The organism is Saezia sanguinis (genome assembly GCF_963921665.1).
In the GTDB taxonomy this organism is placed as follows: domain Bacteria; phylum Pseudomonadota; class Gammaproteobacteria; order Burkholderiales; family Burkholderiaceae_C; genus Saezia; species Saezia sanguinis.
Genome location: NZ_CAWUGC010000001.1, coordinates 229,812 through 287,482, shown reverse-complemented (window position 1 = coordinate 287,482; position 57,671 = coordinate 229,812). Strand labels below are relative to the sequence as shown.

Below are 57,671 nucleotides of genomic sequence, written 5' to 3'. Positions count from 1 at the left end.
CAGAATCTGCAAGCTGACGGCACTTTCAAAGCCCCGGAGCAGTTGCACCAGGAGTGGGTACAAATTTTGAATAACCACCCACTAGATACCGTGGTGCATCAATGCGGCTCAGGCGTTTCTGCATGCCATAACCTGTTGTCTATGGTACACGCCGGCTTTAACATGGCTGCACTATACCCGGGCTCATGGAGCGAGTGGAGTGCCAGCCCTGAACGTCCGGTTGCACAAGAATAGAAGCGAAACACAAAATGAGGAGGGTCATTTAATGACGGCATTTTTTAAAACTCGGCTCTTTAAATTTTGAATTTAAGCCCACACGTGTATACCATGTCGGTGCCTGAAACAGCCAGACAGTCAAGCCAAATCTTCTATTTACATTTCACGTCTGACTGTGGAAAGCTGATTTCCAACAAGCACTGCACCCGTTTTCTGTTTATTGGTATACGTTAAGTTCTGGTATGACACCAAATATATGATTGACAGCCACCATGTATACGCATACACAATACTTCAGCGTTAATAAGCATGGACGCGACTTTGCCGTCGGGGATATCCATGGCTGCTTTACCAGGCTGGAAAACGCACTCGATACCGTCAACTTCAATCCCAAAACCGACCGGCTGTTCTGTGTGGGAGACTTGATTGACCGTGGGCCTGAATCGGTTCTGGCTCTGGAATGGCTGGAAAAACCCTGGTTCCATGCCATTCAGGGAAACCATGAGTCCATGGTGATCTGGGCCATCCGGGGCAAGCCCAATTATTTTGCCGATCATGCAGCGCACGGCGGCAAATGGCTTTACGATTTATCAGAAAAAGAACAGCTTCAGCTCCAAAAAGCGTTTGAACAGCTCCCCATCATCATCGAAGTGGAAACCCGGGAAGGTCCGGTAGGACTGGCGCATGCAGATTTTCCTTACGATGACTGGCTGCAGATGGAGCACCGCAACATCGATTCCCGCGAGGCCATGTTTTGCCAATGGTCGCGTGAGCGCCTGTCTCGGCATTACACCGAGCCTATCCGCAATATCCGTGCAGCCATCCATGGGCACACGCCTGTACCAACCATGTGCGTCTTAGGCAACACTTATTTCATCGACACAGGTGGCTGGCTGCCAGATAACGGCTACTTTACCTTGCTGGAGCTTGGCCCCCTGAAAGCCTACACAGGCCCGTCTAACCTCAAAGAATACAACCCCTCGCACTCAGCGCTCTGGTTTTAAAGCAACAGCATATAAAGCAGCTATCGAAAGACAACCGCCCTTCTCAGTCTGCTGTTGCTGCTATCTCCATCATCCGTTCAGAATATGGCCCTTCCGGCTTTTCCAACGATCCAAAACCAGGCCCACCATGATGGCCGCCTGCAACAACGGTGAAAGCAGGTAGAGCACAGATACGTCGGAATACAACCCTTCAAAAATGGGGAGAAACAAGAATCTGGCCTTAGGACTTGTCATGCTGATCAAAAGCCACGGCAGCAACATGTACAGTACAACCAGATACATCACTGCAGCCGCATCAGCCCGCCGGTTCTTTTCTGCCAGGTTCAACCACAACACCAGTGCAATATCACGCAGAACAAAAAGCAATGTAGACACCACAAGCAACACCGTGCCCAGTGTCAGGTTTGCTGCAGAATAATAACCAGAGCCTGCAAACGGCATGACCATGGTCCATACCAGCAAAATCACCCCGACAACCATCGCGACCAAATAACTGGTTCCCCAGGCCGGAAACAGATTAGACAATTTACCCCAATCTCTACGCTTGAAAGCTGTTGAAAACCGCAACCAGGTCATCGCATCCTTGCGTGCAAAAAACAGTTGCATATAAACCGTCAACACAATACATAAAAAACAGCCAAGCAAATAGCTTAACCAGGGATTGCCCAGCCTCCCCTTAAAAACCCAGTCTTCATTAACAAAACCTGCCAGATAAAACATCCAGAACAACAGGAATCCCAGCCACCACCAGGGGCGGTTACGAAACTGCAGTTCAGAACGCATCAGTTGCCACACACTGATCAGCATCCAGGCCATCATACAGACTGCAGTCACCAGCAAAATGCTGGAAAGCGATATTTCCAACCCGAACCATGCTATGGCCGGCTCTTCTCCCCTGCTGGCACGATAGAACCCCATGCCGGTAAAAGGCATCACTGCAGACCCAAACCATACTGCAATCAAGGCAAGTCCAATGGTTGTACCTCGCATGTTTTTGGACAGTTGCCGATCCCGTTTGCGCCATAAAGCCAGCAAAGAAGCCATACACATGGCGTGCATCGTCACAGCAAATACCACCATGCACAAAGCCAGTTTGATAACCAGCCCTGGGTTCAAAGACTCGTTTGCCGAAAACGCGCCCCAGATGAACAGGCACAGCAGCATCAACCCAGCATACCAGGCCATGACCGTGCTGCCCAGCAGCTTGCCCCAGACCATCTGCATCGGCAGCAAGCCTGACATGCGCTGTGAATCCCAGGTGCCTTCGGAATACTCCTGAATCAAAGAATCAGAAGCCAGTTTCATGCCCCAGAAAACAGCAACAAACAAAAATCCTGTTGAGCCAACCCCCATCAAGACCTGCCCGGCATTTGAGCGTACAGACGCATTGATCAGCATCACAATCAGGCCAAGAATAATGGGAATAGCAATCAGCCGATGCGGTGTCAGCTCCTGCCAGAAGTTACGCGTTAATTCCGGATTTCCCAGATGCAAACTGTAGTTTTCTAAATGCTTCATCATTTACCCCCCATCTGCCGACGGCTTGCTACAGTCTGCATATAAACGTCCTGCAATGATTGTGTCTGCGGTGCATATTCAATGATTTCCCAGCCATCTGCCAGCAAATCACGCAGCAATTGTGTTTGTGCCGCTTCATCCGCAAAATGCGTACTGACCAGAACAGCCTTGCCCTCATGAACCTGTGCCCTCACCCCCCTGGCAGCCAGCCATTGGCAAAGACTGTCCAGACGTGTTTGCTGCATCTGATTGACGCTGATACGCAGCACTTTTTCCTTTTGCACCGCAGATGCAGAAGTGTCTGCAACCCTGCCTGTTGAACCCACAGGGACAGAAGTACCGCCATCGCCAATTTTCTGATAAGCCAGAATACGCCCCTGCTCCAGCACCAGCATGGCTGTACAGTAGGTTTCCAACTCCGCCAGAATATGAGATGAGATCAACAGCGTCATTCCCTGCGCAGCCAGATTTTTCATCAATGATGACAAAGCGGCTCTGGCCTCCGGATCCAGCCCTGAGGCAGGCTCATCCATGAACAGCACCTTGGGCCGATGCACAATCGCCTGCGCCAATGCCAGACGCTGGCGCTGACCTCGCGACAATGTACTGGCCAATTTGGGTAACTGCTCCTTCAACCCCACCTGCTGAATAGCCCATTGCACGGCCTGCCTCATCTGCTCACCACGCAACCCGTGCGTCCAGGCCGCATACGTCAGGCACTGATACGCTGTAAGCTCCTGATACAGACCAAAATGGTCCGGCAGATATCCCATGCGCAAATGTGCCTCACGGGGATGCTCCCATACATTGACACCATCAATATGAATCTCGCCTGATGTCGGCTCATCCAGCGCCACCATGCTGCGCAGCAAGGTTGTTTTTCCTGCGCCGTTCGGCCCGACAAGTGCGGTAATGGATTGACTCGGCAGCTCGAAACTGACATCGTCCAGCGCACGCAGCCCCGGATAATCATAAAAAAGATGGGAAACTTTAATCATCAATAACAGCCCAGACAGCAGGTTAACAGGATAGCCTGTGCATCAGATATAACAAACAGACGTTGCACGCAAATGCTCCGATGCCGATTATGGCAGAGAACACCCGATTATCAACCTAATTCCGGTATAAAAAGCGCTGATGCCTTGTACTCAGGCGTTCAGCAAGCGGGAACCGCGTGGCAAACGGGAGCACAGAAACGCCATCTGGTCAGCCAGAATCCGCCGGTTCCGCAAAATGAAATCCTCCCACAAGGAAGGCACATAAGGCGCGAACAGAAGCTTCATATGCGCTTGTTCCGGCGTGCGGTTGGCCTTGCGATGGTTGCAGGAACGGCAGGCTGTCACCACATTCATCCAGTGATCTGCGCCGCCTTTGGATGTAGGAATGATATGCTCGCGCGTCAGCACCTCTTTGGAAAGCTGGCTGCCGCAGTACGCACACATATTGTGGTCGCGGATAAACAGCTTTTCATTGGTCAGTGCAGGCTTGAGGTCAAACGGATTGATCAGGGGCGTGCCAAACGTGCCAATGATAGAATTGACCGTAATCACCGATTGCCTGCCGCTCACAGCGTTGATCCCGCCGCGAAACAGCGCAATTCGCTCCCCTGCCTCCCAGCAGACGCGATCAGCTGCATAACACAACACGGCTTCCTCCAGCGTCAGCCAGGATTGGGGAACACCTTGAGCATCCAGTTTCAGAACCTTCATGCGACCCCCAGCCTTCAAAAACCGTCCCTTGGCCTGCTCTGACAGCAAAACGCCCTTCGGGTTATGGATGATGGGCCACATGCTGTTCCCCTCACGCCCGCCAAGGCATCTGCCCAGGTCCGGTTCATTTGACAATATGCCAGATGTAACCCCATTATTCAAGTAGAAACTGCCATCCGCGTCAACAAAAATGCTGCAAAAGCTGCATAATTGCACGCATGCAAGTTTTTCGTGGCATTCATCATCAGGCCCTCGCGCCAACATGTGCTCTCACCATAGGCAATTTTGACGGTGTTCACCGGGGACACCAGGCCATGCTTGCGCTTTTGGCCAGCGAAGCCAAGCACCGCCAGGTTGCAGCTACGGTACTGACGTTTGAACCCCATCCGCTGGAATTTCTGGCCCCGCAAAGAGCGCCTGCACGCATTACCAAACTGCGCGACAAGCTCACAGAGCTTGAGCTGTGCGGTATCGATCAGGTGGTTGTGCTGCGTTTTGACCAGCAACTGGCCTCACTTACCCCACAGGACTTTGCCCAAAAAATCATCTGTGACGGGCTGCATGCCCAGCATGTGCTGGTAGGTGACGATTTTCGTTTTGGCGCCAAACGCGCCGGTGATTACGCTTTGCTGGACAGCATTTCACATTCGCATGGATTTGAAGTTGCGCGCATGAACAGTTTTGAAGTCGCCGGGCAGCGGGTATCGAGCTCGCTGGTCAGAGAAGCGCTGTCGCGCGGCGACATGTTGCAGGCACGCCAGCAACTGGGGCGCCCCTACGCCATCAGCGGACATGTAGTGCATGGCCGCAAACTCGGGCGCGAACTGGGATACCGCACCCTCAACATCCGCTTCGGTCACCCGAAACCGGCTGCATCCGGCATCTTTGTTGCCAATGTCATTGGGCTGGAGGCAAAACCACTTGCAGGCGTAGCCAGCATTGGCAGCCGCCCTACTGTTGACAACAGCGGCGAAGTTCTGCTGGAAACCCATGTATTTGACTGGTGGGGCGATGCTTACGGCAGGGTTGTCACCATTGAACTGCTGCACAAGCTGCGTGATGAAGTCAAGTTCCCCGACCTGCAGGCCCTGAAAGACGGCATTGCGAAAGACTGTGAACAGGCCCGCAATTACTGGCAGCAATTTCATCAGGAACTCAGCCAGCGCATTGTCACGCCCTGAGAAATTCCCCGTAAAACGACATTCTCCCCTTCTGTGCAATTTGGCGCTAAAATAGCAGGCCTTATGGCTCAAATCTGTCATTCCTCTCATTCATGTGGCTGCTGCCCTGCCAGTATCCGCCGTCAAACCACTCGCGATCGAATTACGCGAATATGACTATGGGCATCTGTGCTGCACGTTTTAACGCTGCCGGCAACCATTGTCCTTGCAACTTTGCTGATATTCAAATAACTGCCCGCCTGCTTCAATACCATATCCGTTTCCAGGCCGGTTTATCTGAAAAACCTCTGTTGCTTTCGTTCAGAACCTCCCTGTTATAGCCATGTGTCTGAACATCCAATTTTAAAAAGTGAGTATGGTCGTTATGAGTTCAACTGAAAAAAACAATTACCGAACAACCCTGAATCTGCCTGATACCAAATTTCCCATGCGCGGAGATTTGCCCAAACGTGAGCCGGGTTGGGTCAAAAGCTGGGAAGATAAAGGCATCTACAAAAAACTGCGCGCCGCCCGCTGCGATCACCCTAAATTTATCCTGCACGACGGCCCGCCCTATGCCAACGGCAAACTGCACATTGGTCACGCGGCCAACAAAATTCTCAAAGACATGATCATCAAGGCCCGCCAGTTGGCCGGGTTCGACGCTCAGTATGTGCCTGGCTGGGACTGCCATGGTCTGCCGATCGAAAACCAGATTGAGAAACAATTTGGCCGCAACCTCTCCCGTGCTGAAGTACAGGCGAAAAGCCGGGTCTACGCTGCCGAGCAGATCGAGCAGCAGATGGTCGACTTCAAGCGCCTGGGGGTTCTGGGAAACTGGGACAACCCCTACAAAACCATGAGCTTTGGCAATGAAGCAGGCGAAATCCGCGCGCTGAAAAAAGTTATCGAACGCGGTTTTGTCTATCGTGGTTCCAAACCCGTGTACTGGTGCTTTGACTGCATGTCGTCGCTGGCCGAATTTGAAATTGAATACGAAGACAAAAAATCGCAGTCACTGGACGTGGCATTTGCCAGCGATGACCCTGCCGCGCTGGCAGCGGCATTTGGATTGACCGCCTTGCCGGATTCCAGCAAACCCGCCTACATTGTGATCTGGACCACCACGGCATGGACCATTCCGGCCAACCAGGCGCTGAACGCAGGGCCACAGATTGAATATGCCCTGGTCGATACCGATAAAGGCTATCTGGTACTTGCCAGCAAGCTGGTCAACGACTGCATGGAACGCTATGGCCTGCAAGGCAAAGTCATTTCCACAACCGTAGGCAGCAAGCTGGAAAACCTACAGTTCCGCCACCCGCTTTATGATGTGGATGCCGGATACAAGCGCCTGTCTCCGGTTTACCTGGCTGACTACGCCACCGATGAGGACGGTACCGGTATTGTGCACTCGGCCCCTGCATACGGGCTGGACGACTTTTACTCCTGCACATCGCACGGGCTGAAAAACGAAGACATCCTCAACCCGGTACAAACCAATGGCGTTTATGCCGACAGCCTGCCGCTGTTTGGCGGCCTGTTGATCTGGGATGCCGTACCAAAAATTCTGGAAGTGCTGCAACAGGCCGGCAGGCTGCTTTCCACCAAAACCATCTCTCACAGCTACCCGCACTGCTGGCGCCATAAATCGCCTGTGATCTACCGTGCTGCAGCGCAGTGGTTTATCCGCATGGATCAGGGTGAAGGTGTTTGCACCACAGACAAGGCCCCTTACAGCCTGCGCGAAAAATCCCTGGAAGTCATTGAACATACCACTTTCTATCCGGAAAACGGACGTACACGGCTGTATGACATGATCGCCCATCGCCCTGACTGGTGCATCAGCCGCCAGCGCAACTGGGGCGTACCGCTGCCATTCTTCCTGCATAAAGACACCGAAGAACTGCACCCCGATACATTGGCCCTGATTGACAAAGCCGCTGAGCTCGTTGAACAGGGTGGCGTAGAGGCCTGGTCTAACCTGGACCCGAAAGAATGGCTGGGCGCAGACGCTGAAAACTACGTCAAGAGCAACGATATTCTGGACGTCTGGTTTGACTCCGGCACCACGCATTACCATGTGCTGCATGGCAGCCACCCGGAATCCGGACACGACCAGGGCCCCGAAGCTGACCTGTACCTGGAAGGCCACGACCAGCACCGCGGCTGGTTCCATTCATCGCTGCTGACTTCAGTCGCAATGAATGCCCGCGCGCCCTACAAAGGCCTGCTGACGCACGGATTTACCGTGGATGGACAGGGTCGCAAAATGAGCAAATCGCTTGGCAACATTGTGGCTCCGCAGGAAATCAGCGACAAACTGGGCGCTGAAATCATTCGCCTGTGGGTTGCCTCGACCGACTACTCCGGCGACCTGGGCATTGACGACAAAATCCTTGCGCGTGTTGTCGACTCCTACCGGCGCATCCGCAATACCTTGCGCTTCATGCTGGCCAATACCAGCGACTTTGATCCGATTACCGACAAAGTTGAGCTCCATGAACTGTTTGAAATCGATCAGTACATGCTGGCCCGCATGGCAGAGTTTCAGGCGGATGTTCTCAAGCATTATGATGTGTATGAATTTCATCCGGTGGTTGCCAAACTGCAGGTGTTCTGCTCGGAAGATTTGGGTGCCTTCTATCTGGATGTGCTCAAAGACCGGCTTTACACCACCGCGCCTAAATCGCTCGCACGCCGCAGCGCACAAACCACGCTCTGGCATCTGACACAAGCCATGCTGCGTCTGATGGCGCCGTTCCTGAGCTTCACGGCAGAAGAAGCCTGGGCCATTTTTGCCCCGGGCCAGTCCGAATCCATTTTCATGGAACAGTACTGGGACCTGGCGCTGCCCAGCAACAAGGAAGCCCTGAGTGTCAAATGGAAACGACTGCAGGAAATCCGCGAACTGGTCAATAAAGAAATTGAGCTGCTGCGCGAAACCGGGCAAGTCGGCTCCTCATTGCAGGCCAACATCGAGATTACTGCCGGAGCAGACGACTATGGCCTGATGCACAGCCTGGGTGATGATCTGAAGTTTGTCTTCATCACCTCGCACGCCACACTGGTTAAAGGTGAAGCATTGAGCATCAAAGTCAGCACCAGTACGGATGCCAAATGCGAACGCTGCTGGCACTACCGTGAAGAAGTCGGCCACAATGCCGATCATCCGACTTTGTGTAACCGCTGCATCAGCAACCTGTTTGATACTGGCGAAGAGCGTACCTATGTTTAACCCAGGCGTTTTAGGGCGTGCTGACTAACCAACCAAGAATCTGTGGAAAAACAATCTTCTGAAAAAAAACCTCTCAGCAGACAGCGCCTGTTTTATCTGTGGTGTGCACTGGCAGCAGCCCTGGTGGCTGCTGACCAGTGGATCAAACTGCTGATCGTTGAGCACTTCCGATATGGTGAGGGCATCCCCATCACCTCATTTTTTAATCTGGTACGTGTTCACAATACAGGAGCGGCTTTTTCCATGCTGGCCGATGCCGGGGGCTGGCAGCACTGGCTGTTTGCAAGCATTGCCATTGTGGTGGCTGTGATCATTCTGTTCATGCTGCATAAGCACAGTCAGGAGCGCATATTTTCTTTGGCCCTCAGTTGCATACTGGGTGGCGCCATCGGCAACCTGATTGACCGCCTGATGCATGGCTATGTGGTTGACTATCTGGATTTTTACTGGAAGATGTACCATTTTCCGGCGTTTAATCTGGCAGATACGGCCATCACAGTCGGCGTGGGCCTGATCATTCTGAATGAGCTGCTCAACATCAGCAAAAAGAAAAAAGCCAACGCCAGTCACTAAGCCTGCGGACTTTCCTTCAATGCTTCTTTTGAAGGCTTGCGGGCAAACTGCAGCAAGCGCTCGCAGGCGGTCAGCGCATCCACGGCTTCATAAAGCACATCCGATGCCGGGTCATCGGCATTTTCTTTGGCCAGATTCCACACGGCCCGAATCGCTCCATGCGTATCGTCAGCAAAATAAGTCAGCGCCTGCAAACCCTGCTGTGCCACAGGCGTTCTCAGGCGTTGCAGCCTGACAATGACAGACCCCAGATTTAATACACCCAAAATACCCAGCGGTGCTTTGTTGCGCAATGCTTTGGCCGCACCCAGATGCAACATCATCCTGAGCACTTCACGTTCTGAACGGGCCTGCCAGTCTTTTTCGGCATCGGTGTATTTGCTGAAATAATCACCGCTTCGCTCCAGCATGCGCTGAAGGTCGCGAATCAGCTTGGTCACCGTCATATAGGCCTGGTCATCAGCCCGCCGGGGCAACAGCCACAGGCTGGCCAGGCATGCGCCTGCCACCCCCAGCACCACCGCCACCGAGTCCACCACAATCTGCCCGGTCGTAGCGGCAACAGCCGGAAACATGATCTGCCCCACCAGGAAAAAATTCATGTTGGCATCCAGTGCCGGCCCTGCGGTTTTGCTGCTGGTACGCGCCAGGCCACCGACAAGCAGGAAAGGAATCAGTGACAGCATCAACTGCGGCAATGTGCTGACATAAGGCTGAATCAAAAGCCGGTATGCCAGTGCGACAACAGACCCGACCACAACGCCGGTAAACAGAATCTTCATCATCATGCGCGGGTAAGGGAACGATGCCAGTATCAGACAAAACATGCATGTCCCCAGCGCCATCAGATCCGCCGCATGGCTGCCGGAAACCCAGGCCAGCAAAGACACCGCCAATGTGGTCACCCCGGCCGACAGCGCACTTTGCTTGGCCCAGTCAATTTCTGCCGCAGTCGCCAGCTTGGGCGGGCTGACCCTCAGCCTTCCACCGGCCTCCAGCTTGTCAACACCGTGGTAAAGTGCTTTTTCTGCTGCCACCAGTTGCTCCAGCGAGTGATTCAAACGCTGCGCCATGTCAGAAGTGACCGGGGGGTGATTCAACAGCACTTCCGGATGTTGCAGCAACGCCTTAAACGCCTCATCATCCTGGCGCAACTGCGTTGTCAGCTGGCTCATGTAATCGACCAGAATCTGAACCTCTTCATCCTGTACCGTGCGACCCTCTTCATGCTGGCGCTGCCGGTAAATTGCCGCCGCAGAAGCCATCACTTCCATCGAAGATGCAATCAGCGCTTCAACATGACGCAACTGCCTGTGCCCCGTCACCGAGCCCGCTGCAACGGTGTGCGCGCTGCTTTCCAGTTGCGACATGCGCAGCAAAACATCCTGCTCATGTTCATAGGCAGCATCCAGTGGTGCCCCCTGCAGCAACCGCACAGCAAATTCAACCGCGTCGGCCACCAGCAGCCTGGCCTGGGTGTAATACTCACGCCGTGATGCCTTGGGCGTATAAAAACTCATCACAATGGTCACCACCAGCACCCCGATCAAGGTGCACAGCACACGCGACCAGGCCAGATCGGGCTGATAGCTGTTGGTCAAAGCTGAAGGCAGCACCACCACCCCCGCGGTAATGCCTGCCAGCATCACACCATAAGGATAAATGCCTTTAATCAAATGCATGGCCCCAGCACATACCGTGGCCCATAAAGAAAGCAGCACAATCTGCAACAGCGCATAGGGCGCACACCACAAAATGACAAACCCCACCGCAGCGCCCAAAGTGGTCCCCAGTACGCGCATGAGCGCCCGCTCGAACAGCATGCCGCGCAGCGGCTGAACCACCACCCACACAGCCATGGCCGCCCAGTACGCATTGGCCATATGCCAGATAGAGGCAATGGCAAATGCCAGCCAGGCAGCCAACGCCATCAACAGCCCCCGCTTGACGGCAGCCGCATCCAACCCCAGAGACTGGCCCCAAAACTCTTTCACACTGTTCAACCTTCAAATACCGTTTTATTCAACACCCGCTTTTTTCTGCAGCCCACAACACTGTGGTGATACAGGCCGGCGCATCTTTTTCGTGCTGCTCTCCGCCATATTCACCACCGCGTTTGTTCATCAAAGCATGGTTCGACATCCAGGGTCAGGACTTATTAAATAGGGCGTTACGCAAGTGTGAAAGGAAAATGCAGTACAAGACGCTGGAACGCGCCGCGTAACAGGTTACGCAAGCACGAGACAACGCAGTGATGCGCTTCATGGCACATTTGCCCTTCGGGTTTGTTGGAATGAAGCTATTGACCGCGTTGTTCAGCCCGGCAAGGGTTCTACCATTGCCTTCGCTTCACGCCTTGTCCTACCCCCATTCCTGCAAACGTAACCTCTCTATTTAATAAGCCCTGACCCTAATCAACTGAAATGACTTTGCATCATGATTCAAGCGTGCAACACATTGCGTCATTGCGAGAAAGCCTTTGCCCAAATACAAAAAAACACACGCCATTCCCACACCGTGGCATCTGCCATGGCATACCAGCTTGCTGTACATACAGGTTGCTCAGGATGTTCTGTCAATGCAAAACGCGTGTTTTTCGCACCGCCCGTTGCAGCAACGCATCCTGCCATACCGCATACTGCAGGCCATTCTTCGTATATTCAGGCCTGCGGGTATCAGCATGAAGAGAAATCCATTCTCTGTACTGCTCGCATCATGAATACAGAGAAGGCATGACAATCAAATTATTCAGTTTTATCTTTTCATTTTAAAACGCAGCGTATCTTTTTTCAGCGCACAATCACAATCCGCACCATCACCACTAGGGTTAACACCGACGTACAATACAGGCTGTATATTTTTCACATTGTGACAGGTTGCACCCATGACAGATTCTTTTGCGCCCTATTTTGCGCACATCCATCCTGCGGGTTATCGCAAAACGGCCCCGGCGTCCAACGATACATTCAATCATCGCTACCTCATTAAACTTTCTGATGCCAGTTGGCTGGAAATACCGCTATGCGCCCTACCCGGCGACCAGCAGGCCATTGCGCTGCTCATGTCCAACCAGTGCCCTTTGAGCGTCACAGAACACCTGAGCGGCCTGATCGCGGAAAAAGCCGCCATGTTCCAGCCGGAAAGCATCGTTGCCATCCCCACCATGGGGCTGGAATATGGCAGCCGGGTTGCCGCCAAACTGCGTATGGAACATTATGTTGCCATGGGGTTTTCGCATAAATTCTGGTATGACGAACATTTGAAAGAAACGGTCGTATCGTCCACCAGCCCCGACCAGCGCAAATTCCTGTATCTGGATCCGGCACTGCTCAACCGTGTTCAAGGCAAGCGGGTCGTGATTGTTGATGATGTCATCAATACCGGGGCCAGCATGCTGGCGGCAACACGCCTGCTGCGCCGTGCCGGCGCCGAAGTAGCCGGCATTGTGGTCGCACTGACGGAAGGGTATGCCTGGCGGGAAACCCTGTCAGATATCTCCATCATGATGCCTGACAAAGTCAGCGCTGCCGGGCACATTCCACTGTTCATGAAAAAAGGCAGTGCCTGGGTTGCACAGCCCGATACATGAGCCTATGCACTGTGATACCTCTTTTTAACGGTCATATCCACATCAAAAGTCTCTAAACAATTATGGAAATCATCGTTGTTGTTGCGTTAGGGGCGATCATTGCCGGCTTTGTCCAGGGCGTCTCAGGCTTTGCCTTCGGCATGGTCTCCATGTCCATCTGGGTTTGGGTTCTGGACCCGCATGTTGCAGCAGCACTGGTGGTTTTTGGCGCACTGACCGGCCAGATCATGGCGGCGTTCACCGTCAAGCGCGGCTTTCACTTTCGCATGCTCTGGCCCTATCTGGCAGGCGGACTGCTGGGCGTGCCCATTGGGGTAACGCTGCTGCCCATGATGGATGTCAACTGGTTCAAATTTTTCCTGGGCGTGTTTCTGGTGATCTGGTGCCCAACCATGCTGTTTTTAAAAAACCTGCCCCGGCTTAGCCCGAACCATCGGGTACTCAACGGCATTGTCGGTATTCTGGGGGGTGCCATGGGCGGCATCGGCGGGTTCGCTGGTGTTTTGCCTTCCTTATGGTGTACCTTGTGCACCTATGACAAGGATGTACAGCGCAGCATCATCCAGAATTTCAGCCTGACCATGCTTTCGGTCACCATGATCACCTACATCGCCACAAACCTGGTTGCTCCTGAGACATTACCTTTGTTTGCTGTCGTACTGCCCGCCATGCTGGTCCCGACATGGCTGGGGATGCGTGTCTACACGCGCATCAACCCGGTGGCTTTTCGGCGGCTGATTCTGGCATTACTGACCTTGTCCGGTGTCTCCATGCTGATTTCATCCATACCCAAGCTGATTTAAGTACACAGGGCACCAGTTTTCTTTCACAGCATTCTGTTTCTGCCGGCAAGCCTCTTTGCGTTTCAGGCATAAGGAAAGCAGCGGGGATTCTATGGATTGTTGTATTTTGTGCACAGCAAAATTAACTTCCCATTTTATGCAAAACTTTTCGGCATATTGTGAATTAAATCCCTTTGTTTTAATTGATATATAGCGGTAAATATGGTACCCTGTGCAGTGCACCAGATGCATTTTTTTGCATTGCACTAATTTGCATCCATGTACCAACGGATCTGCCTACCCAAACAGCGACGTGGTTCTTGGTGACAGCTATAAAGATCATACTTCTTTTTCCTCTCACAGAGGTAACGCCAAATGACAAAAAATCACTATCAAGAACTTCTACAGCTTTGTAAAAACATCCCACCGGTACCGACAGCCGTTGTACACCCCTGCGAATCCAGTGCGCTGCAAGGAGCACTTGAAGCAGCAGAACTCGGCCTGATTGATCCGATTCTGGTTGGCCCGGAACAAAAAATCAAATCCGTGGCGCAGGAAGCCGGACTGGATCTGGGCAACTACCGGATTGAATCTGTCGAACACAGCCATGCAGCAGCCAAACGCGGTGTTGAACTGGTTCGTGAAGGACGCGCCGCCATGATGATGAAAGGCAGCCTGCACAGCGATGAACTGCTCTCCGCAGTAGCCTCCTCCAGTACCGGGTTGCGCACGGCACGCCGTTTAAGCCATGTGTTTGCAATGAACGTGCCCAGCTACCACAAGCCCCTGTTCATTACCGATGCTGCGGTCAACATCGCCCCCAACCTGGACGAAAAAGCCGATATCTGCCGCAATGCCATTGACCTGCTGAAAGTGCTGGGCATTGATCGCCCCAAACTGGCTTTGCTGTCTGCGGTGGAAACCGTCACCGCCAAGCTGCCCTCCACCCTGGAAGCTGCTGCGCTGGTGGTCATGTCGCACCGTGGTCAGATTGAAGGCGGTATTCTGGATGGCCCGCTGGCATTTGACAACGCCATCAACGCCGAGGCCGCACGCATCAAAGGTATTGTGTCCGAGGTTGCCGGAGATCCTGATGTGCTGGTGGTGCCGGATCTGGAATCTGGTAACATGGTCGCCAAACAGCTGATATACCTGGCAGGTGCACAAGCAGCAGGCATAGTTTTGGGGGCTCGCGTACCCATTGTACTGACCAGCCGCTCAGACCCCGCGCCCGCCCGTATCTCCAGTTGTGTACTGTGTGTACTGCTGGCAGATGCGCAGCAAAAACAGGCTGCCAGCGCACTTGTCAAAAACTGATTCGGGCGTTTACCGGATCTTTTGCATCAGGAGATTTTGGCGTGGAACAAAGCCATGATAAATTGATTATGACCGTCAACGCCGGGTCTTCCAGCATCAAGATCGGTCTGTTTAAAGGTCACCCGGGCCAGGACGTGCCGGTTCTATTTGCCGGCGCCAAATTTGACGGCATTGGTACCCTGCCACGCATGAAAGTCACCCGGGCTGACGGCTCTTTGGCAACTGAAAAGCAGTTTGACCCCAAGGAAGCACATGACCAGATCACCGCGTTCAAGCTGATCTTCCCGGCGCTGCTGTCCGAACTCCACGGGCAGGAGCCGGCACTGATCGCGCACCGCATCGTGCATGGTGGCGAGCACTATACCGAACCGGTATTGATGAACCAGCACCACCTGCAGGAACTCAAAAAAGTAATTCCGCTGGCCCCCCTGCACGAGCCTTTCAACCTGGCCCCGATTGAGCAGATACTCAACAGCAATCCGACATTGCCGCAAGTGGCCTGCTTTGATACCGCATTCCATGCCAACCGCAGCGAACTGAGCATGCTGACCGGCCTGCCTTACAGCTACTATGAGCAGGGCATACGCCGCTACGGTTTTCATGGTTTGTCATTTGAATACATCAGCCACCAGTTGCACCACGTTGCGCCTTCCATCGCCAACGGCAAAATCATTATCGCCCATCTGGGCTCCGGTGTTGGACTGTGCTCCATTGAAAACGGAAAATGCGTTGAAGTCACCACCAGCTTTACCGCGCTGGACGGCGTCCCGATGGGCAGCCGCACCGGAACGCTCGACCCGGGCGTCATGCTGTACCTGGTCGGGCAGGGCAAAACCTACGACGAGCTGGAAAACATCCTTTACCGCCAGTCGGGGCTGCTCGGCATTTCCGGGGTCAGCAACGATATGCGTACACTGCGCTCCAGCGGCGACAAACGGGCGCAACTGGCTATTGATTATTTTGCCTACCACATTGCCCAACAGATCGGTCGTCTGGCGGTTACCGTTGGCGGACTGGATGGCCTGGTTTTCACAGCGGGCATTGGTGAAAAAGACGCCAAATTACGCAGCCAGGTGGTCCGTTACCTTGAGCCGATTTTCAAACTGGAACTCGATGAGCAGGCCAATGAGGGCAATGCTTTTCAGATATCTTCCGGCGAAAGTCAGGCACCGGTACTCGTCATCCCGACAGATGAAGAAAGCATGCTCGCCAAACATGCATGGAAAATCTATAACAAGCTGTAAACGCCTGCATTTTTCTGTGTGAGTTTGTTGAAAAGCCCGGTCAGCTACTCTGCTCGGGCTTTTTTATCGGCACGTATAACTCAGCCAGCAGGAAAACCAGAACCCCAGAAATACAAAAACGCCAGGTCGTTCCCTGGCGTTTTATTCGAATGGCAAAATAGTCTGATCAGTTCTCAGCGCCAGCCACCGCGTCTGTTTTCTGGTTATTTTGCTGTGCTTGCCTGGCTTGCTTTTTCAAACGGTCTTCTTCCATCAGTGCGTTGTACAAATCCACCGTCGGCACACAGTTACATGCCCTGGACTTATCCGGCAATACACGCCAAAACAGGTAAGTCACCACAAAAAAGATCAGCAAAGGCCATAAAGACAACAGATGTTGCAGCATACAGGCAACCTTTCAGCAAAAACCGCAGATGGTTTTAATATATTACCTTACATTGCCACTGTTTGCAGCACCAGAAAAGTGCCGCTGGTCAGGGTAACAGAAAATGTTCGCGGTAATACTTCAGCTCGTCAATCGACTCCTGCACGTCGGCCAGCGCAGTATGTGCCTGGCGTTTTTTAAAGTTCTTATACACCTCAGGCTTCCAGCGCCGGGCCAGTTCTTTCAGCGTGCTGACATCCAGATTGCGGTAGTGCAGGTAATCTTCCAGTTTCGGCGTGTACTTCACCAGAAAACGCCGGTCCTGCCCGATCGTGTTACCGCACAGGGGGGAGGCTTTCTCCGGCACATATTGCTTCACAAAAGCCAGCGTCTGCTGCTCTGCCTCTTCTTCAGTCACCGTGGATGCTTTCACACGCTCAATCAAACCGCTCTTGCCATGCGTTGACTGGTTCCATGCGTCCATCGCATTGAGCACTTCATCGCTTTGGTGAATCGCAAAAACCGGCCCTTGCACGCAGATAGATAAATCCGCATTGGTTACAATAACAGCCATTTCGATTATGCGGTCACGCTCTGGGTTCAATCCGGTCATTTCCAGGTCCATCCAGACCAGATTCAAGTCGTTTTTTACCAGTTGCACGGCTGGTGTTTCAATTTGTGCATTGCTAATTTCGTCATTCATCCCCATATTGTCCCTGATCCGTACTTTTTCTGGTTATTTCTCTTAAACTGCCACTATGACTCTCAGTATTTTTACCTCTTCGCCGTCATCCACGCTGTTTTTCGGGCTGTTCATTGTCTTAACACTTGCCACCCTGGCCATCAAATGCTGGCTGTCGTGGCGGCAAATCCGCAGTGTCAAACAGCACCGGGCCCATGTGCCGGTCGATTTTACCGGTCACGTCACCCTCTCCAGCCACCAGCGTGCGGCTGATTATACGGTTGCACAACAGCGGTTCGGCATGCTGGAGTCAGCATGGAGCACATTGCTGCTGCTGGGTTGGACCGTGTTTGGCGGTTTGAACCTGCTGAACCACATTGTGCAGCCCCTGACAGGAAGCGGGCTGTGGTACGGCATTGTGCTGATCCTGGCATTTTTCCTGATCAATGGCATACTCGGCCTGCCCTGGAGTCTGTGGAGCACTTTCCGGCTGGAACACCGGTTTGGCTTCAATAATATGACTGCCGGTTTATGGGTCAGAGATTTGATTCTGTCCACCGTCATCGGGCTGGTTCTCGGTGTGCCGATCCTGGCCCTGATCTTATGGCTGATGGGTGCCGCCGGCTCACTGTGGTGGCTGTGGGCCTGGCTGGCATTTGCCGCCTGGCAGATGCTGCTGATGGTGCTGTTTCCTGTTGTGATTGCGCCGCTGTTCAACAAATTCAAACCGCTGGAAGATGACACGCTGTTACAGCGTGCCACCAACCTGATGCAACGCTGCGGCTTTCAGGCTAAGGGCTTTTTTGTGATGGATGGCTCCAAACGCAGTGCGCATTCCAACGCGTACTTTACCGGCATGGGCAAATCCAAACGGGTGGTGTTTTATGACACACTGCTGACCAAACTGACCCCGGATCAGATGGAAGCCGTGCTGGCGCATGAACTGGGGCACTTTCATTACAAGCACATTACCAAACGCATCGTGATGATCATGGTGCTGAGCCTGCTGGCTTTTGCCGTTCTGGGCTGGCTGTCACAACAGGTCTGGTTTTATACGGCCCTGGGTGTGCAAATGAACACACAGGCCCCGAACAGCGCACTGGCATTGCTGTTGTTCATGCTGGCCGGCCCTGTGTTCACCTTTTTCATTTCCCCTATTGCTGCACAGTTTTCACGTAAAGACGAATTCCAGGCCGATGCCTACGCCTGCCAGCAGGCCAATGGGGAAGATCTGCGCTCGGCCCTGTTGCGGCTGTATGAGGACAATGCCTCTACCCTAACACCCGACCGGCTGTTTGCCAGGTTCTACTATTCACATCCGCCGGCAGTTGAAAGGCTGGCGCATCTGAACGCACAGACATGAACAACCTGATGTCATCACCACATGAATAAGCAGCTTGCCGCGGGCCTGATTACCAGTGCGTTTGGCCGCCATTATCAACTGGAAATTGAAGACGGCAAACGGTTGCTGGCGCATCCGCGCGGCAAAAAAAGTGAAGCAGTGGTCGGAGACAAGGTTCTGTGGCAGCTCAGCCAGGATGAGGCGGTGATCGAAAAAATCCTGCCCCGGCACAACCTGATGTACCGGCAGGATGAAGTCCGCACCAAAGCATTTGCCGCCAATCTGGACCAGGTCCTGATCATGATTGCAGCAGAACCTGAGTTTTCAGAAAGCCAACTGAGCCGCTCGCTGATTGCCGCCGAGGCAGAGCACATTGATGTCCTGATTGTGCTGAATAAAGCCGACCTCACCGCCCCTTTTGAAAAAGCACTGCAACGCCTGCAGCCCTATCTCAAAATAGGCTACACCATCATCACCACATCGTTGCAGCATGCACAGCCGACCGAATCCATCATGACGCACCTGAACGGGAAAACGACACTGATACTAGGCCCCTCGGGCGCTGGCAAAAGCACACTGATCAATGCATTGATCCCCGATGCACAGGCGCAAACCGGGGAGCTCTCCAAAGCGCTGAAATCAGGCAAGCACACCACCACCACCTCACAATGGTACTGGCTGCCGGATCATCAGGGCGCCGTCATTGACTCTCCGGGGTTTCAGGAATTCGGCCTGCACCACATTGACTCAGGGCATCTGGCTTCACTGATGCCGGATTTGCGCGAGCACGTTACAGAATGCCGGTTTTATAATTGCACCCATCTGCATGAGCCGGGTTGCGGCATCATCAAAGCGGTAGAAAATAACAGCATTTCAGAAGCGCGCTATAAAATCTACTGCGACGTGATGCAGGATCTGCTCAGCGCCTCCAGGTATTAAACCGTTTTCTGATTTTCGATACACCCATTTTTATAAATTCATCCAAACTATGCTCAGCACGCTGATTCTCTACAGCATCACATGGTTCGCCGTCTCCGTTATGCCCGGCCCCAGCATGATGCTGATGCTGGCCAATGGCCTGACCAAAAACAAACGGCTGGTGATTATGGGCATGCTGGGTGCAAACCTGTCCAGCATCACCATCATCAGTGCCGTCGCCGTCGGACTGGGGGCACTGTTGCAGGCCTCAGAAGCCCTGTTTTCCCTGATCAAATGGATTGGTGTGGCTTACCTGCTGTGGCTGGCCTGGCAAATGTGGCATGCTGAGCCCAAAGCCATTGAAACAACCGCACCGCGGGAAACCCCTTTCACCAAAGCTTACACACCACTGCAGGCCTTCAGGCGGTGTTTGCTGGTCGGCATTACCAACCCCAAGGGCATTCTGTTTTTTACGGCCTTTTTACCGCAGTTTATTCACATCAGCCAGCCACAGATTCCGCAATATGCCGCACTGGCTGTCATTACGGTTGTTATCGACAGCGCCTGCATGGTCTGTTACGCTGCTGGTGGCATGCAAGCCGCCAAACTGCTCACAGGCACCAACCTGAAGCGGCTTAACCGCTGCTCAGCGATTATCATGACCTGCATGGCCGGTGGACTGGCGCTGTACCGTAAATCATGACGTATCATGGACGGCAGATGGTTTCAAGCCCGTTGGCGATGAACGAGGTGTTGTTGTTCCCTGTACGAGAGCAAAACAGAAGCAGCTCATTGAATGTGGTGCCATACATTGCCCGTGCCACGCAAGTGGCACAACTGCCATCAGCTTGAAAGCTCAGTTAAACCGCAAACGGACAATCAGCACATCCGGCCGTGCCGTATTGCGCATTGGTGGCCCCCAGGTGCCGGCCCCGGCCGAAACCAGATAATGTGTTTCTGACCGTGTGGAATAACCATACGGGTTTTCAAACACCCTGGCCACAATCAGGTTGGCTGGCCATATCTGCCCGTTATGCGTATGCCCGGAAAGCTGCAATGCTGTGCCAGCTCTTTCAGCTTCATCCAGATGCTGCGGCTGGTGATCCAGCACAATCAGCGGCAATTGTCTGTGCGCGGACGGTACCGCTTCCAAAACCTCGGCCAGAGGCGCTCTTTCCGTATGGGTAAAACGGGGTTTGGAATAATCATCCCGTCCCACCAGCAACAACTGGTTCTCAAGCACGGCCCAGTCATCACGCAAGATACGAATACCCACCTGCTCAAGAATTTCCTGGCTCTCACTGGCCTGGCCTGAAATATATTCATGGTTACCTAAAATGCCCCAGACACCCAGCGGTGGCTGCACCAGCGCAATCGCATCACGCATGGCATCCAGATCCAGCAGAATATGGTCATCGAGCACATCCCCCAGAAAAAACACCGCATCCGGCTTGTGTGGGGCAATCAGACCCATCGCCCGCGACAGCCTGACCGCAGGCAGGGTACGCCCCAGGTGCAGGTCAGACAAAGCGGCAATGGTCAGCGTTTTGCCTTGCAACTCCGGTTGCTGCGTTGGCACTGTCACATCAAACTCGCGGACAACCGGATATGCCGCATTGATCCACCCCGCTGCACCCAACATGACAGTGAGAACCACAACAGCCATGCAAGCCAAATAACGTGGCCGCTGCCTGTGTTTTTGAGAAGAATTTTGAAAGTAATTTTGAGAAGAAGCGCGAAACAGGCGCCGTATGATGGCCACACCATCAACCACCAGCACCATCAAAAACACATAAATGAAGACGCCTATCCAGATCGCCCCGATCCGCAATAAAGTCATCGCCCATGGCGACGCACTTGAACTGAGATAGCCAAACGGAAAACATGCGGCAATGAACAGCAGCACCAGACAGGCAATCACCCGTACCCGGCCGCTGCCGCGCAAAGCGCGCCAGAACCACCAAATAATCCAGGAGTTGATACAACAGTAAACAAGCGCGACATAGAAAAAAAACAGCGGCATGGTATCAGATATAAAGTGTAGTTCTGTGAATTGTCTGCCAGGAAATCATGCGTGCTCCCGCCTGAGGCCAGGCGGTTTACCACATCACCATATTACATCATGGGCCTAAATACCCGATTATTTATCTGCCCGCAAAAACCAGTACAGATTACGCAGCATGGCCGCTGTCGCTCCCCAGATGAAATAACGCCGGTTGCCTTTCACATAATCCATGGAAAGCCAGCGCCTGGTCACGGGTGTACCATCGGGCCTGGCCAGCACAGTTTCATGCCAGCGATGGTTGGCCGGTGTCATCAGGAACGATAGCGGCACTGTAAACGCTTCTGCCACTTCATCTTTTTGCAGTGTCAAAGGCGCATTTTCAGGCACCATTCCCACCACAGGCGTCACCTCATAAGCGGTCCCCGTCAGGTATTGCGGCAATGCGCCCAGCACATCGACCTGTGCCGGTGCAATGCCAACCTCCTCCCAGGTTTCACGCAATGCGGCAGTCACAGCACTATCATCCTGCGGATCCAGGCGTCCGCCGGGAAAACTGATCTGCCCGGCATGATCCTTCAGATGCATGCTGCGCTGTGTCAGCAAAACAGACAACTCCGGCCTGCCTTCAAAAGTGGATGCAATCGGAATCAGCACGGCTGCTGAACGCAAAGGTTTTTGCAGATAAAAAGGCTCCAGGTCCTGCACATCGTGGTGCCAATGTTGCGGTGGATAGAGAAACCGATCACGCAGATAATGCTCGCTCAACTGAGACGCATTCAACGCAGGCAGGTCGGTATCTACCTTGACAACAGGCACTTCCATAGGGTTTCGAATCAGGTATTTGGATTTAGCGGATTCGCTGGTTGTCATAATATTTTTGAATATCCAGTACCATTCCACGTCCGCCATGTACTGTTAACAGTGAATCCATGTCATAAGACCACTGCGCCATGAATTCATCCTCTTTAGCCTGATAGTACATGCCTTTATAGATGCTGTTTTCAGGAGCCCACGAACACGCCTGCGCCCCGGGCAGAACATCAAGGCAGCGTACATTGTTGCTCCAGCCAGGTAGCTCAAGAGGGCAGCCTGCCTCCTGCTGGCAGGCTTCGTGTAACGGTTGCACAAAAGCTTCAAACGCTTTTTCGCTTTGACGCGATTTAAGATAGATATACCCCACACTCACTGCCGCCAGCACAACAACAGCGGCGACAACCACCCCCGCAATAACACCCCAAAAGCCACGTTGCGCTTGCCCAAAAGCAAAAGTATATTTTTGTACCATCACTGCGCCTCTTCCCGCAGCCGCAGCGTCTGTCCTCTTCCGCCCGTCACAATATATTCACCATCCGACACATAACGCCAGCGCACCACAAACTGGTCTGACGCAGCCTGATAAACCAGCGCACGATAAGCACTGTCTTGGGCTGGTGAGGCACATGACTGAACGGCAGCCAAATCCGGTGTATGGGGACATTCAACACTCCTCCAGCCTTCAGGCATCAAAGGGCAGCCCGTTTCTGTCTGACAGGCCTGCTGGATCGGCTCCAGCGCATCCAGCAGGTTCTGCCTGACCCGGTATGAGGCATAATTCAGCGACGTATAAGCCAGTACGATGAAAAAAACGATCAGCGCCACAATGGATATCACACTGATGCCTTTTTGCTTACGTGAACTCAAACACTTCTTATCCATTGGATGACTCTTTTACAACTGATAGTGAAGAATGATACACAATGTCATTTTCACATACTGTCCCTTGCAAATAAACCTTACGCCATCAGGTATGCCATCCCCATCAACCCAGACGGTTCTGCCGGATACTCTGCTACATAAACAAAAAGGCGCATCAGCGCCTTTTTGTGATTGCCATACGCTGCCAGTGTGTTACGCGTTGATTTTTTTTACCCATGCAACATAGGCATCCACCCAGCTTTGCAGGAACTTCTTCGTCCCCTCATTAATGATGTTGCCCTGTGCATCAATCATTTCTTCTCTGAATTGCAAAAACACTTCGGGCTGTGTCAGCGTAGGCATCGCCAGAAAAGTCAGCACATTGCGCAAATGCTGTTGTGCCAGTGCGCTGCCAATGGCCCCCGGGCTGGTGCCCAAAACACCTGCCGGCTTGCCTTGCCATGCACTCTGCCCATAGGGGCGTGACCCTTGGTCCAGCGCATTTTTTAACACACCTGGAATAGAGCGGTTGTATTCAGGCGTTACAAAAATAACGCCTTGCGAGGCTGCAATCGCCTGCTTAAATTTCAACACCGGTTCCGGTGTTGCACTGTCGAAATCCTGGTTATACAAAGGCAGGTTGCCAATTTCAACAAACTCGGCCTGAAACTCTTTGGGCAACAGCTTGGTCAGTGCAACAGCCACCTGACGGTTCATGGATTCTTTACGCAAACTTCCAACAACTACTGCAATTTTATAAGTACTCATATTCGACTCCCTGTTTAAGAGCAATCATACAAACATCTTTCGGCCAAGGCCTGTAACTTCCATGCCATTATGCCCTGCGCATGGACGCCATGATGAATGTACGTTTAATTAAAAGCCATTCAGACCGCTTCAGATTGTTTTGTTGACCTCTATTGTTCAATCTGTTGAATGGTGCTTGGTTAACTTACTGCACTGCCTAGTGTATATCAATCCAGGGGGTTCCGCTGTCTGCATCGGCTATGCAAACCTGCTCTGGCGCACACCCAAGCAAAGGGGCAAACAGCTGCGTCACATATTCCGGCTGGTTATTCTGCTGGCTTAAATGGGCCGCGACAACCTGTTGCAAAGCACTGTGCCTGATTTCTCTCAGAATATCAGCGGCCACCTGGTTCGACAGGTGCCCCAGCGCCCCGGATACCCGCCTTTTCAGCCATACCGGATAGCTTGACCGGGCCAACAGCTCGGGCTCGTGGTTGGACTCCAGAAACAGTGCATGGCAATTGTAAATATTGCGGATGACGTAATCCGTTGGCTGCCCCAGATCGGTCAGTACGCCCAGACGGCTGCGGTGGTCTTCCACCCTCAACTGCAATGGTTCACGCGCATCATGGGGTACGGTAAAAGGCGTCAAACGCAGATGGCCTATTTCAAAAGAGCGCCCATCGTGAGCAAACTGCACGCCTGATGCAGCAGACTCCAGACTCATCGCAGTGCCTTCGCTCATCCACAAAGGAATACCCCAGCGCTGCGTGAACTTGAAGGCACAGCCCAAATGGTCTGAATGCTCATGTGTGATAAACACTGCCGACAGGTCTGCCGGCTGCAATCCGGCGGCCGCCAGCCGCATCACCAGTTCTTTCTGGGTAAAACCGCAGTCGACCAGAATGCGTGTCACCGCCCCCTGCACAGAAGCGCTTTCAATCACCAGCGCATTACCCGTACTGCCGCTGCCAAGGCTCTTAAACCGCATACAACTTTCCGGCTCTGTGATTAACTGCTAAAAAAATAGGGATGGAAACCACCCCCATTTTTATGGAACAAGAACAACTCAGTTCAGATCTTTTGCCAGTGCATTGGTAATGCGCGTGGCAATCTGCTGGCTGACCGGCTGGCCTTTCTCGTCAAAGACCTGAATCACCGTTGCATTAGGCGTATCGCTCGCAGCAGTCAGCTTGATCTGGTAGGTCTGGGAGCTGGGCTGATTGCCGCTACCGCCAAACCAGCCACTGAACAGCCCCTTCTCACTGGCACGGGTATCAGCCACCGGGTCTACATAACGTACCTGGTACATCCCGGTAGAACGGTCACGATTCACCACGGTAAAGCTCAGGCGGTCCAGCGAAATACCGACCCAGCGCCAGGCATCGTCCATCCCTTCGTCCAGACGCACTGCAGGCTGCCCATTCACTTCAATGATATGTGCACGCGCCGGCATGGATTGCACCTGTGCTACCGCTTGCTGGGACTGCTCTTCGGAAACGCCCAGACGCACCATCAGGCGGCGCAGCATTTCAGCTTCCAGCTCCGGGTCCACCGCTCTGGGCTGCCACATGGTGGTGGTTTTATCGTTGCTGCTATAAACCTCTTCCACACCGCGGTGTGTAATATAAATCTCGGTTCCGGCCGGCGTCACCTCCAGACGGGTTCTGTACATATCACGCTCGCCCGTAGAGTAAAGGCTGTCGAAAATACTGCCCAGTGTTCTGCGGACAAAATCCTGAGGAATCTTGGCACGGTTTTCGGCCCAGTCGGTCTCCATAATGCCGAGTTTGGGCTCATCCACCCTTAAAACAAAGCCCAGATCCTGCCAGAAAGCCTCAACCGTTGACCATAACTGCTCCGGTGTGCGCTCCACCAGCAGCCAGCGCCGGTTGCCGTCACGCTTCATCGTCACGTCGCCCACACTGTTACCTATGATCGAGGAGTTATTGGCGTTTTGGGCTGCCTGCTGCGCTGTCTGCAGTTCATTTGCCGATATCGCCCCCTGAACCGTATAGTTCTGATTGTTTTCCAGTTTGGTCAGGTCTGGTGGCACTTCCAGCGTAGGCCGCAATGTTGCGCTGTGATAATCAATCTTATCGGTCGTCAGTAAAGAATTGGCCGTTTCACACCCTGTGATTCCCACAGAAGCAACCAGAACCGCCAGTAATGATCCTACACGCAATGAAACCTTCTTCATAAATGAGGCAACTTTTCAAAAAATTAAACAAACCCTACCACCTGCAGACATCCTGCATTATCTGTCAGGCCAGGAAACTCTATGCAATGATACCCTGATTTTACGAAATCAGCCCCAACTGGCGTAAAGCGTTCTCTACCACAGGCTGGTGTGCTGGTGTAAGCGGTGTCAATGGCAAACGGATACCCGGTTTGATTTTACCCATCCGGGCCAAAGCCCATTTCACAGGAATCGGATTAGGCTCCACAAACAGATACCGGTTCAGATCCATCAACTTAAAGTGAAGTTCCCGCGCCTTTGCAACCTGCCCGCCAATGGCGGCCATACACATCTCATGCATCAGCTTGGGTGCCACATTGGCGGTTACGCTGACGTTGCCGTCCCCGCCCAGCAGCATCAGGGCCACAGCCGTCGGGTCGTCGCCGGAATAAACACTGAAACCGGGCTTGCGGTTTTTCACCAGGTAGGCGGCACGATCAATGTTGCCTGTAGCCTCTTTGATCCCGATAATCCCCTGCACCTCGGCCAGCCGCAATGCTGTTTCCGGCAGCATATCGGCCACCGTCCGGCCTGGCACATTGTACAAAATCACCGGCAAATCACCCGTTTCTTCCGCAACGGCTTTGAAATGCTGGTAAATCCCCTCCTGAGTGGGTTTGTTATAGTAAGGAACCACCTGCAACTGGCAGTGCGCCCCAACCCCACGTGCGTATTTGGCCAGATTGATGGCTTCGGCCGTAGAGTTCGCGCCGCAACCGGCCATAATAGGCACCCGGCCAGCCGCATGTTCTACAGCCACCCGGATAATTTCACAATGCTCTTCTACGGTCACCGTTGGAGATTCACCCGTGGTTCCCACCACGCCGATACAGTCCGTTCCCTGCTCAACGTGCCAGTCGATCAACTGGCGTAAGGAGGCATAATCGACACTCCCATCTTCGAGCAACGGCGTAACCAAAGCGACAATACTGCCAGTAATAGGTTCCATGTTTCAAACCAATTTCTTCATGAAGGATAATTGCTGATTGTATAGCGATACGCGATATATTTCAGAAAAAACCGCTCAGATAACTGCTTTCTATTCGGTCATTGCCGTCAGGCCATATGTCTCGTTTTGGCATGCCTTAGCGCGGCACAGTGTTTAGCGTTTGCAGGATTGATAAAACAGGCCCCTCAATCCTACAATTAACCTTCTTTTGCTTCACCTGTCTTCACCGCTTGTTTTTACCTTATGTCACAGACCAAACACCCCAAAATGATCCTGTCCATTCAGTCCCATGTCGCCTATGGGCACGCGGGCAATTCGGCTGCCGTATTTCCGCTGCAACGCCTGGGATTTGAAGTGCTGCCGGTTCACACCGTTCAGTTCTCCAACCATACGGGTTATGGTGCGTTCCGGGGCCAGGTTTTTACTGCCGAACACATCCACGATGTCATGCTGGGCATGCAAGAGCGCCAAATTTTGGGGCAGATTGACGCGGTGCTCTCAGGTTACCTGGGTGACGGGTCCATCGGCAATGCCATTCTCGAGGCTGTTGCAACCATACGCGCACAAAACCCGGCGACGCTGTATCTGTGCGACCCGGTCATGGGGGATGTCGGGCGCGGCCTATTTGTCAAAGAGAATATCCCTGACTTCATGCGCTCAGCGGCAGTACCTGCCGCCAGCATCATCACCCCGAACCAGTTTGAATTTGAACTCATTACCCAGCATCAGCTTAACTCTGTACAAGATGCGATTGCCACCGCCCGCAAGCTGATGGCCCATACACAACTGCAAACGGTCATCATCACCAGCATTGCCACACCGGATATTCCACAGGAGAAACTGGGCACACTGGCCGTTACCGCCGGGCAGGCCTGGCTGGTTACCACACCATTGATCCAGTTGCAGCCGCTGCCTAACGGCATGGGCGATGTGTTTTCATCGGTGTTTTTAGGGCGCACACTGCAAGGCATGGCTGTAAACAAAGCACTGGAAGCCGCCACCGCCACACTTTATGCACTGGTTGGCAATACCGAACCTGGCTCACGCGACCTGCCGCTGATCGCGCAGCAGGAGCAGATTGTGGCGCCGCAAAAAGTATTTAGTGCCACCGAAATCAACTGAGGTTAACAACACACTTTCAAGATCAAGCAGGCCGCCGGTAAACCCATGCCTGTGTGGTGTAAGGCATGGCAATACGCTCACGCCCCTGTAACGCCGGGTGCGTGGCAATCAGCGTTTTTAACTGTTCCAGAATGCTGGCCTGTTGCGGCTTGGGCAATGCCGCAATGAAGCTCACCGACATGGTACGGCGGATAATGACATCCTCCAGCGGCCCTTCATGCTGGTGTGCCCAGCGGTCATAACTGACCAGTTGCAACGGGGAACGCTCCACTACCGCCTGCCATGTCATTTTATAAAACCGGGGCACATCCCCCTCATAGGGCGTGATGATATCGGTGACTTTCTGCACCCAGTCCACCGACTCATCCCGTACATTCCATATCAGCCCCAGCAACCCGCCCGGTTTGAGCAAACGCATAAACTCCTGCAACGCCGCCTGGGTCGCAAACCAGTGAAACGACTGGGCGCAAACCACTGCATCCGCAAACCCGCTTGGTAATGGAATCGACTGCGCCTCGGCCACCACGGCCTGCACAGCAGGGTAAGCCTCAACCAGTTTGGCCAGCATCGGCTTCACAGGCTCTATGGCAACAACTGCCGCACCCGTACCACACAGCAGCCTGGTGAATTTTCCTGTTCCAGCCCCCACCTCAACGACGGTACAGCCAGGTTTCAGCCCTAAGCTTTGCTGCAGCCATGTCTGCGCCTGCTCTGGGTAACTTGGGCGCCCCTGTGAATAGGTCTGCGCAATCTGGGCATAGCTTCGTGCTACGGAATGGATGTTTTGCATTTGTACAGACTCACATTTTGTTTGACAATTAAATCATATTGATTATTATCAGGTGGATGTATTTACGCATGATATGCCGTCAAAAGCCCCTGTCCCTGTATTCCTACATGCATTTCCAACAACTGATCACCCTCAGGAGCCATCCATGAAATCCGGCAACCCGACTCTGAATGACCACATCTTTGATGACCTTTCTGCCACCGACAAAAGCATGACCGTGCAAGGCACCATCAATAAGGTAGGCCTGTTGCTGCTGCTGGTCATTGTTGCTTCGATATGGTCGTGGAACAAATTCACCATGTCGCTGGATGACCTCAGTTCACTCATGCCCATTTTGTGGGGTTCCTTGATTGGCGGGTTTGTCGTGGGGCTGATTACCTGTTTTGTCAAAAAGGTATCCCCCATTACAGCCCCCATTTACGCAGTACTTGAAGGGATCGTACTGGGCATTATTTCTGCGATGTTTGAAATGCAATACCCCGGCATTGCATTTCAGGCCATCATCCTGACATTTGGCGTCATGGCCATCATGCTGGTTGCCTATAAAACCGGGCTTATCAAGGTCACCCCCAAATTCACCATGTTTGTCATCATCGCCACAGGCGCCATTGCCCTGTTATACATTGTCGACCTCATCATGTCGCTGGTGTTTCACATGCCCATCACCTTTTTGCACGATTCTGGCTGGCTGGGCATCGCGGTCAGCCTGTTTGTCATTGGTATTGCCGCGCTGAACCTGGTGCTGGACTTTCACTTTATCGACAAGGGCGTGGAAGAGCAGGCACCCAAGTACATGGAATGGTATCTGGCATTTGGCCTGATGGTCACACTGATCTGGCTGTATCTGGAAATTCTCAGGCTGCTGGCCAAAGCCAGAAGCCGCTAAAACTTTTCCATTGCCCAGGTACCGGCCTGTTCCTTTATCAGGTTCAGGCTAGGCCTTGATCAGATACCCGACCGAATAGGTGATCACCATGGTGATCAGCCCTACCAGCACATTTCTGACCACCGCTTTTCCCCTGTGTGCATGCCCCAGTGCTGCGCTGATCCACCCGGTTAACGCCAGCGCCAGCAACACCACAACAAATGTTGCAGCAACCTTCATATTTTCAGGCATCAGCACAATAGACAATAAAGGCAATAACGCCCCTGCCGAAAAAGAACACATGGACGAAAAAGCGGCCTGCCATGGATTGGCATATTGCCCGGGCTTGATATTGAGCTCCATTTCCGCGTGAACAGCCAGTGCATTTTTCTGCATCAGTTCCTCAGCCACCTGATTTGCAAGCGCTTTTGAAAGCCCCTGCTTTTGATAGATCTCACTCAGCTCCTGCACCTCGGCAGGATAGTCATGCTGCAACTCCCATTTTTCCCTTTCAATTTCTGCCTGCTCCATGTCGCGCTGGGAACTGACAGAAACATACTCGCCCCCGGCCATGGACAGCGCGCCTGCCACCAACCCGGCCAGGCCCGAAATCAGCAGTACGGTTGCATCCGCAGTTGCACCTGCCACGCCAATCACCAGGCCGGCTGTAGACACAATGCCGTCATTGGCGCCCAATACGCCTGCACGCAATACATTGAGCCGATCCGCTAAATTGACATTGGCCGTATCATGCTGATGCGGTTTTCCCATCTTCTGCTCCTTAGACCTCACCGTTGAAGTCTGCCAATACAACTTGTCCACACAAAAACAGCAACACCTTTGCCATTTTGCCTTGATCGCACAACACTGACAAATGAAAACACCGCTATAAAAGCGGTGTTGATATTGCCTTAGCCATGAGCTTAGCCCATCAGCCAGTATGGGCATCACAAATGCCGTGGGCCAACAGAATTCTGTCAGCGCATCTCAAAACGCTCCGCATGGAAATCCGCCCCACTCAATCCCATAGCCTTCAACCCGCTGAGCAGGTCTTTGGCAAACCCGGACGGGCCACAGAACCATACACTGGTTTGCGACAGATCCTGCACCGTCTTTTGAATGATTTGGGCCGTCAGCCGCTGTTGCCGTTCATCCGCCACTCGGTGCAACGTTACTTGAGCCTTCGCACAAAGTTCATCCAGATTGGCTGGAAACTGCCCATCCTGTACACTGCGCGTGCAATACCATAAATCAATCGCCTGCTGGACCCCTCCGTGAAGCGCCAGATATTCCAGCCGGGCAATAAAGGGGGTAATCCCTATGCCTCCGGCAACCCACACCTGACGGGCACGTGATGACTCAAAATTAAACTGCCCATAAGGCCCTTCAATACGCACCAATTGCCCAATCCTCAGAATATGCCTCAACTGCCCGGTAAAGTCTCCCAGTGCTTTGATCGAAAATCTGAGTTCCTGTGTATTGCTTGAAGCAATGGTAAAGGGATGTGCACCTTCAAAGCCCCCGAAGTCTACAAAAGCAAACTGCCCTGGCTTGTGTTGCATAGACTTACCCTCCGGTAAACGGACATGCACATCTGTGACACCTGCCGCGGCGTGCTCTATAGAAGAAATCGTTGCCGTGTACCGGCGTGATTTCCCAATCAATTGCATCAGTGAAATAACGGCGGCGATACAGCCCATAGCGGTTAAAGGCACAACGATATAAGCTGCCGCCGAAGCCCACCACTGTGCCGGCAGCATCAGAATCCCATGGTAAGTAGCCATCAGATAAACGACCGGAAACAACTTATGTATCTGGCGGAAATACCTGTAAGGGAAATACTTTACCAGCGCTATCAGCACCAGTACCAACAGAAGATAAAAGGCCCACTCCCCGGCATCTTCAGCCATTTCATACCACCAGGTGTGATCTCTTCCACGTCCTCCGCCAGAGCGATTACCGCCCCTTGGAATGACAAGCCCAAGGTGGCGCAACCAACTGGCGCTTTTATCAGTCACCCAGTGGCAAATGGCAGCAACAGCAACACTGATGCCCGCCCATTTATGAAGTCCATAGGCCTTATCAAGACCGTTCATGAACCTATCCAGACCGGCCGGCCTTACGGCAACAATCACAGACAGCGTCATCAGCATCCATGCCACAAACCCTGTGAGCAGCCTCATCTGCCTACGCCAGTCCCCAAAATCAGATGCGGCAGAAAGACTTTGCCCGCATGGTGTCAGCCAAAAAACACCGATCGCAACGGCCAACACGCCACCAATAATCCACGGCGTCTTATGCACTCTTGCCATATGACTTTCTCCTTACCACTTTTCTCATATCTACACCCGAATACCGAAACCCTCCGCAACATACAGCGTCGTGCTCAGTCGCGCAGCTTGATTCATACCTTTTCATTCTAAGCCGCACATGGCCCAAAACCATGATCCAAAGCCCCTTTTCAAGGGCTTAATGATTTTTTAAGCTTCATGCTGTAACATGAATCATCATTCAAAAAGCAGAATGAAAACAATTATTCTTTTCAGTCGTTTTCTTAGGCCTCAACAAAACCCATCCATGACAGGCATACCGAATCTGCGTACAAAAAAGCCCCGTCATTGATTACGGGGCTTTTCATCGCAGTGAAGGATTGTCAGCGCATCTCAAAACGCTCCGCATGGAAATCCGCCTTGCTCAGCCCCATAGGCTTCAGCCCACTGCATAACGCTTTGGCAAACCCGGATGGACCACAGAACCATACACTGGCTTGCGACAGATCTTGCACTGTCTGCTGAACCATTTCAGGGGTCAGCCGCTGCCCCAATTCATCCACCACACGATGCAACCGTACACCCGTCTGTTCGCAAAGCGTGCTCAGGTTTTCCGGATACTGCCCTTCCGGTATTGAGCGCACGCAATACCAGAAATCCACGCCCTGAACCTTCTCGCCACGGGCTGCCAGTGCCTCCAGTTTGCCAATAAAAGGAGCAATGCCAATACCGCCAGCCACCCAGACCTGGCGCGGTTTGTCCGACTCGAAATTAAACTGCCCGTAAGGCCCTTCGACCTGAACATGCTGCCCCACCTGCAACGACTGCCCCAACTGGTTGGTAAAGTCGCCCAGTGGTTTGATCGTAAAACGCAACTCCTGCTGATCTGCCGAGGCAATCGTAAACGGATGATGCCCTTCTCCTTTGTGCCCGAAATCCACAAATGCAAACTGCCCGGCCTGATAGCCCATGCCCCGTCCGCCCACAAGCCGCAAACAGACCTCGACAATGCCAGACGCTGTTTCACGCACCTGTGTCACGGTTGCCTGCACCCGGCGGGAGCGGCCAACCTGCTGGAACAGCGAAACAATCGCTGCATAACTGCCGATGATGGCAAGCGCCAGCACCATATATGCCGCTGGAGTACGCCACCAGTCTTCAGGCAAAATCACCACGGAATGGTATGCCCCTGCCAGATAAATCACAGGAAACACCTTGTGCGCCTTGCTGAATAACTTATAGGGGAAAAATTTCACCAGCGCTATAACTGCCATCAGCACAAAAGCATAAAATGCCCATTCTCCAACCGGTTTGGCAAGTTGTATCCACATCGCAGGTTCGGCCCCGCCTCCCCCCGCACGCCGGTTCAGCGTCAGCAGCCCCCAACTGACCAGCCATTTAGGGCCCTCATGCATCAGCCAGTGCAACACCAGCGTCACAGTCACTGTAATGCCGGCCCACTTATGCACACCATAGGCTTTGTCAATGCCATTCATCAGCCTGTCCAGCCACAAAGGCCGCAACGCAATCACCATGCAGGCTGTCATCAAAACCCATGAAATCGTTCCTGTCAGCAGAATAATCTGCCTGCGCCATTGCATAAAACCGGCACCGTTCATCAGCGCCTGTAATCCGGGAGACAGCAGGTAAATTGCTATCCCCACAACAACAGACCCACCCACCCAGAATAAGGTTTGATTTGATCCTGCTAACTTTTTCATCACCGTGCTCCATCTATTCTGTTTTCATTCTCTATCTCTATGCACATCAGTGTAAAAGCCAAGCTATGCCATTCAATGAACGTTGTGTAAATTATTGTAAAGCTGATGAACTTTTCCGCCGCGTTTATCTATGCATCCATGCTCGCGGACAGTGCCAGATCACTATAAACCCCCTACACGAATGGCTTTCCCCCTGTATACGACAATGTTTCAGCACACACACTAGAATGAAAAGATGTCAATAATGGCTTATACCCGACAGGCTGTAGCAGCCGCAGGGGAGAAGCTTTTTTAATAAACAGATACCACGACAGGAGAATAATAATGGAACGCACACTCCCAGCTTTACCTTACCCCATTGATGCACTGGCCCCTTCCATTTCCAAAGAAACCATGGAATACCACTATGGCAAGCATCATCAGACCTATGTCAACAACCTCAACAACCTGCAAAAAGGCACTGAGTTTGAAAACCTGTCTTTAGAAGACATCATCAAAAAAGCACCTGCTGGCGGTATTTACAACAATGCCGCGCAGATCTGGAACCACACCTTCTTCTGGAACTGCCTGAAACCCAATGGTGGTGGTGAGCCCGCTGGCAAACTGGCTGATGCCATCAAGGCCAAATGGGGCAGCTATGCCAAATTCAAGGAAGACTTTGCAGCCAAGGCAGCCGCCAACTTCGGCTCCGGCTGGACTTATCTGGTCAAAAAAGCCGATGGCACACTGGATATTCAGAACCTGGGCGCAGCAGGCAACCCGCTGACCACCGGCGACACCCCGGTACTCACCATCGACATCTGGGAACACGCCTACTACATTGACTACCGCAACGCACGCGTCAAGTTCATTGAGGCTTTCCTCGACAAACTGGTCAACTGGGATTTTGCCGCCAAAAACTTTGGTGCCTGATCAGCACACCCCACCTGTTAACCAGTAGCGCTAAAGCCTGCCGAACCCGGCAGGCTTTTTCATTGAATAACAGTCAGCGGCATGCTTCAGGCAATTTATCTGCCGCAATATCCGGACTGTAACAATGCCATGAAATCCGCCCGCTCACTTCGACTGTCGGCACCAGCAGCATCACGCCACCACCAGGTGCCACCCGGTCTGTGACCTGGACCTCTATCACGCCATCGTTTTTAACCGTGATAGCGCGGGTATATTGACCCCTCATTGAAACAACGTTATCGCTACCCAATAGCTCAAGCATATCCTGAGCACTGTCAGCCCGTGGCCAGCGCTGGTTTTCGACATGAAAATCAACCACCGCATTTTTATATGAACCCGCAAGCACCAGCCCTTCCCCTGCGCCCGCTCTCATTGGGACCATACCCTTTAAAAACCAAGAAATACAGAAACCCACCCCTGCCAATATGACAGCAACCAACACAAACAGCCTCAACCACCACCGTTTTTTCTTCTGCACTGGTTTGGCTATAGCACCATCATCCTGCATTGCTTCTGTCATGTTTCACCTTTTACATTATCCATGAACATTTTCATGCTACACCTTCATACAGATGCACTAATCTGTATTCCGGCAATCCAGTGGCAGCCATGCCTGCCTGGTGATATTGGGGCTGTGACAATGCCAGACAATGCGATCCTCTGTAAGCTCCGGCGTTAAGATCACTTGTGCACCATTCTGAACCTTCTCGTTATAAATAACATGGATACTGCCGTCTGGTCTGAGCGAAACCTGGCTGACCGCCGTACCGCGCATTGCCAGCGGATGCGGCAGTCTGAGCAGTTCATGAATGTCCTCTGCACGTCCGCTGGGAAAAGAATGGTGCTCAGCATAATATTCGCTCAATGCCACTTTTGCAGGCGTTACCAATACAAGTCCTTCAGCAACCCGTGTGCGTTTTGCATAATCGTTATAGAAAGGAATTGAGAACGCTGTTACAGCGGCCAGTAGCAGCAATGCATAATCAATCAGCCCCCGCTGCCGGCAGTACGCATATTGCTTCACGTTCACGCTCCTTTACCCAGTTCGAACCTGTTCTTAATGATTGACATTGAAATATATTGTGACGGCATGACACTGCATATTTTTATGTTGAACAACAAATGCAACACCGTTACAGCTTTGGATGATAACGTATCTTTCATGGCGATAAAAAAAGAGCTGTACAAAACAGCCCTTATATAAACATAAAATGCACAACGGTTCTATTGTGCCGCTTTTAATGCCTGCTCAATCCAGCCATCAAATGTAGCCTGATGCGCCTTGATCCACGCATCGGCATGGCGTTCAATATCTGCGGGGCTGCTCTCCCCATCTCGCATTCTCAGGTTCTGCGCGTTGATATCACCAACCGGAATATGCATCACGGCAAACAGCTTGGCTGCAGCCGGGTTGGCCTGGGCAAACGCTTTGTTGGCAACAATGTGTTGCGTGTTCACCGGAAAACCGTAGTTCTTACCATTGGGCAATGTCGCATCGGCATCAGGCTCACCGGGTAACGCGGTGAACGGCACTTCCAGCCACACCACATCTTTACCAGGCACCAGCACATCACTCACCCAGTAAGGCGTCCAGGCAAAATATAAAACCGGCTTGCCCTCACGGTAGCGCGCAATGGTATCGGCAATCATGGCCGGGTAGCTACCCATGTTGTGGTTGACCGTATCACGCAGCTTATAAGCATCCATCTGGTATTCAATCGCCTGTTGGCAGCCCCAGCCCGGTGTGCAGCCGGTCAGATCGGCCTTACCGTCGCCATTGCTGTCAAACAGTTTGGCAATTTCAGGGTCCTGCAACTGCGCAATGCTGGTGATGTGGTATTTGTCTGCCGTGGCTTTATCAATCAGGTAGCCCTGCAACGCATTGCCTGAATAAACACCTTCCAGATAGAGTGTGTTGTCTCCATCAACTCCCTTATAAAAATTGGAATGCAGCGGCTTCCAGTAAGTAGCCATAAAGGTGGCATCGCCATTGGCCAGAGCCTGAAAACTGATGTTATATTCAGCTATTTTCATAGGCTGCACGGTATAGCCCAATTTTTCCAATGCCCGCATCACAATCAGCGCCTGGAATGTTTCTTCTGCTACAGAACTTTTAATCGGCTGCACGGTTACACCTTTGCCCGGCAAACTCTGCGCCTGCGCATAAGCACCTGTGCCAGACACAAGCAATGCCGCACCCAGCAGTGCGCCGCCCAACATATTGTGCAGGCTCGTTTTGGAACAAAACTTAAAAAGGTGGGAGATAAAAGACATGAGGGTCTCCTTTCGTTGGTGGAAAGATGGCTCGGGCAGTCTTTTATGAAAAAAGATAGTGCCTGAACTGCGGCGTATCGCTTTTTATAATGGGGTCAGCGATTTATTACCGTCATGACAGTACCAGCAGGTACTTGGGGAACAGATGCAGCAGCCATCCTGGTGCTGCATCTTTATTACACGATGAACTGCCGGTACTGCAATGTTTTTATAGACATTCGTTATACCGGCACATAGGTCGATCTGTTACTTGGCAGCGTTGGCAGCATCTAACGCCTGCTTGATCCAGCCGTCAAAGGTGGACTGGTGCGCCTTGATCCAGGCATCTGCATGGCGTTCAATATCTGTCGGCTTGTTTTCGCCGTCACGCATACGCAGGTTCTGCGCATTGATATCGCCAACCGGCAGTTGCATCACAGCAAACAGTTTGGCAGCAGCCGGGTTGGCCTGAGCAAACGCTTTATTGGCAACAATATGCTGTGTATTGACCGGGAAGCCGTAGTTCTTGCCATTGGGCAACACCGTGTTGATGCCTTTCTGATCACCTGGCAGTGAAGTAAATGGCACTTCCAGCCAGACCACATCTTTCCCCGGCACCAGCACGCCGCTCACCCAGTAAGGCGTCCAGGTATAGTACAGAATGGGTTTGCCTTCGCGGTAGCGTGCAATGGTATCGGCCATCATGGCCGGGTAACTGCCCATGTTATGCACAACGGTTTTACGCAGGTCATACGCGTCCATGTGGTGTTCAATAGTTTCCTGGCAGCCCCAGCCCGGCGTGCAGCCGGTCAGATCAGCCTTGCCGTCGCCATTGCTGTCAAACAGCTTGGCAATCTCAGGGTCTTTCAACTGTTCTATATTGGTAATGTGGTATTTGTCTGCCGTGGCCTTATCAATCAGATAGCCCTGCAAGGCATTGTTGGAGTATGTGCCCTCGCGATACAGTGTTTTGTCGCCACCAACGGCATTGTAAAAATTGTCGTGCAGCGGTACCCATGCTGCTGCCATGAAAGTCGCATCACCATTGGCCAGAGCCTGATAACCGATGTTGTACTCGGCAATGCTGATGGGTTTAACGTCATAGCCCAATTTTTCCAGTGCACGCATCACCAGAACAGTCTGGAAAGTTTCCTCGGCAATCGAGCTTTTGGTCGGTATTACCGTAACACCTTTGCCCGGCAAATCCTGCGCCAAAGCAGCGGTGCTGCTTAATGTGATACCTAACGCTGCAACGCTGGTCAAAAGCATTTTGCGGGCCGATTTAAAGAAAGACGCTTTCTTCGCATCAGGCTGATACAGCCTTGTCGTTGTTGTTTCATTCATCTGACTTTCCTTTCGTTTTATCCAGAATTCACAGACCAGGGCTTCTGTTAAATGCCATCAGCACCACAAGCCCTGCATCCCCGTCATTTTGAAGTTGTTGTTTGAGAGGTAAACAAACGCATCACCAGCCCGACTGGTCCGGTCTGCCACCAGTGCCGTACCTGTCGCTGGCGTTGCCCCATCGCCTGAGTCACGCGGTCCAGCACAATCGCCAGAATCACAATGCCCAAGCCGCCAATGGAAGCCTTGCCCATGTTCATGCTGCTCATGCCCTCATACACCATCTGTCCCAGACCGGCCACAGAAATCATTGACGCCACCACCACCATCGACATGGCCAGCATCAGCGACTGGTTGATACCCGCCATGATGGAAGGCAGTGCCAGCGGAATCTGCACCTTGCGCAGCAACTGCCAGCGCGAAGCACCATAGGCGCGCGACGCCTCCACCAGATCGGAGCGCACGTGACGGATCCCCAGATCTGTCATGCGCACCAAGGGCGGCAATGCAAAAATAATCGTCACAATGGCACCCGGCACATTACCAATGCCAACCAGGGAAGCGATCGGAACCAGGTAGACAAATGAAGGCGTGGTCTGCATGGCATCCAGAATCGGGCGCACAATGCGCTGCAAGCGGTTGCTGGATGCAATCATGATGCCTAACGGCAAACCGATGATCACACAAAACACCAGCGAGGTCAGTACCAGCGCCAGCGTCAGCATGGATTGCTGCCAAACACCCAGCACCACCAGCACCAATAAAGAAACCAGCGCACCAATGGCCAGCCCGCCACCGGCCATCTGCCAGGCAAGCAAAACCAGAATGGCAATCATCAAGAGTACCGGTGTGCCCTGAAACACATTCGAAACAAATGTCAGCGTATGATCAATCGGAATACGCACCGCCTGGAAAAACGGGCGCCACTCATCCGAGAGCCAGCGCACTGCCTGGTTGATTCCGGTTTCCACTGGTGAATATAAAGAGCCATCCCACAACTGGCTTAAATGAAATCCGGAAGATGCTGCATCAGCCGCCGATGCAGGGTCTGCCGAACTCAGCCAGTCCGCCGAACCGGTATTGCTGCTGCCCGTATTTAACCATGCGTCTGAGCCCGAAGGATCTGCCACAGGCGCATCACTGCTCATGCTTCCCCAAGGGTCTGCTGCTGCGGCATCCCCGCCTGCTTCACCTGACCCAGCAGGTGTATTGGCTGCATTTTGCGCTGCCTCTGTGCTGCCCGCATCAGAAACATTGCCACTCATGGCTGCCCATGGATCATTGCTTACGGCCTCTGTACCGGGCACCTGCTCAATAGATTGATTCTCAGTATTGTTGTTATCACCCATTAATAATTAACCTTTTATTAACCTTTTCTTTTGAACACAGATCATCAGTTATTTGTTTTATCCAAAAACCTCAGCAGCGTCGTCTTGCTGATCGCACCAACATAGCGCCCGTTGTCATCCACAACCGGCACGGCGTGCGATGCCTGCGCCAGACTGCCGTACAGATCACTGACCGGCTCTGCCGCATTGACAGGGGTCACGGCATCCGGCAAAAATGCATTGGACAAGCCCAACGATCCAGTATGCCCATCCAATGCAGCCCGCAATGAATCGGCCGAAACCATGCCCAGATATTTGCGGCTGGGGCTCAGAACAACGCCATAGTCACGGTCTTCATCTTCCAGAATCTGCAAGGCAGGCCTGCACCCCCGGTGGGGCGATTCCGAAATAAGCTCTACCTGTGTTTTACGCGCAATGTCACCTGCTTTAAAGACCGCTGCAGCATCGACCCCCTGAATAAAGCGGCGCACATAATTATCAGCAGGGTTGCGTAAAATCTCTTCCGGAGTGCCTACCTGCACCACCTGCCCGTCTTTCATGATGGCAATGCGGTCACCTAAGCGCATGGACTCATCCAGATCGTGCGAAATAAATATGATCGTGCGCCGCTTCACCTGCTGCAAACGCAGCAGTTCGGTTTGCATCTCGGTACGGATAATCGGGTCCAGCGCAGAAAAAGCCTCATCCATCAGCAAAATGGAAGGGTCTGCCGCCAATGCACGCGCCAACCCGACACGCTGCTGCATACCGCCAGAGAGTTCATCAGGATATTTGTCGCCCCAGCCGGTCAGCCCAACCTGATCCAGTGCCTCAGCCGCAGCCTTCAGCCGCGCCTTTTTATCCACGCCGGAAAGCTCCAGCCCAAATGCCGCATTGTCCAGCACCGTCATATGCGGCATCAGCGCAAATGACTGAAATACCATGCTGATATCTTTACGCCGCAATTCGCGCAGCCGTGCATCGCTGGCTTTGACAATGTTTTCGCCATTGACCAGAATACGGCCTGAAGTCGGTTTAATCAGCCGGTTCAACATACGGACCAGGGTTGACTTACCCGACCCCGACAACCCCATGATGACAAAAATCTCACCTTCATCAATGCTGAAATCGGCATCAAAAACACCAATCGACTGTCCAGTCTGCTCCAGAATTTCTTGTTTAGTTTTGCCCTGTTGAACCAACTCCATGGCTCTTTTAGGCTCTGCGCCAAAAACCTTGAATACATGGTCAAGCACGATTTGTTCAGCCATATGATTGTGCATGCTCCTGTGTTGCTGATTGATAGGAACACCCCCGAAAACACCGAAAACAAATTGCCAACGGCAACGACAGCCCCTCTGCGAAGCCCTGTTCAGTATTCAATGCAATACCACGTTTATAAAACTGCCCTCAAAGACAGCATGCAAACCCCACCATTGCATCGGGAGTGCCAACGATTCAAAAGTCTGTATCCCCAGGCTCCGAAATGAAGCCCCTAAAGAATGGCAATACAGACAAGGCTAAAACGCGAGGACAAATACTTTGTCAGGGTATAAAAAACGGTGCATGTTGAAACACCACCCCCAAAATCTCAACGCTCAAGCCTTGAAGAAAAAAAGCATCATGCAGATGCCTTGTCTCTTTTTAATATATCTAATAATGATAAGAATGTCAAACCAACCGCATAAAAAAGCATATAGACATGATGGGAAACGGGTTAATCTCTGTCACCTCACCTACCAGCACAGTGTTCAGGCACACATCAAGCAAAAAGGAAATGGACAAGCATAAATTGCATGTTATAATGATCGATTCTTCTGGTGGCTGTAGCTCAGTTGGTAGAGTCCAGGATTGTGATTCCTGTTGTCGTGGGTTCGAGCCCCATCAGCCACCCCAAAGAATTCAAAGACTTAGCTCAATATGCAGCTAGGTCTTTTTCGTTTATATCCCCATGGTGGGGATATGATCGCTTTCTGAGCTCATCAGAAACCGCATGACAAGCCCTTAAGAAGATTCCGCGTTCGTTATTAGCAGTTCTTGTACAAATTCCAGCCCTCGTGCCAAACCTGCTAAGCATGTTGCTCAGCCTTTTCGAAGGAAGGCCGTGGCTACCTGGTTTATACAGATCGCTGTAGTATTGCTAACTACGCGCAAATAGACTGATTTTCAGCTTTTCATCATTATTCATGTAATCACATGAAATAAATCAGGTAACAAAGTATTTTCGTATAAAACAAATATAATTTGCTTATCTAAAGCAAATTGTTTAGGCGCTCTATGATCGAAAAAATATTCTTCAAATTTATGGGGCTTGTGATTATCATCCTAGCGCTGTGGAGCATAAAAGAAGGGCACGACAATACAAATAAATACTACGCCCCGCTGCAAGAACGGGCTGCGTATTTACTGGCACTCGATTGCCAACCCCAGCAATGTGTACAAACAGGGGAAATAGAATATCTTAAGACGGATGTTACTCTGTCCAAACTCCCCCTCTCCGCCCTCACATATATCTCTACCGATATACTTTTGAAGTTGATAACAGAAAATACCATTCCGATCTGAAAGTATTTAGTGAAAGGCATGGAACCAGATATATGCCCACAGCCCAAATCACTTTGGGAAAAACATTCCCGGAAAAAATTCTTTACGATCCCCAAAACCCCAACATCAACCTACCAGAAGGTTATGCAAAAGTATTAGCTCAAATCCCCAATCCCTACAACCATGCGCCACTGCTGCCATATGGTTTCATGCTTTTTGGGCTCTTTTGGACATGGTATTTTGTTTTCGGAGAAGGGAGAAAGGTTACAGAGAAATAATCAACTCGTTTTTTCATCAACCATACACACATCGGCCTCAGTTATGTGTCCTGTCCGACATAAAAAGTGAATTACCTCACTATTTATTGCATCAAGCCCGATATAAGGTGAGAATGAATCTGTTTCTATGAGAAGTAACCCCAACCTTCCTTCAGATTGGAGAAAAAACACCTATGGAAACCGATCCCAAAGTCCTTGAACACCTGAACGCCCAAGTGAAATGCGAGTTGACTGCCGTAACGCAGTATTTTGTGCATTACCGCATGTACGATCATTGGGGATTAGATCGTTTAGCCAAAAAAGAGCGCGAAGTATCCATTGATGAAATGCATCACCTGGATAAGCTGATGAAGCGTATTTTCATGCTGGATGGCCTGCCCAATCTGCAAGACCAGCACAAATTGCTCATTGGAGAAAACGTCAAAGAAGCTTTAGAGTGTGACCTTCAACTGGAATATGCCGCACAGGCGGCCTGCAAAGCAGGCATGGATTATTGCGACAGCGTGCGGGACTATGTATCACGCGATTTGTTAAAAGAGCTGCTCATTGATACAGAAGACCATATTGACCATCTGGAAACGCAGCTTGGTGTCATCGAAAAAGTCGGCATTGAAAACTATATCCAAAGCCAGACACCCCATTTAGACGAAAAGTAGCACCGCTGCCCTGTGGCGCCTTTGAAAGAACGATTTACCACCCTGCTTATCAGGTGGCCTGCCATGGCGCTACAGAAGACATGACTCCCCATCCCATCCGTCAATCCAGCCATGCACATCCGGTTGAATTAACGGTGCCACACAGCACCTTCCACAAACCCGGCAGCCTGTGGAAGACGGCGCTTTTGTTTGAGACCAGGCTTCAGGGCTTATTGCATGCCGCAGGCATTACCGGCACTGGCCAGCTTCTGGCCGTAATTATCGATATCACTTTGCGTAATACCGGAAGGTGGCGCTGAATTGCCACTGGTGTCGGCAATGAAAATACGCCAGTCTTTCTCGTTAAAATTCTTCACCAGCGTATCGGCAAAACAATTACAGACGGTTGCATTGGCAGTCTTGCTGCAATAGCTGACAGCCAGTTGCCTCATCTGGGTTTTATTGGCAGGATCTGGCGCCTGCGCATTGGCCTGAACGCCAAACAGGGTTAACGCCATCACAGCAGACAAAGATAAAAATTTGATACGCATTATGAATTGATCCTTCTTTATCACATCCAGCCAGACAGAATTATCTGGCCTCCTCTTGACGTCAACTGGGGCTTAACATTGCATTTTATGAAAATGCATCATCTCCATTCTCAGTCCGCTACCTTTAAGATAGCCTTGTCGTTATAGACTCTTAGACACCGCTATTGTTCACTTTTACAGCAGAAAAGTATAAAACGGATGCAAAATACCTGCAGATCATCAACTTTTATGCACACTTCTGGGGCACTTTACCAGAGCCCGCCAACGGGATGACTTCTTGCCGACACCATGATGATTCTGTTATATATTTGCACACTTTTTCGAGTGTCCTTATTAGATTTATCTCAAATGTGTAATATTTTTCTAAATAAAGTTATCATTAGGCTTGAAAATCAACACATCGGCATAAATAATACTAAAGGATGAGCAGCGCAGCTTAAACTGGCTAAACAAGCCCATCACCGGATAACGGCTTGGCAAAAACAAGGTTGAAGTTTCGGTTGACTGATCTTACAGATTTTCTGCTGGAGTTCATGTGACTCATCAAAATTGGAAACTGTCCAATCATTTAACAGTCTATGAGGTAAAACATGCAGGCACTATTGCTGATAGATATACAAAATGACTACTTTCCTGGCGGAAAAGTAAATCTGGGGGGCAGTGAAGCCGCAGGCGCCAAAGCGGGTAAGCTGCTCGCTACATTCAGAAAACGGGGCAAGCCTGTTTTCCATGTGCAGCACATCACCACCCGGGAAAGCACCAGTTTTTTCCTGCCAGGAACCGACGGCGTCCACATTCACCACAGTGTGCAGCCACTTCCAGACGAAAAAATCATCGTTAAACACCATGCCAGCGGTTTTCAGGATACTGACCTGCAGCAGGAGCTTGAATCCAAAGGCATTACAGAACTCGTCATTGCCGGCATGATGACACAAATGTGCGTGGATAAAACCGCCCGCGATGCTTTTGCCCTGGGGTTTCAGTGCACACTGGCACACGACGCGTGTGCCACGCGCGGCCAATCCGTCAACGGTAAAGAACTGTCTGCACAGGAAGTGCAGGAAGCCTATCTGGCCGCACTGGATGGCATATACGCACACGTTCTGGATACCGATACCATTTGCAGCAAAGTATAAATCTTTGTTGCCCGGCTATCTGACAGCCGTTGCCATCATCCATCATGTACATGCTTGGATTGCAGCAGCTTTCTTGATTCTGAAAATACGTTTGTATTCATCAGCGCGCCCAACCGCTCAAAAATCACGGTTTAACCATCTTGCTTTGCACCGGCCTGCGGGATAGGCAGATCAGCCGCCTGCAGAGCCTGGTCAATGGCTGACTTGAGCCGCAGCCGCTCAGCCTGCCCGTTGAGATACCATAATTGCGACGAAATGCGGTGCATGTTCGGAATCACACGTTTTAATACCCCCGGGCGCCATATCTCTCTGGCTCTGGCATATTTCAGTAACGGGTGTACAGGTGCATCGCACTCAATACCCAAAATAAACCGGCCTTTTTCCGAATCCTTAATCGCAAAATCCATCGCAAAAGCATCCCGGCCTGCCCCACGTTGATAATGTACATTCAACGATTGCAGATAGGCGTCCACCTCGCGAATAAACGGATCATCCACCACATGCTCATTCTTTTGTATGTCGATTCCCTCTCCAGGCATCATGGTCAGCCGGTTTAACAGGCCCTGCGCACTTTTAAGCTCCCCTGCCGTTAAGAGCCGGGCGTACTCCAGATACGCCTGCAGATAATCTCTGGGCGTTGCCGGAGCCCGCTGCGTGGTCAGCATGTCAGAGATATCTGCAATCGGCATGGATGTCACCATGATGACTTTACGCCGCGCTCTGGTCACAGCCACGTTCAACCGGCGCTCACCGCCATATTGCCCCAGCACACCAAAATTCCGGTAGAAAAATCCATCCTTGTTTTTACCAAACGTGGTTGAAAATATGATGATATCGCGCTCATCCCCCTGCACGTTTTCAACATTTTTCACGAAGATGGACATATCCTCGCCATTCTCCTTACGCTGATTTTCGCAGGCATAAACATGGCGGAATGCATCATCCTCCTGCGCCCGTTTTTCCAGCAGGTCTTCTATCAGGCTGGCCTGTTTTTTATTGAACGTTGCAATACCCACCGAAGGACGGATTTCTCCTGCAGCCTGCCAGATGGCCACCAGAATTTCAACCACCCGCTGTGCCTCATCCCTGTTTTGCTGTTCGTGATACAGGCCGTTCACCTGAATCAACTCCACCGGTTTGACATCAAGCACTTTTTCCGGCGGGTGGCTCACCGGAACACTGAGCCGGTTGCCATAAAAAGCCGCATTGGAATATGCAATCAGCTCCCGATAGTCTGAACGGTAATGAATCTGCAGTGTCGTTTGGGGCAGCACGGCACGGGCCAGTTGCAACAGGTCCGGGCAGTCCAGTATCTCGCGCCGGTTCCATTCATCCTGAGACACTCCCTGCCCGTCCTGCTCCATACGCACATAAGGAGAGTCTGAAAACGTCATGTCTTCATCGTCGGCTTCCACCTGGGCAGAGAAAAAGGATGACGGAGGCATCTGCTTTTCATCACCGCTGATGATCACACGTTTGCCACGAAATAAAGTAGGCAAAGCATATTCAACCGGCATTTGAGACGCTTCATCGTAAACCACGGCGTCAAACAAACCGGCCTTCAGCGGCAGAACGCGGCTTGCCACATCCGGGTTCATGAGCCAGACCGGGCATAGCTTCATCAACCCCAAAGGCTCACCCGTTTCAATAAACTCCCTCAGCCGTTTGGCCCTGGCGCCCCGCAAGCGGGTAATTTCCTCCCACGCCTGCGGCTGTGCAAGCTGCTTGACAGGCGCCTCCTGAAGCATGAGCCGGTTCAACTGGCGCATGCGCTGGTCAGCCTCGGAGAGCTGTTTGATTTGATGCAAGCGCTCTTCCCGCCCCAGCAGCAGTTCAGGATAATCCTGCTCAATCCGCTCTTTCCATGCAAGACGCGCTTCACAGTGCAATGCCAGTTCAAACGCCCGGTTCAGGTTTGACACTGGCAATGCCTTGAGCTTTTCCCTCATGGGGCTTAACGCAGCAAACAACTCCATCGCTCTGGTGCTCAGGTACGGAACCTCCAAGCGAAAGTTCTGATATGCCCCCAAATGCACACATGCTATGCCAATTTGAGAAATTTCCTGCGGAAGTTTTTCATGGCGCGCAATGGCATCCAGACAATGCTGAAACAACTGCCCGGAAAAATAAGGTTTCAGCGCTTCAAGTGCCTGTATGCGTTTGGTTTGCAAGCCATCGAAATAAATGGCGGTATCGTATGACAGCATCAGCTCCCGCAGATTTTTAGCGGGTTGTGTTTCTGAAATCACACGCCGGATTTCCTCCGGGTTGGGCGATTGGCTGATACGCAAACACCATTGCTGCACCTTATGCAACACGCCATACAGCTGTGCAATGTAGCTGCCCAATGCAGGCCCGCTTTCATTGGCCGGAACCGGCTCATTCAGAGCCAGACATATTTTTTGCATGGCCTGACGTACCGGGCGCCATTTTTCCTCCAGCCGCAGCGCATCGCGCAACGCCCTGACCGCAGCAGCATCTTTCTGCTCTTCTCCAAACCCGGCCAGGACCTTGCGCACAGATGAACGGCATTGTAAAAATTTGTAGCTGAAAAATGCATACCACGGCGTTGGCTCTGCCAGCACACTGGCCTGTAATTCAATGGTATCGAGCAGATCATCGCTCATCTTCACGATATTCAGCGACAGCCGCTCATGCCAGTCCTGGGCATTGCCCTGGCTGTACTGAATCTGCAACTGATGCAATTGCTCGACCAATGCATTGCCTTCGCCTGCATGACCGCTACCGGATAAAGACACAAAAAGCGGTTGCCAGCGCTTCAAATACAACAAGTCATCTTCATCCAGCTTTAACAAATCTTGCCGATACAATTTGATCCACTGGCTATATGCCTGGGCAGGTTCAACCAGTTTGGCAACCGGGTCGCGGTTACGCGCCAGAGCATCGCAGAAAACACCATCCGCATCTTTTAAAGCAGCAAAACGCTCGGTGAACTGGCCGATAACAACCGGATCATTGGGGAAAGTCTGCAACCCGGCCAATGGGCTATTTTCATAATACGCCGGCAGCCAGTGCTTGAGCACAGGCTGCATTTCTGCAATGAGGTTGACCAGTTGCTGGGGACTGAGTTCACTCAAACACACTCTTGCAACAGGTAACTCAACCGGCTTTTCATCTTTTTGAAGCGCGATCAGCTCAACCATCAATTGCCGGTAACTGAGCCCTGTCTGAGGGTCTGTCATCTGCAACGCTTCGTTGTAACGGTCCAGTTGCCCTTCCAGGCTTTCGATCTCAGCGGCAACCTGCTGCCGCGTTCTATACGGGAATTTTTTCGCCGGCTTACGTAAACCTTCAATCTGCTCGCGCACACCGCGGATCACCATATCACGGTCAGCGAAAGTGTCATGAATCATGACGCAGCGTGTTCCCAGTCCTTCAGCAACAAGCCGTTTATGCACAACCTCCAGTGCCGCTTTTTTCTGGCACACAATCAGCAATGTTTTTCCGCAGCCTATGGCGTCTGCCACCATGTTGACAATGGTCTGGCTCTTCCCTGTTCCTGGCGGGCCTTCAATGGAAAGCCCTTCCCCTGCCCTGGCTGCATCAATGGCATCTTCCTGCGAAGGGTCGCTTTGAACGGTTAAAAACCGCTGTTCCTCTGGGCGCCGCGTTGTCGGCCCGATGTGCTCCTGTGCCTGCGCCTCATTCAAACGCAGCAACGTTGCCAGCCCGGTGCCGTGAAGCGGCATATGCTTTAGCTGGCGCAGTTCCTCACCGATGGCTTGCCCTATGAAATTAACATGGAAAAACACCGCTGCACATGCCAGTTTGGCCTGCCCTGGCTGAATATCAAAACTCACCGGAATCGGTTGTATCCCCTCATAAGGCAACACCTGCGCCAGTGTGCTTAAGCGGTCCATCACATCAGCATGTTGCAGCAAAGGTTCTGTCAGAAGCGCTTCCATTGTCTGCACCCAGCGCTGGAACTCAGCTTTGCCCAGAATATTTTCCAATGCCGGATTGATACGCACTTCCTCGCGCTCATGGTCAAATGAAACACGGTATTTGCTGCGCTCACCCACATCCTGAACCAGTTTGATCGGCCAAAGCAGCAAAGGCGCAATGCGCGGCAGGCGGTAACTGAGCCTGTCCTGAAACAACAGAAACGGAAACCCCATGTACAAGCCGTCAATCCCCGTATCGCGCTTGTAAAGATCGGACTGGCGGCTCAGGTTGCTGATACGCGACTTTACAAAAGAATCATCTGGAATGGCGGCCGGATCAATGGCTAGCAGATTTTGCTTTCTGCTTAAAATGTGGTCCGCAACCATCCGGCTGGTGATGCGTGCCGTTCCCAAATCCGACAGGTCTACCCTGGGCGTATAACGCCCGATACGCATGCGTACAAGCGGCCCCATCAGGGCTGATACCGTCACCTTTTTCTCAAAAAACTCCAGTATCCTGGTAAGGTACGCACGTTTTCCGGGCAGGACCCAGTGTGCCTGCGGCACAGACAACAACACCAACAACTGCGTCAGCGGCAGGCGTCTTTCCAGCCGGTACTGCTCCATCCACTGGTCCATCTCGGGCTGGCCAGTTACTGCAAGCCCTTCGGTGCGCCCATTGAGTTCATGGTAAAGTTTTTGGCGCGGCTGCTGCAGGTAAAGGTGCGCCTTTGCCTTGTCAAACGGCTCCAGTTGAACCGTGCGGGCAAGCTCGGCGGCTGCATCAACCACCTCCTGCACGGTGGCAAACTGGTCAACAGATGCCGAAAGCAAAATGATTAAATCATCGTTGCTGGGGTTTTGATGTTCAAGTAACGACAAAACACCGGCATGATTATGCGCATCAGGATAAAGCAAGCGGCGCTCCTGTGCCGCAGCTACCAGTTGGGCATGCGTTGTATACAGCAGATAAACCCTCAGGGCATCCTCCTGCATCTGCACATGCAGGTGATGTGCTTGCTGACGCACTCTCCTTGCGCGTTCATGTAAGCGCCCCAACCAGTGCCCGGCTTTGATCTGCTCCAGCATATCCACAACCGGCCCGCTGATCAGCTCATATCCCAGAACGGGGTATTTCAAAAGCCAGGCCGGCGATATGATCTCTCCAGCCAGAACCAGTGGCATTTGCGAATTCAGCAGCAGCAACGCCAGCATCTGCCTGAAATCACTGTTCAAATGCGGGTGCGTGCAAATCTGTTTTAACAGACTGCACTGCTTTTCCATTCCCTCTATGCCTGCCAGCCATTCGGGGATGGTTTCTTCAAGCATCAATCTGGCCTGCCGCCAGTTACCCTTTTCAGCAGCAGCCAAAGCCCATAACGCCGGCTGATGATAATGCCTGCCTGCCAGTTCTATCGACGCCTCAGCGCTGAACGCATTCTGGCCATCCACTTTTGAAGGAAGCGGCACCTCTTCACCTTGCAGCCATGCCTGAACCTGCGGCCATTGCCAGCGCTCCTGATGTTTACGCGCCAGCAGCCCGGCTAACAAACGGCGCAATGATGCATCAAGGTTCTCTGGAATTTCAACGCCGTTGGTCATAATGTGAATGAAGAAAGACGCTTCATCCATCTTGTCAAAGCAGGCGCCATGCGTCAGCTGCTCCAACAGAATCATACCAAGGCTCCACCAGTCTGAAGCAGTGCACACGGCCCCGGCAATCGTCTCCGGCGCAGAATAGCGTGTGATATCCAGCGTGGAGACAATTTCCAGATCATAATCAGAAAGGCTGGCGGAACCAAAACTGCTGATCACCAGATCTAACGGGCTTTTACTTCTGATCAGCAACGCCGAAGGCCTTAACCCGCGATGACGCAACCCGGCTTCTGAGAGCGCATCTAGCGCCTCACCCACTTCTCTGACAATGGATTTAACCATGCGTATATCACTGAGCATGGTTCTCAGATCAGCCAGCGTTTCGCCGGTAAGTGCCTCCATGACCTGATACGGCTGGTCCTGAAAACGCCCGGTGGCAAAAAGCTTGGGCACATGACGGCGCGGAAGCTGGCGCAACACCTCATAAACATCGGCATCCGGTTCTGCACCGGGTTTCCATAAAGTCAGAACGCCATCGCGGCCATCATCGTGCTTGGCCCAATAGCGCGTATGAGAACCTTCCGTTGCACTCAGCAGGCTGATTAAATGCCAGCCGTCAATACAGGTTTCCTGCGATAAACCAGCGTCAACCGCCTGTGATGGTGGCACATGGTCCTGCGCATTGATAACCTGCGGGTAGGCATCATGGCTGCTTGCGGTTGTATCCGGGCTTGCCAAAGACAAGTCGGAAACAACACTGCTGGCAAACACCGGCGCAGTTTCCGTGTGAATGCGGGCATCCAATACAGACGGATTGTCTACTGCGTTTTCCTGAGCATTTTCTTGTTGCCCTTGTTGTCGCTCAGGTATATGCAAACTTTGAGGCTGATCGACCTGATCTGCCGTGACGACAGGTACAGGCGGCCTCCACCCGGATTCATGAATTGCCTCTTCTGACAGGTTAAACCAGCACGGCACACCGTTGACCTGGCCTTCACAGACAATTTCTCTGATGGCACGCTCCGTATGACATTTTGGACAAAACCGCATCATCATTTTTCTTCACCCTGATACACGATTTATCAAATATATGTATACAAAACCCGCCATCCATACACCATTTCATTTATCTGTTATCAGCAATACATCTGCATCTTTTGATGCCGCAATATCTCCTGCCATGAACCAGACAATATGTCATGTCAGCATTGCAGCCACTCATTCCCGCTCCATTCTGCTCTGTTACCTCACAGAATGCGATTAAGCGCCAGAAATTATCGCATTAATTGATAGCGTGAATGAAATTCTGTGGCCTTGACTTGCAAAGGCCTCGGAGAATCACAAGCGTTAGCCGGAGAAACGGCATTGCCCAAAACAAAAAATCCAACAAAGCCTTCTGTTTTAGACCTTATTGGATCGATATAGATATCTGAATTGGTTGCGGGGGCCGGATTTGAACCAACGACCTTCGGGTTATGAGCCCGACGAGCTACCAGACTGCTCCACCCCGCGTCCGAATTTGGAATTCTAACATAAAACAAGCCTCCTTTGCAAGAAGGCTTGCGCATTATTATTAAATCAATGCTTGATTGCCGCGCCCACCATCGGGCCGGAGCGTGTTTCATCCCCTGTTTTGGCAGCAACTGCCGGCGGAACAACGACCGGCTCATCAGACAATGGTTCGGGCATGCGTTCCAGCGCAATCTCAAGCACCCTGTCAATCCAGCGTACCGGAATGATCTCCAGGTGGTTTTTGACGTTTTCCGGAATCTCCTGCAAATCTTTCACATTCTCTTCCGGAATCAGCACGGTCTTGATATCACCACGGTGTGCCGCCAACAGCTTTTCTTTCAAGCCACCAATGGCCGTCACCTCTCCGCGCAACGTGATTTCACCGGTCATCGCCACATTGGCGCGCACCGGAATACCGGTCAGCGCTGAAACCAGTGCTGTTGTCATTGCAGCACCAGCACTCGGACCGTCTTTCGGGGTTGCGCCGTCAGGCACGTGCAGGTGAATATCACGTTTTTCAAACAGCTCATCGGCAATGCCCAGCCGGTGGGCCCTGCTGCGTACCACCGTACGTGCAGCCTCCATCGACTCTTTCATCACATCGCCCAAAGAACCAGTGCGAATGATGTTGCCCTTGCCCGGCATCACAGCAGCTTCAATGGTCAGCAGATCGCCACCCACTTCCGTCCATGCCAGCCCGACCACCTGTCCGACCTGGTTCTGCTTTTCAGCATGCCCGTAATCGAACTTGCGCACACCCAGGAAGTCGTTCAGGTTCTCTTCCCTGACTTCGACTTTGTCTTTATAAGTGCCTAACTGCACACCTTTGACAACCTTGCGGCAGATTTTTGAAATCTCACGCTCAAGCGCACGCACACCGGCTTCACGTGTGTAGTAACGGATAATGCCCAGAATCGCCGATTCGGTCACTTCCAGTTCATTCTCTTTCAGCCCGTTGAGCTTCATCTGCTTAGGCAGCAGATAGCGTTGCGCAATGTGGTTTTTCTCATCTTCGGTATAACCCGCCAGACGGATCACTTCCATGCGGTCCAGCAATGCCGGCGGAATATTCATCGAATTGGATGTTGCGACAAACATCACATCCGAAAGATCGAAATCAACCTCGGCATAATGATCGGCAAACGTATGGTTCTGCTCAGGGTCCAGCACCTCCAGCAAAGCAGAAGACGGATCGCCCCGGAAGTCCATACCCATTTTGTCGATTTCATCGAGCAGGAATAACGGATTACGTGTTCCGATCTTGGTCAGGTTCTGCAAAATCTTGCCTGGCATCGCACCAATATAGGTACGGCGATGCCCGCGGATTTCCGCCTCATCACGCACGCCACCCAAGGCCATGCGCACATATTTGCGGCCAGTGGCACGCGCAACCGACTGCCCCAGCGAGGTTTTCCCCACGCCGGGAGGCCCTACCAGACACAAAATCGGTGCCTTGACCTTATCAACGCGTTTCTGCACTGCCAGATACTCCAGGATACGGTCTTTGACTCGCTCCAGGCCGTAGTGGTCTTCGTTGAGCACTTTTTCAGCCTCTGCCAGATCTTGCTTGATTTTGGTCTTTTTGCTCCATGGCAACTGCACCAGCGTATCAATGTAGTTGCGCGTCACGGTGGCTTCAGCCGACATCGGAGACATCAGCTTGAGCTTTTTCAGCTCGGACTCCACTTTTTTCAGAGCCAACTTGGGCATGCGTGCAGCTTTGATCTTCTTTTCCAGATCTTCAATGTCTGCACCGTCTTCGCCTTCGCCCAATTCTTTCTGGATCGCCTTGACCTGCTCATTGAGGTAATACTCGCGCTGGCTTTTCTCCATCTGGCGTTTCACGCGCCCGCGGATCTTCTTCTCTACATTCAGGATATCCACTTCGCGTTCCAACTGACCATATAGGTTTTCCAGCCGCTGCTGAACACTGGCCAGCTCCAGCACTTCCTGCTTTTGCTCCAGTTTAAGCGGCAGGTGTGCGGCAATGGTATCTGCCAGTCGCCCGGCGTCGTCAATGCCTGAAACCGAAGCCAGAATCTCGGCCGGAATTTTTTTATTCAGCTTCACATACTGGTCAAACTGCGACACCACAGCACGGCGCAACGCCTCAATTTCAGAAGTACTCTCGTTGTTGTTGACCAGCGGCTGCACCGTTGCAATAAACAACTCGTCCTCTTCCGTGACCGACTGCACATGCGCACGCTTGCTGCCCTCGACCAGCACCTTGACGGTTCCGTCTGGGAGCTTGAGCATTTGCAGAATGGTGGCAATACAGCCCACATCAAACAGATCATCCGGCTTGGGCTCGTCCTGCCCGGCAGTTTTTTGTGCCACCAGCATGATCTGATGATCATCCCCAGCCATAGCCGCTTCAAGTGCCTTGATGGACTTGGGGCGCCCTACAAACAGCGGAATCACCATGTGCGGAAAAACCACCACATCGCGTAAAGGCAACAATGGCAGTTTTGCAAACTCAGAAATCTTTTCTTCGGGATGACCGGACATAAATCCACCCTTATTTATACATATCAAATACCAGACTGGCCAACCAGCGGCCAAGTGTCTGATTTACTTAGCTGCGTAACACACCTGCCCCCTGCGGAAAAACTCCCTCGCCTCAACCAGGCAGTTCCCCCAGGGCACAACGTGCTTTCACCGCACAATCAGTTACAGAAATGGGGCTGTCTGAACGGAAATCAACCCCTGCGGCGTCATTGACCCTGCGCTTTACGCGCTTTTGGCCGACTCCTGATACACAATCAGGGGTTTCTTCCTGTCAGCCACGGTATTTTCATCGACCACCACCTTTTCTACCCCGTGCAAACTGGGTAAATCATACATGGTATCAATCAACACCTCTTCCAGAATAGAACGCAGGCCACGGGCTCCTGTTTTGCGCTTCATCGCCTTTTTGGCAATGGCTTTCAAGGCTGAGGCCGTAAACTCAAGCTGGGCGCCATCCAGTTCAAAGAGCCGCTGATACTGCTTGATCAGTGCATTCTTCGGTTCAGTCAGAATCTGGATCAGGGCATCCTCATTCAGCTCACCCAGTGTGGCAACCACCGGCAAACGCCCGACCAACTCCGGAATCAGCCCATATTTCACAATATCTTCCGGCTCCACTTCTGAAAACAGTTCAGTGATGTCGCGGCCAGACTTGCTGCGTACCACAGCGCCAAACCCAATGCCGGAAGCCTCAGTGCGGTTTTCCACCACTTTTTCCAGGCCGGCAAATGCGCCGCCACAGATAAACAGGATATTGGTGGTATCCACCTGGATAAAATCCTGATTCGGGTGCTTACGCCCGCCCTGGGGCGGAATGGCTGCCACCGTGCCTTCAATCAGCTTAAGCAATGCCTGCTGCACACCTTCGCCCGAAACATCGCGGGTGATGGAAGGGTTATCGGATTTGCGTGAAATTTTGTCAATTTCATCAATATAAACAATGCCCTTCTGTGCTTTTTCCACATCGTAATTACACGACTGCAGCAGCTTTTGAATGATGTTCTCAACGTCCTCACCAACATAACCGGCTTCGGTCAAGGTGGTTGCGTCGGCCATCACAAACGGCACATTCAACTGCCGTGCCAGCGTCTGCGCCAGCAGCGTTTTACCTGACCCGGTCGGCCCGATCAGCAAAATATTGCTCTTTGCCAGCTCGACTTCGTCGTCCTCATCAATCTGCCCTTCGCCCTGGTGCCGCAAGCGTTTATAGTGGTTATAAACCGCCACACTGAGAATGCGTTTGGCAATCTCCTGCCCAATCACATAAGCGTCCAGATTAGCTTTGATCTGCGCAGGCGTAGGCAACTCCGCCTCATCGTCCTGGGCGTCTTTGGTGTTCAGACTTTCTTTGATCATTTCAGCGCAAAGCTTGACACAATCATTGCAGATGAACACATTGGAGGGGCCAGCCACCAACTTCTTGACTTCTTTATTGCTCTTCCCGCAGAAAGAACAGTACAACTCCACATCTTTTGAATCGGACGTGTTATCTTTATCTGACATAAATTTCAAAACCTCTAAAAGGAAATGACCTGTTTACCACCCATATCAAAGCACATGATACGCTAAAACGCATAAAGTCCGCTGATCGGTGTTTTTCAGCCAAACCGGCTTTACATTCCAGCCAAAACCATTCCCACAGCAAAAGAAAAGGCCCGTTGAATTTCAGGCCTTTTAGGGTCAAAACCCCGACACAGCAGCAAACGCACTAGATATGTTTAGCCGCGTTTATCAATGACCTTATCAATCAGGCCATACTCCTGCGCCTCATTCGCGGTCAGGAAATAATCCCTGTCGGTATCATGCGCGATCTTTTCCAATGGCTGCCCGGTACGATCAGCCAGAATCTGGTTGAGCTGTTCGCGTGTTTTCAGAATTTCGCGGGCATGAATTTCAATCTCCGAGGCCTGCCCCTGGGCTCCGCCCAAAGGCTGATGGATCATGATTTTGGAATTTGGCAGCGAATAACGCTTGCCTTTTGTCCCCGCAGCCAACAGAAATGCCCCCATACTGGCAGCCATTCCGATACACAGTGTTGACACATCCGGCTTAATGAACTGCATGGTATCAAAAATAGACATACCGGCTGTGACAGAGCCCCCCGGAGAGTTGATATACATCGAAATCTCTTTATCGGGGTTTTCGCTTTCCAAAAACAGCAACTGAGCCACCACCAGATTGGCCGTATGGTCATCCACCGGCCCGACCAGAAAAATAATCCGCTCACGCAGCAACCGGGAGTAAATATCGTAAGCACGCTCTCCCCGGCCAGATTGCTCAATCACCATGGGCACCAGCCCCAGGTTACGTGTTTCAAGTGCGCTCATCACGACTCCCAAAAATATAAGACAGCCTCTTATATGGGGATTATTGCTGCCCCATCAACTCTTCAAAGGAAATCTTCTTGTCGGTTACCTTGGCTTTTTCCAGCACAAAATCCGTCACATTGGCTTCAATGACAATACCTTCCACCTCGGCAATGCGCTGTGGTTCAGAATAATACCAGCGAACAACCTCTTCCGGTCTTTCGTAGCTGGCAGCCAGTTCGTTCACATGGTTTTGCACCTGTTCTTTGCTGGCACCCAGGTCATTGGCTTTCACCAGATCGGCCACCACCAGGCCCAGACGGACACGGCGCTCAGCCTGGGGCTTGAATACATCCTGCGGAATCGGGGCCTTATCGGCATCTTTGATACCGCGGGCACGCAGCTCGGCGCGTGCGCTTTCCACCATACGCTGCAACTCGGATGTTACCATCGATTGCGGTAAGTCCAGTTCTGCCGTTTTCAGCAGCGCATCCATCACAGCCTGCTTGTTGCGGTTCAGCAGGCGGAATTTGACTTCACGCTCCAGATTGTTGCGGATATCAGCGCGCAACGCATCCACTGTGCCATCAGCCACGCCCAGCGATTTGGCGAATGCGTCATCCACTTCCGGCAGTACCTGGGTTTCCAGCTTTTTCAGTGTAATCAGGAAGTCTGCCTGTTTACCGGCAACCTCTTTGCCATGGTAATCCGCCGGGAAATTCAACTGGAACGTTTTCGTTTCGCCCACTTTCATACCCTGCACGGCATCTTCAAACTCCTTGAGCA

49 protein-coding genes and 2 tRNA genes (2 of these 51 cut by a window edge) are annotated in these 57,671 nt (G+C 52.1%); 20 read left to right on the top strand and 31 right to left on the bottom strand.

Annotated elements, in window-relative coordinates:
• Positions 1-234, top strand: partial view of a sulfurtransferase gene (locus AACY98_RS01315; RefSeq protein WP_339800579.1) — the 3' end only. Its footprint begins 621 nt before the window's first position; 234 of the gene's 855 nt are visible here — the last part of the coding sequence; the start codon falls outside the window, past its left edge; it ends in the stop codon at positions 232-234.
• A gap of 254 nt (positions 235-488) precedes the next feature.
• Positions 489-1,220: a metallophosphoesterase gene (locus tag AACY98_RS01310; RefSeq protein WP_339800577.1), complete on the top strand. Its 732-nt coding sequence runs from the start codon at positions 489-491 to the stop codon at positions 1,218-1,220.
• A 69-nt stretch (positions 1,221-1,289) separates the two neighbouring features.
• Here AACY98_RS01310 and AACY98_RS01305 read toward each other — a convergent pair whose 3' ends face one another.
• The 3 genes from AACY98_RS01305 to AACY98_RS01295 all read right to left on the bottom strand — a co-directional run bounded on the left by AACY98_RS01305 (position 1,290) and on the right by AACY98_RS01295 (position 4,447).
• Positions 1,290-2,741, bottom strand: coding sequence for a hypothetical protein (locus tag AACY98_RS01305; protein WP_339800574.1), 1,452 nt, complete (start codon positions 2,739-2,741; stop codon positions 1,290-1,292).
• Positions 2,738-3,736, bottom strand: coding sequence for an ABC transporter ATP-binding protein (locus tag AACY98_RS01300; protein ID WP_339800571.1), 999 nt, complete (start codon positions 3,734-3,736; stop codon positions 2,738-2,740). The genes AACY98_RS01305 and AACY98_RS01300 overlap by 4 nt, the downstream gene beginning before the upstream one ends.
• 150 nt (positions 3,737-3,886) lie before the next feature.
• Positions 3,887-4,447 (bottom strand): HNH endonuclease, encoded by a 561-nt coding sequence (locus tag AACY98_RS01295; protein ID WP_126979778.1) that lies wholly within the window; start codon positions 4,445-4,447, stop codon positions 3,887-3,889.
• 218 nt (positions 4,448-4,665) lie between these two features.
• On the opposite strand from AACY98_RS01295, the gene AACY98_RS01290 reads away from it, so the two are divergent.
• The 3 genes from AACY98_RS01290 to lspA all read left to right on the top strand — a co-directional run bounded on the left by AACY98_RS01290 (position 4,666) and on the right by lspA (position 9,418).
• Entirely contained in the window at positions 4,666-5,628 is a 963-nt protein-coding gene (locus AACY98_RS01290; RefSeq protein ID WP_339800568.1) for a bifunctional riboflavin kinase/FAD synthetase, read from the top strand.
• A gap of 364 nt (positions 5,629-5,992) precedes the next feature.
• Positions 5,993-8,845, top strand: a complete 2,853-nt coding sequence (ileS, locus tag AACY98_RS01285) for an isoleucine--tRNA ligase (protein ID WP_339800565.1) — start codon at positions 5,993-5,995, stop codon at positions 8,843-8,845.
• Positions 8,846-8,887: 42 nt separating this feature from the next.
• Complete coding sequence (gene lspA / locus AACY98_RS01280) at positions 8,888-9,418, top strand: signal peptidase II (protein WP_339800562.1); 531 nt, start codon at positions 8,888-8,890, stop codon at positions 9,416-9,418.
• Here the strand turns inward: lspA and AACY98_RS01275 are convergent.
• On the bottom strand, positions 9,415-11,412 hold the full coding sequence (locus tag AACY98_RS01275) for an FUSC family protein (RefSeq protein WP_339800560.1): 1,998 nt from the start codon (positions 11,410-11,412) through the stop codon (positions 9,415-9,417). The two genes, lspA and AACY98_RS01275, sit on opposite strands and share 4 nt — an antisense overlap.
• Before the next feature lie 890 nt (positions 11,413-12,302).
• Here AACY98_RS01275 and AACY98_RS01270 point away from each other — a divergent pair.
• From AACY98_RS01270 to AACY98_RS01255, 4 genes are all read left to right on the top strand, one after another.
• The gene (locus AACY98_RS01270) at positions 12,303-13,007 is read left to right on the top strand and encodes a phosphoribosyltransferase (RefSeq protein ID WP_339800558.1); all 705 of its coding nucleotides are present in this window, start codon (positions 12,303-12,305) and stop codon (positions 13,005-13,007) included.
• 62 nt (positions 13,008-13,069) lie between these two features.
• A complete protein-coding gene (locus AACY98_RS01265) occupies positions 13,070-13,810 on the top strand; it encodes a sulfite exporter TauE/SafE family protein (protein ID WP_339800555.1) in 741 nt (246 codons plus the stop codon).
• 354 nt (positions 13,811-14,164) lie between these two features.
• Entirely contained in the window at positions 14,165-15,106 is a 942-nt protein-coding gene (locus AACY98_RS01260; RefSeq protein WP_126979785.1) for a bifunctional enoyl-CoA hydratase/phosphate acetyltransferase, read from the top strand.
• A gap of 41 nt (positions 15,107-15,147) precedes the next feature.
• Positions 15,148-16,350, top strand: a complete 1,203-nt coding sequence (locus AACY98_RS01255; RefSeq protein ID WP_339800552.1) for an acetate/propionate family kinase — start codon at positions 15,148-15,150, stop codon at positions 16,348-16,350.
• Positions 16,351-16,516: 166 nt separating this feature from the next.
• Here AACY98_RS01255 and AACY98_RS01250 read toward each other — a convergent pair whose 3' ends face one another.
• Together AACY98_RS01250 and orn are read right to left on the bottom strand one after the other, a co-directional pair.
• Positions 16,517-16,735, bottom strand: a complete 219-nt coding sequence (locus AACY98_RS01250) for a hypothetical protein (RefSeq protein WP_339800549.1) — start codon at positions 16,733-16,735, stop codon at positions 16,517-16,519.
• Between the two features lie 88 nt (positions 16,736-16,823).
• Entirely contained in the window at positions 16,824-17,417 is a 594-nt protein-coding gene (gene orn, locus AACY98_RS01245) for an oligoribonuclease (protein WP_339800546.1), read from the bottom strand.
• A gap of 55 nt (positions 17,418-17,472) precedes the next feature.
• On the opposite strand from orn, the gene AACY98_RS01240 reads away from it, so the two are divergent.
• From AACY98_RS01240 to AACY98_RS01230, 3 genes are read left to right on the top strand one after another with little or no spacing between them, the layout of a single operon-like run.
• Positions 17,473-18,759 (top strand): M48 family metallopeptidase, encoded by a 1,287-nt coding sequence (locus AACY98_RS01240; RefSeq protein ID WP_339800543.1) that lies wholly within the window; start codon positions 17,473-17,475, stop codon positions 18,757-18,759.
• A gap of 21 nt (positions 18,760-18,780) precedes the next feature.
• Positions 18,781-19,677 carry a ribosome small subunit-dependent GTPase A gene (gene rsgA, locus AACY98_RS01235; RefSeq protein ID WP_339800541.1) on the top strand — a complete coding sequence of 299 codons (897 nt, stop codon included), beginning with the start codon at positions 18,781-18,783 and terminating at the stop codon, positions 19,675-19,677.
• 49 nt (positions 19,678-19,726) lie between these two features.
• Positions 19,727-20,359 (top strand): LysE family translocator, encoded by a 633-nt coding sequence (locus AACY98_RS01230; RefSeq protein WP_126979791.1) that lies wholly within the window; start codon positions 19,727-19,729, stop codon positions 20,357-20,359.
• Between the two features lie 153 nt (positions 20,360-20,512).
• Here the strand turns inward: AACY98_RS01230 and AACY98_RS01225 are convergent, their stop codons facing one another.
• The 8 genes from AACY98_RS01225 to dapA form a co-directional block, all read right to left on the bottom strand.
• A complete protein-coding gene (locus AACY98_RS01225) occupies positions 20,513-21,679 on the bottom strand; it encodes a metallophosphoesterase (RefSeq protein ID WP_339800537.1) in 1,167 nt (388 codons plus the stop codon).
• A gap of 117 nt (positions 21,680-21,796) precedes the next feature.
• Positions 21,797-22,531, bottom strand: a complete 735-nt coding sequence (locus AACY98_RS01220) for a CoA pyrophosphatase (protein WP_339800534.1) — start codon at positions 22,529-22,531, stop codon at positions 21,797-21,799.
• The gene (locus AACY98_RS01215; RefSeq protein WP_339800531.1) at positions 22,509-22,946 is read right to left on the bottom strand and encodes a hypothetical protein; all 438 of its coding nucleotides are present in this window, start codon (positions 22,944-22,946) and stop codon (positions 22,509-22,511) included. Before AACY98_RS01215 ends, AACY98_RS01220 begins: the two co-directional genes overlap by 23 nt.
• The gene (locus AACY98_RS01210; RefSeq protein ID WP_339800528.1) at positions 22,946-23,356 is read right to left on the bottom strand and encodes a hypothetical protein; all 411 of its coding nucleotides are present in this window, start codon (positions 23,354-23,356) and stop codon (positions 22,946-22,948) included. The genes AACY98_RS01215 and AACY98_RS01210 overlap by 1 nt, the downstream gene beginning before the upstream one ends.
• A 192-nt stretch (positions 23,357-23,548) precedes the next feature.
• Positions 23,549-24,103: an NADPH-dependent FMN reductase gene (locus tag AACY98_RS01205; RefSeq protein ID WP_339800526.1), complete on the bottom strand. Its 555-nt coding sequence runs from the start codon at positions 24,101-24,103 to the stop codon at positions 23,549-23,551.
• Between the two features lie 196 nt (positions 24,104-24,299).
• On the bottom strand, positions 24,300-25,073 hold the full coding sequence (locus AACY98_RS01200) for an MBL fold metallo-hydrolase (RefSeq protein ID WP_339800523.1): 774 nt from the start codon (positions 25,071-25,073) through the stop codon (positions 24,300-24,302).
• Positions 25,074-25,151: 78 nt separating this feature from the next.
• Entirely contained in the window at positions 25,152-26,282 is a 1,131-nt protein-coding gene (bamC, locus tag AACY98_RS01195) for an outer membrane protein assembly factor BamC (RefSeq protein ID WP_126979796.1), read from the bottom strand.
• A 100-nt stretch (positions 26,283-26,382) separates the two neighbouring features.
• Positions 26,383-27,270 carry a 4-hydroxy-tetrahydrodipicolinate synthase gene (gene dapA / locus AACY98_RS01190; RefSeq protein WP_339800517.1) on the bottom strand — a complete coding sequence of 296 codons (888 nt, stop codon included), beginning with the start codon at positions 27,268-27,270 and terminating at the stop codon, positions 26,383-26,385.
• A 243-nt stretch (positions 27,271-27,513) separates the two neighbouring features.
• On the opposite strand from dapA, the gene pdxY reads away from it, so the two are divergent.
• A complete protein-coding gene (pdxY, locus tag AACY98_RS01185) occupies positions 27,514-28,392 on the top strand; it encodes a pyridoxal kinase PdxY (RefSeq protein WP_339800514.1) in 879 nt (292 codons plus the stop codon).
• 22 nt (positions 28,393-28,414) lie between these two features.
• Here pdxY and AACY98_RS01180 read toward each other — a convergent pair whose 3' ends face one another.
• Complete coding sequence (locus AACY98_RS01180) at positions 28,415-29,182, bottom strand: class I SAM-dependent methyltransferase (protein ID WP_339800512.1); 768 nt, start codon at positions 29,180-29,182, stop codon at positions 28,415-28,417.
• 145 nt (positions 29,183-29,327) lie between these two features.
• Between AACY98_RS01180 and AACY98_RS01175 the strand changes: the two genes are divergently transcribed.
• The gene (locus AACY98_RS01175) at positions 29,328-30,068 is read left to right on the top strand and encodes a Bax inhibitor-1/YccA family protein (protein WP_339800509.1); all 741 of its coding nucleotides are present in this window, start codon (positions 29,328-29,330) and stop codon (positions 30,066-30,068) included.
• Positions 30,069-30,116: 48 nt separating this feature from the next.
• Here the strand turns inward: AACY98_RS01175 and AACY98_RS01170 are convergent, their stop codons facing one another.
• From AACY98_RS01170 to AACY98_RS01160, 3 genes are all read right to left on the bottom strand, one after another.
• Positions 30,117-30,818 carry a VIT1/CCC1 transporter family protein gene (locus tag AACY98_RS01170; RefSeq protein ID WP_339800506.1) on the bottom strand — a complete coding sequence of 234 codons (702 nt, stop codon included), beginning with the start codon at positions 30,816-30,818 and terminating at the stop codon, positions 30,117-30,119.
• Positions 30,819-31,024: 206 nt separating this feature from the next.
• Positions 31,025-32,359: a ferredoxin reductase family protein gene (locus AACY98_RS01165; RefSeq protein ID WP_339800503.1), complete on the bottom strand. Its 1,335-nt coding sequence runs from the start codon at positions 32,357-32,359 to the stop codon at positions 31,025-31,027.
• Between the two features lie 341 nt (positions 32,360-32,700).
• The gene (locus tag AACY98_RS01160; protein ID WP_339800500.1) at positions 32,701-34,038 is read right to left on the bottom strand and encodes a ferredoxin reductase family protein; all 1,338 of its coding nucleotides are present in this window, start codon (positions 34,036-34,038) and stop codon (positions 32,701-32,703) included.
• 324 nt (positions 34,039-34,362) lie between these two features.
• On the opposite strand from AACY98_RS01160, the gene AACY98_RS01155 reads away from it, so the two are divergent.
• Entirely contained in the window at positions 34,363-34,950 is a 588-nt protein-coding gene (locus tag AACY98_RS01155; protein WP_126979804.1) for a superoxide dismutase, read from the top strand.
• Positions 34,951-35,023: 73 nt separating this feature from the next.
• Here AACY98_RS01155 and AACY98_RS01150 read toward each other — a convergent pair whose 3' ends face one another.
• The 6 genes from AACY98_RS01150 to proV all read right to left on the bottom strand — a co-directional run bounded on the left by AACY98_RS01150 (position 35,024) and on the right by proV (position 41,185).
• Positions 35,024-35,362, bottom strand: coding sequence for a pilin (locus AACY98_RS01150; RefSeq protein WP_339800496.1), 339 nt, complete (start codon positions 35,360-35,362; stop codon positions 35,024-35,026).
• Between the two features lie 204 nt (positions 35,363-35,566).
• The gene (locus tag AACY98_RS01145; RefSeq protein ID WP_339800493.1) at positions 35,567-36,013 is read right to left on the bottom strand and encodes a pilin; all 447 of its coding nucleotides are present in this window, start codon (positions 36,011-36,013) and stop codon (positions 35,567-35,569) included.
• 200 nt (positions 36,014-36,213) lie between these two features.
• Positions 36,214-37,209, bottom strand: coding sequence for a glycine betaine/L-proline ABC transporter substrate-binding protein ProX (gene proX / locus AACY98_RS01140; protein ID WP_339800965.1), 996 nt, complete (start codon positions 37,207-37,209; stop codon positions 36,214-36,216).
• A gap of 300 nt (positions 37,210-37,509) precedes the next feature.
• Positions 37,510-38,511, bottom strand: a complete 1,002-nt coding sequence (gene proX, locus AACY98_RS01135) for a glycine betaine/L-proline ABC transporter substrate-binding protein ProX (RefSeq protein ID WP_339800962.1) — start codon at positions 38,509-38,511, stop codon at positions 37,510-37,512.
• 158 nt (positions 38,512-38,669) lie between these two features.
• A complete protein-coding gene (locus tag AACY98_RS01130) occupies positions 38,670-39,935 on the bottom strand; it encodes an ABC transporter permease (protein WP_423817499.1) in 1,266 nt (421 codons plus the stop codon).
• 44 nt (positions 39,936-39,979) lie between these two features.
• On the bottom strand, positions 39,980-41,185 hold the full coding sequence (proV, locus tag AACY98_RS01125) for a glycine betaine/L-proline ABC transporter ATP-binding protein ProV (protein ID WP_126979807.1): 1,206 nt from the start codon (positions 41,183-41,185) through the stop codon (positions 39,980-39,982).
• A gap of 549 nt (positions 41,186-41,734) precedes the next feature.
• Between proV and AACY98_RS01120 the strand changes: the two genes are divergently transcribed.
• The 4 genes from AACY98_RS01120 (at position 41,735) to bfr (ending at position 43,392) form a co-directional block, all read left to right on the top strand.
• Positions 41,735-41,810 (top strand) — tRNA-His (locus tag AACY98_RS01120).
• A 381-nt stretch (positions 41,811-42,191) separates the two neighbouring features.
• Positions 42,192-42,479, top strand: coding sequence for a hypothetical protein (locus tag AACY98_RS01115; RefSeq protein WP_339800490.1), 288 nt, complete (start codon positions 42,192-42,194; stop codon positions 42,477-42,479).
• A 32-nt stretch (positions 42,480-42,511) separates the two neighbouring features.
• Entirely contained in the window at positions 42,512-42,736 is a 225-nt protein-coding gene (locus AACY98_RS01110) for a hypothetical protein (protein ID WP_339800488.1), read from the top strand.
• Between the two features lie 173 nt (positions 42,737-42,909).
• Entirely contained in the window at positions 42,910-43,392 is a 483-nt protein-coding gene (bfr, locus tag AACY98_RS01105; RefSeq protein ID WP_339800487.1) for a bacterioferritin, read from the top strand.
• Between the two features lie 209 nt (positions 43,393-43,601).
• On the opposite strand, the gene AACY98_RS01100 is transcribed toward bfr, so the two are convergent.
• Complete coding sequence (locus AACY98_RS01100; protein WP_126979810.1) at positions 43,602-43,922, bottom strand: hypothetical protein; 321 nt, start codon at positions 43,920-43,922, stop codon at positions 43,602-43,604.
• Between the two features lie 590 nt (positions 43,923-44,512).
• On the opposite strand from AACY98_RS01100, the gene AACY98_RS01095 reads away from it, so the two are divergent.
• Positions 44,513-45,058 carry a cysteine hydrolase family protein gene (locus AACY98_RS01095; protein WP_126979811.1) on the top strand — a complete coding sequence of 182 codons (546 nt, stop codon included), beginning with the start codon at positions 44,513-44,515 and terminating at the stop codon, positions 45,056-45,058.
• Between the two features lie 131 nt (positions 45,059-45,189).
• Here the strand turns inward: AACY98_RS01095 and AACY98_RS01090 are convergent, their stop codons facing one another.
• The 6 genes from AACY98_RS01090 to tig form a co-directional block, all read right to left on the bottom strand.
• The gene (locus AACY98_RS01090) at positions 45,190-51,615 is read right to left on the bottom strand and encodes an AAA domain-containing protein (RefSeq protein ID WP_339800484.1); all 6,426 of its coding nucleotides are present in this window, start codon (positions 51,613-51,615) and stop codon (positions 45,190-45,192) included.
• Between the two features lie 379 nt (positions 51,616-51,994).
• Positions 51,995-52,071, bottom strand: a tRNA-Met gene (locus tag AACY98_RS01085).
• 66 nt (positions 52,072-52,137) lie between these two features.
• Positions 52,138-54,579: an endopeptidase La gene (gene lon / locus AACY98_RS01080; protein WP_126979813.1), complete on the bottom strand. Its 2,442-nt coding sequence runs from the start codon at positions 54,577-54,579 to the stop codon at positions 52,138-52,140.
• 222 nt (positions 54,580-54,801) lie between these two features.
• Complete coding sequence (gene clpX / locus AACY98_RS01075; RefSeq protein WP_339800481.1) at positions 54,802-56,082, bottom strand: ATP-dependent Clp protease ATP-binding subunit ClpX; 1,281 nt, start codon at positions 56,080-56,082, stop codon at positions 54,802-54,804.
• A gap of 215 nt (positions 56,083-56,297) precedes the next feature.
• Positions 56,298-56,906, bottom strand: a complete 609-nt coding sequence (clpP, locus tag AACY98_RS01070) for an ATP-dependent Clp endopeptidase proteolytic subunit ClpP (RefSeq protein WP_126979815.1) — start codon at positions 56,904-56,906, stop codon at positions 56,298-56,300.
• 40 nt (positions 56,907-56,946) lie between these two features.
• On the bottom strand, positions 56,947-57,671 hold the 3' portion of the coding sequence (gene tig / locus AACY98_RS01065; protein ID WP_126979816.1) for a trigger factor. 589 nt of this gene lie beyond the right edge of the window; 725 of the gene's 1,314 nt are visible here — the last part of the coding sequence; its start codon lies off the right edge, out of view — the gene reads right to left on this strand; its stop codon occupies positions 56,947-56,949.

Excerpts from the sequence above, each read along its gene's own strand:
- clpX (WP_339800481.1), bottom strand. The coding sequence starts at position 56,082 with ATGTCAGATAAAGATAACACGTCCGATTCAAAAGATGTGGAGTTGTAC.
- AACY98_RS01250 (WP_339800549.1), bottom strand. The coding sequence starts at position 16,735 with ATGCTGCAACATCTGTTGTCTTTATGGCCTTTGCTGATCTTTTTTGTG.
- AACY98_RS01100 (WP_126979810.1), bottom strand. The coding sequence starts at position 43,922 with ATGCGTATCAAATTTTTATCTTTGTCTGCTGTGATGGCGTTAACCCTG.
- proX (WP_339800962.1), bottom strand. The coding sequence starts at position 38,511 with ATGCTTTTGACCAGCGTTGCAGCGTTAGGTATCACATTAAGCAGCACC.
- orn (WP_339800546.1), bottom strand. The coding sequence starts at position 17,417 with ATGAATGACGAAATTAGCAATGCACAAATTGAAACACCAGCCGTGCAA.
- bfr (WP_339800487.1), top strand. The coding sequence starts at position 42,910 with ATGGAAACCGATCCCAAAGTCCTTGAACACCTGAACGCCCAAGTGAAA.
- AACY98_RS01290 (WP_339800568.1), top strand. The coding sequence starts at position 4,666 with ATGCAAGTTTTTCGTGGCATTCATCATCAGGCCCTCGCGCCAACATGT.
- AACY98_RS01270 (WP_339800558.1), top strand. The coding sequence starts at position 12,303 with ATGACAGATTCTTTTGCGCCCTATTTTGCGCACATCCATCCTGCGGGT.
- AACY98_RS01150 (WP_339800496.1), bottom strand. The coding sequence starts at position 35,362 with ATGAGAGCGGGCGCAGGGGAAGGGCTGGTGCTTGCGGGTTCATATAAA.
- AACY98_RS01240 (WP_339800543.1), top strand. The coding sequence starts at position 17,473 with ATGACTCTCAGTATTTTTACCTCTTCGCCGTCATCCACGCTGTTTTTC.
- proV (WP_126979807.1), bottom strand. The coding sequence starts at position 41,185 with ATGGCTGAACAAATCGTGCTTGACCATGTATTCAAGGTTTTTGGCGCA.
- lon (WP_126979813.1), bottom strand. The coding sequence starts at position 54,579 with ATGTCCGGTCATCCCGAAGAAAAGATTTCTGAGTTTGCAAAACTGCCA.
- AACY98_RS01155 (WP_126979804.1), top strand. The coding sequence starts at position 34,363 with ATGGAACGCACACTCCCAGCTTTACCTTACCCCATTGATGCACTGGCC.
- AACY98_RS01110 (WP_339800488.1), top strand. The coding sequence starts at position 42,512 with ATGCCCACAGCCCAAATCACTTTGGGAAAAACATTCCCGGAAAAAATT.
- AACY98_RS01295 (WP_126979778.1), bottom strand. The coding sequence starts at position 4,447 with ATGAAGGTTCTGAAACTGGATGCTCAAGGTGTTCCCCAATCCTGGCTG.
- AACY98_RS01210 (WP_339800528.1), bottom strand. The coding sequence starts at position 23,356 with ATGGATAAGAAGTGTTTGAGTTCACGTAAGCAAAAAGGCATCAGTGTG.
- clpP (WP_126979815.1), bottom strand. The coding sequence starts at position 56,906 with ATGAGCGCACTTGAAACACGTAACCTGGGGCTGGTGCCCATGGTGATT.
- bamC (WP_126979796.1), bottom strand. The coding sequence starts at position 26,282 with ATGAAGAAGGTTTCATTGCGTGTAGGATCATTACTGGCGGTTCTGGTT.
- pdxY (WP_339800514.1), top strand. The coding sequence starts at position 27,514 with ATGTCACAGACCAAACACCCCAAAATGATCCTGTCCATTCAGTCCCAT.
- AACY98_RS01220 (WP_339800534.1), bottom strand. The coding sequence starts at position 22,531 with ATGACAACCAGCGAATCCGCTAAATCCAAATACCTGATTCGAAACCCT.
- rsgA (WP_339800541.1), top strand. The coding sequence starts at position 18,781 with ATGAATAAGCAGCTTGCCGCGGGCCTGATTACCAGTGCGTTTGGCCGC.
- AACY98_RS01160 (WP_339800500.1), bottom strand. The coding sequence starts at position 34,038 with ATGAAAAAGTTAGCAGGATCAAATCAAACCTTATTCTGGGTGGGTGGG.
- AACY98_RS01300 (WP_339800571.1), bottom strand. The coding sequence starts at position 3,736 with ATGATTAAAGTTTCCCATCTTTTTTATGATTATCCGGGGCTGCGTGCG.
- AACY98_RS01205 (WP_339800526.1), bottom strand. The coding sequence starts at position 24,103 with ATGAGTACTTATAAAATTGCAGTAGTTGTTGGAAGTTTGCGTAAAGAA.
- AACY98_RS01170 (WP_339800506.1), bottom strand. The coding sequence starts at position 30,818 with ATGGGAAAACCGCATCAGCATGATACGGCCAATGTCAATTTAGCGGAT.
- ileS (WP_339800565.1), top strand. The coding sequence starts at position 5,993 with ATGAGTTCAACTGAAAAAAACAATTACCGAACAACCCTGAATCTGCCT.
- AACY98_RS01265 (WP_339800555.1), top strand. The coding sequence starts at position 13,070 with ATGGAAATCATCGTTGTTGTTGCGTTAGGGGCGATCATTGCCGGCTTT.
- AACY98_RS01095 (WP_126979811.1), top strand. The coding sequence starts at position 44,513 with ATGCAGGCACTATTGCTGATAGATATACAAAATGACTACTTTCCTGGC.
- AACY98_RS01115 (WP_339800490.1), top strand. The coding sequence starts at position 42,192 with ATGATCGAAAAAATATTCTTCAAATTTATGGGGCTTGTGATTATCATC.
- AACY98_RS01215 (WP_339800531.1), bottom strand. The coding sequence starts at position 22,946 with ATGGTACAAAAATATACTTTTGCTTTTGGGCAAGCGCAACGTGGCTTT.
- AACY98_RS01180 (WP_339800512.1), bottom strand. The coding sequence starts at position 29,182 with ATGCAAAACATCCATTCCGTAGCACGAAGCTATGCCCAGATTGCGCAG.
- AACY98_RS01200 (WP_339800523.1), bottom strand. The coding sequence starts at position 25,073 with ATGCGGTTTAAGAGCCTTGGCAGCGGCAGTACGGGTAATGCGCTGGTG.
- AACY98_RS01225 (WP_339800537.1), bottom strand. The coding sequence starts at position 21,679 with ATGCCGCTGTTTTTTTTCTATGTCGCGCTTGTTTACTGTTGTATCAAC.
- AACY98_RS01230 (WP_126979791.1), top strand. The coding sequence starts at position 19,727 with ATGCTCAGCACGCTGATTCTCTACAGCATCACATGGTTCGCCGTCTCC.
- dapA (WP_339800517.1), bottom strand. The coding sequence starts at position 27,270 with ATGGAACCTATTACTGGCAGTATTGTCGCTTTGGTTACGCCGTTGCTC.
- AACY98_RS01130 (WP_423817499.1), bottom strand. The coding sequence starts at position 39,935 with ATGGGTGATAACAACAATACTGAGAATCAATCTATTGAGCAGGTGCCC.
- AACY98_RS01310 (WP_339800577.1), top strand. The coding sequence starts at position 489 with ATGTATACGCATACACAATACTTCAGCGTTAATAAGCATGGACGCGAC.
- AACY98_RS01165 (WP_339800503.1), bottom strand. The coding sequence starts at position 32,359 with ATGGCAAGAGTGCATAAGACGCCGTGGATTATTGGTGGCGTGTTGGCC.
- proX (WP_339800965.1), bottom strand. The coding sequence starts at position 37,209 with ATGTTGGGCGGCGCACTGCTGGGTGCGGCATTGCTTGTGTCTGGCACA.
- AACY98_RS01175 (WP_339800509.1), top strand. The coding sequence starts at position 29,328 with ATGAAATCCGGCAACCCGACTCTGAATGACCACATCTTTGATGACCTT.
- AACY98_RS01260 (WP_126979785.1), top strand. The coding sequence starts at position 14,165 with ATGACAAAAAATCACTATCAAGAACTTCTACAGCTTTGTAAAAACATC.
- AACY98_RS01090 (WP_339800484.1), bottom strand. The coding sequence starts at position 51,615 with ATGATGATGCGGTTTTGTCCAAAATGTCATACGGAGCGTGCCATCAGA.
- AACY98_RS01305 (WP_339800574.1), bottom strand. The coding sequence starts at position 2,741 with ATGATGAAGCATTTAGAAAACTACAGTTTGCATCTGGGAAATCCGGAA.